The following is a 53,533-nucleotide window of genomic DNA, read 5'->3' as shown; positions in this document are numbered from 1 at the left end:
GGTAGTTGGCCCAGGAGTTGCCGTTCCAGCGCTGGAGGGTCCCGTTGCTGTCGCGGAACTGGCCGGTGTAGCCGCCGGTGGAGATCGCTCCGCCGGGGGCGATGCCGCCGATCTCCTTCGGGTACGCGACCCAGCCGTTGCCGTCCCAGCGCTGGAGGTAGTGGGCGTTGTCGTTGTCCTGGTACTGGCCGGGGTAGGAGCCGGGCACACCGGCGTTGTTGTAGACGGGCAGGATGCCGCCCACGCCGGCGAGGGTGGTCCGCAGGTCGGTGACGGCCCCGCCCGACCAGGCGATGCCGCCGGTGCCGGCCGAGGCCGACTTCTCCACCCTGACCGAGAAGAGGGGGAGGGAGAGCGCGGGGACGTTCGGCGCGGCCGGCTGTGCCTTCGGCGTGCCCTTGATGATCTCCAGGGCGGCTTCGCTCCTGGTCAGGTTGTCGAACTCGTCGTCGTACACGCGCAGGACGACGAGGTCGACGCGCGGGTTGACCGGATCGCCGTCGCCGAAGGTGAGGACGGTGTCCGCGTCGAGGGTGACGGGGTACGCGCCCTGGGCGTTCGGGCCCTGGACGACGGCGCGCCCGGCGTAGACGGTCGCGCTCATGGGACCGCTGTCGCTCAACGAGAGGCCGCCGACCCGGTACTTGCCGTCGACCGAGCCGGGCAGGATGCCGGAGCGCGAGGCGAGCGGGTTGACCGGCGTGGTGGCGCCGTGGGCGGTGAGGCGGGTGGTGACACGGGTCTGCCCGGTCGGCGGAAGCCAGCCGCTGCGCAGTGCCATGGTTTTCTCCTGTCGGTTGGGGGAGCCGGGACTACGGCAGCGGGTCGACCTTGATGAAGGTGTTGTCGAAGCCGGCCTTGAGGGTGAGGGTGTTGGCGACGACCCGGAAGAAGGCCGTGAGGGTGTACGTCGCGCCCGCGGTCAGGCCGGACTGGCGGGTCGTGGTGGACACCGAGACCATGTTCAGGCTGGCGGCGAGCGCCGCGTAGTCGTCCTCGAGGTCGGCGATGACCGTGGCGCCCTGCGTGAGCTTGACCGCCATGAACGCGTAGTGGTCGGGGCTCGTCGACCGCAGCTTGGCGCCGAAGCTGATGACGACCGCCCTCGACGGCGGGGCGACGAAGGAGAGCGTGAGCGGGTTGGTGATGCGGCCCGCGAGCGTGGAGGTGTACGTGGTCGACGTGGTGTCGCCGTAGTCGCGGTTGTCGACGAAGTACGGGCCCGCGACGACCGGGACCCACGTGGAACCGTCCCAGCGCTGGAGCTTGCCGTTCGTCGAGTCGCGGTACTGGCCCGTGTAGCTCGCCGGTGTGGTGGACGCGGAGGACGGGATGATGCCGCCGAGCGCCGAGGGGTACGAGACCCAGGCGCCGCCGTCCCAGCGCTGGAGCGCGCCGCCCGAGTCCTGGTACTGGCCGGGGTAGGCGCCCGGCAGGGACGCGCCCTCGACCGGGAGGATGCCGCCGAGGGCGACGACCGGGGTCCGCAGGTCCCGGAGCGCGCTGGCCCAGGGGATGCCGCCGTTGCCCGCGCTGGCACCTGCGGGGACGGTCACCTCGTACAGCGGGAGGCAGCGCGGCGGGACGGCCGGAGCCTTCGGGTCCTGTGTGGCCGCGCCCTGGATGATCTCGATCGTGGCTTCGGAGCGCGTACCGCCGTCGTAGAGCTTGTCGTAGACCTTCAGGACGAGCAGGTCGACGCGGCTGTACAGGGCGTTGCCGGGCGCGAAGGTCACGACCTCGGAGGCCGGCAGCGTCACCGGGAAGACGCCCTGGGAGATCTCGCCCTGGATGACGGCGCGGCCCTCGGAGACGGTCGCCGACATGGCGGCGGAGCCGAAGGTCCAGAAGCCGGAGAGCCGGTACTGGCCGCCGTACGAGCCGGGCAGGACGCCGGAGCGGACCTGGACGGGGTTCGTCATGGTGGTGACACCGGTCTGGGTGAGCCGGGTGTCCTCGCGGGTCTGGCCGGTCTCGGCGACCCAGCTGCTGCGCAGGTTCATGGGGTTTCTCCGTTCGAGGAGTCGGGGGACGGTTCGGCGGTCGGGGGTGTCAGGACCTGATCCACTCGGCGGAGAGGCTGCAGGCGTAGCCCGAGCCGCCGAGGGTTTTGATCGCCGCGGTGTGGCTGTGGTAGCCGGCCAGCTGGAGGGTCTCGCCGGCCACGAGCCTGGTCACGCCGCTGCCGCCCACGGAGATGGCGCCGTTGCCGGCGGGGGTGAGCCAGGTCAGCCGGGTCTGTCCGACGCCGCCGACCACGACGCGGGCGCCGCGCATGCCGGTCTGGGCGTCGTTGGCCCAGGTGGCGTGCGCGGAGATCCGCCACCAGCCGGTGCGCGGCACGACGTAGGTGGTGTTCGAGGTCCAGGCGGCGGCGTCGTCGACCTCCACGGTGGGCAGGTTGAGGACGGTCCAGGTGCTGGGGGCGACGGTCTGCGCCTGCGTGGTCAGTCCCTGAGTGGCGTTGAACAGCACGGTCGAGGTGCCCTCGACGTACTGCCAGGCGGAACCGTTCCAGCGCTGCAGTCCGCCGTTGTTGTCCCGGTACTGGCCGACGTAGGCGCCGGCGGCCGTACCGCTCGGGGCGATGCCGCCGATGGCCTTGGGGTACGAGACCCAGGTCGTGCCGTCCCAGCGCTGGAAGAGGCCCGCCGTGTCCCGGTACTGGCCGACGTAGGCGCCCTTGAAGCCGCTGGCGGGCATGATCCCGCCGAGGGCGACGACCGGCCAGTGCATGGTGGTGACGGCGGTGGCCCAGGCGATCCCGCCGGTGCCGGCCGACGTGCCCTTCGGCACGTTGACCGTGTACAGCGGAATCGTGCTGCCCGGCCCGGCCTGCGGGACGGCGGGCACGGCCTGGGGGGTGCCCTGGACCACGCGTACGACCGCCGCGGTGGCGCCCGAATGGTCGTGGACGTCGTCCATCACGGCCAGTTCGACCAGGTCGATGCGGTCGTACTGCGGGTCGCCGTCCGCGAGGGTGAAGCTCTCTGGCGCGGTGGCGGCGACCAGGTAGGCACCCTGGGCGGTGTCGTTGCCCTGGACGATCGCGCGGCCGGTGCCGATGGTGACCTGCATGGGCGCGCCGCCGGTCAGGGCGAAGCCGCCCGGCAGAATGCCCGCACGCGAGCGCAGGGGGGTCTCCGCGGCGCTCTGGCCGCTGGGGGTGAGCAGGGCGGCGAGGGTCAGGCGGGTGTCCTCGCGGGTCTGGCCGGTGGACGGGAGCCAAGCGGCGCGAACGGTCATGGGGTCACCTCTCCGGAGGGGTCGGGTCGGGGTGGTCGGTGCGGAGGAACCGCCGACCGCCGGCGCCCGGAGGCGGCCGGCGGACGGCGGCGGACGGTCGGGGCGTCCTCGTCACCACTCGGCGCTGCGCCACCGCACGGTCATCAGCGCGTCCTCGGTGCCCTCTTCGGGCCGGAAGGACAGGTCGCTACGACCGGGGTCGATCACGAACAGCTCTTCCGGGGTGGAGTCGGCCATCGCGGTGTGCAGGCGGGAGGCGGAGTTGTTGAGCATGACCGTGCCCGCGCGGGTGTCGACGGTGAGTTCGTCGCCGGCGGTCAGGTCGATCGCGTACCGCAGCCGGCGCCTGCTGACCCGCTCGGTGACGGTCGGCATGGAGCACGGGCCGCGGAAGACGATGACCGGGTGGACCGGGGCCGAACCGGTGTTCTCGACGACCGCGTCACCGGTGCTCTTGGCCTGACCCCAGGAGAGCGGCCAGGTCAGCGGCCAGGTGAGCCCCGACTCCGGCTGCGGGGGACTGGTCGTGGCGATCTGCTCGTTGACGACGTAACGGCGCGGGTCGGCGGCCAGCCACTGGACGGACATGCGGGAGCTGCCCTGGGTGGCGAAGCCCTGGTCCGCCGGGACCACGCGCTGGGCGATCCGGGCGCGGACGGCGAGCAGTTCGCCGTGCAGCCGGACGGTGAGCCAGCGCTCCTCGTCGAGGAGGGCGAGCGACTGCCGCAGGGCCCGGAGGGCCCCCGCGACGGCGCCGTACTCCGGCATCAGCACGATGGTGCCGCCGACCTTGCGCGGCTTGGCGTAGCGGGAGCCCGGCCAGGCGCCGTGGGAGGTGGGACGGTCGGCGTCGGAGGAGTCGTACTCGGGCAGGTCCTCCCAGCCCGACAGGCCGGACTTGTCGACGGCGAAGGGGGTGCCGGGGCCCATGAGGAGCCCGGCCCACTGCATCTGCCCGTCCTGGGTGATGAGCGAGCCGGGCGCGAGGTCGGCGATGTAGGAGTTTCCGGCATACGGGGTCGTGGTCTCGGCCATGGGGCCGTCACCTCACTTGGGATGGGGTCAGCCGGTCGGCTGGGGGCGGCGGTCAGCGGTGGGCGGTCGCGAGGAAGAGCAGGTCCTCGGCGGTCGACCGGGGGCCGGCGCCGGGCTCCTCGTGGAAGTCCCGGATGCGGTGCGGCCCCGGGAGGGGGTCGTCGAGGGCCGGGACGCGGCGGGTCTCCAGCTGGGCGAGCGAGTCGATGCGGTAGTCGTCCGCGGTTCCGGGGGAGACGATGCCGCCCTCGGCGAGCATGGGGAGCTTGTCGAGTTCGACGCCGAACTTCTTGCCGGTGAGAGGGATTTCGAAGCTGAGCTTGTTGAGCCCGTCGATGATCCAGTTGGCGAAGGCGATGAGACCGTTGATCGGTCCCTTGACGACCCCGAGCACGGCGCTCAGCGCGCCCTCGATCAGGTCGCCGATACCGCGCAGCGCCTTGCTCACCGCGTCCTTGGCGGTGTGGAAGAAGCCGGGGATCTTGTCGGTGATCCAGCGGACGACCGGCTGGACGGCGCTCTTGATGCCGCCGATCGTGCGGGAGGCGATGCCGCGCAGCGCGCTGGTGGCGGAGCGGACCGCGGAACCGATCCTGGAGATCCCTTCGATGGCCGCTCCGACGATCCTGAGCGCGGTCTTGAAGACGGTCAGGTACGCCTTGGCGTACGTGACCACGGCCTCGCCGAGGAGCTTCATGAACGGCTGGATGAACTTCCAGACCGCCTGGAAGCCCTTCAGGGCCTGCTGGAGGACCTGCCTGATGATCCGCTGACCGGTCTCGGAGTTGACGGCCAGTTCGATCAGGTACGCGACGATGGGCACGATCAGGCCGACGGCGAAGCCGAGCGGGTTGGCCCGCATGGCGAGGTTGATGCCCGTCATGGCGATCGAGGCGATGGTCATGACCGTGCCGAAGGTGCCCATCAGGGTGGTGATGACGTCCGTGACGGGCAGCAGCGGCAGGAGCAGGCCGAGGACGACCCCGGCGCCGGTCCCGATCTTGCGGGCGGCGTCCCGGGCCTTGCCCGCGGCGGCGCCGATCCGCTGGACGCGGGCGGGCGCGGTGGACCGGCGGATCCTGGTCACGGCGGTGGCGGCGCCGGAGCCGTTCTGGCCGAGGGTCCGCAGGGGGGTCCCCGCGTTCCGGGCCGCGGTGACGAGCGCGGCGGCGCCGCTCGCGGCCCGCTGGACGTCCTGCCGCAGGTTCTTCAGCGAGCCGCCCGCTCCGATCAGCCCCTGCCGCAGGTTGCCCATCGGAGCGACGGCCACGCGGAAGTTCGGAGTGGCTGCGAGCGCGGCACTCATGCGCGTGCTCCACGCGCCTTCACGAGGTACATGAGCGCGGCGGCGGTGGCGTGCGGGTCACTGCTCCGGGCCGCGTGGTAGTGCTCGATGTGCAGGCCGGCCCCGGCCGCCTGCGGGCCCTGGGCGGTGCGGGCGCGCTGGGCGGTGAGGGCGAGCAGCCGGTCCAGCTTGGACAGCGGGAGGACGGCCTCGGCCTCGCCGGCCTCGGCGAGGATCGCGGGGACACCGCCGTGCCGCGGCATGACGACACCACCGGTGGCGAGCATCGGGATGGTCGGGATGTTGACGCCGAAGGTCTTGCCGCCGACGACCGGGACCCAGCCGGGGACGCTGACCTTGACGCGGTTGAGGCTGCCGATCATTCCGTTGATCAGGCCGATGACGGCGTTGATCGGGCCCTTCACCCCGCTCTTGATGCCGTCGAACGCCCGGGACGCGATGTCCTTGAGGCCGTTCCAGACGGACGACATCTTGTCCTTGACGGCGCTGAAGGCCTGCGGGATCGCGCTCTTGATCCAGTTGACCACCGGCGTGATGACGGCCTTGATGCCGTTCCAGACCGTGCTGATCACGGCCTTGATCGCCTTCATGACCGTGGTGATGACCGTCTTCCAGATCTTCACGTAGGTCTTGATGACGGTGGCGACGGCCTTGACGACGGTGGAGATGGCCTTCTTGATGCCGTTCCAGACCGTCTTGATCAGGTCGCCGGCCTTCTTCATGATCGGCCCGATGGCCTTCATGACGGAGCTGATGACGCTCTTGATGGCGCTGAACGCCTTCTTCAGGACCGTCTGCATCGTCTTCGAGCGAAGCGCCATGTCGACGATCGCCTCGATGAGCGGCATGAAGAGTTCGAGCAGCCGGATGAGGAAGTTGCCCTTCATCGACTTGTTGAGCTTGTCCTGGCCCTTGGCCGCCTTGCCGGCGCCGGACTCGTACTTGCCGAGCTTGCCGCCGGCCGACTGTGCCGTGTCGCCGGCCTTCTTCATGGCCCGCTCGGCCTGCTCCGAGGCGGTCTTCAGGTTCTTGAGCTGGGTGGTGGAGCCCTGGGCCCCGGTCTTGAGGTTCTTGAGCTGACCCGAGGCCGACTTGCCGGCGTCGCCGACCTTCTTGATCGAGGTGCCGGCGTTGGATGCCTGCGTCTTGAGGTTGCCGAGGGCGGTGGATGCGTTCTTGAGGTTTCTGACGAGAGACATGGGTTACCTCCTTTCGGGGTGGGATGGGGGTCAGGCGGGGTTCATCTGGCTGTTGAGATCGCGCACCGCGTCCGCGAACGCGCGCATCCGCCCGGAGAGGGTGCCCGTGTGGTCGGCGAGGTCCTTGGCCGCGTTGGCCGCGTTCTGGAAGGTCGCCATCTTGGGCACCTTGTCCACGTCGAGCCCGGTCATGGCGATCTTGAGCTTGCCGATGGCGTCGGCGAACTTGGCGGTCTTCCGCGGGTTCGCGTTCTTCACGGCGCCGTTGATCTTGCCCATGCCGCTGGCGACCAGGCCCATGGATCGGTGGTCGACGTCCTTGACGGCGAGGGCGATCTTCTCGACGACGTCCGCCTTCGCCTCCGCGCCCCTCGTCGGCATCTTGCGGAAGTTCGAGACGAACGACGGGGCGTGGAGGTTGAACTTCGCGAGGTGCGGGTTCAGCCGTTCGAGCTGACCGCGCAGTGCGTCGAAGTTGGCGTCCGCGGGGATGCCGGCCATGCCGCCGGGGGGGACGCCGTTTCTCTCGTCCCGGATCTCCGAGAAGTTCCGTCGGCCGATGCTGCCGTCCGGGCGGAGGCCGATCGTCTCGTTGGTGCTGTTCCTGGCGGCGTGCCGCTTCTGCAGCTCGAAGACCAGGAAGGCGCCGAGGGCGGCCAGGAGGATGGGGACGATGACGCCGCCGACGGCGATGAGGCCGGAGATGAGGGCGGCCCCGAGGCCGTCTTCGAGGCCCTTCTTGATGATCTCGGCCACGGGGCCGAGGCCCAGCTGCTCAAGGGTCTCCTCCCACGGAGCCTTGATGACTTCCTCGGCGACCTTCTCCTGCTCTGCCTTGAGGTCCTCGATCAGCTTGTTGACGGGTGCCAGCTGCTGCTTCATCCACTCGGTGGTGGGCAGCGTGTGGTGGTCGACCTTCGAGAGGTAGTGCCTGAGTCCGCCGATCAGGATCGAGAGATCCTCGTTTGTCACTTCTGCCATGAGTTGCTCCGCTTCCGGCCCGGGAGGGCCAAGCGCCGAAAAGCCCCTGCCGGTCACGGCAGGGGCTCGTTCGTCTGGGGGCAGCGGGGGCGGCTAGGCGTCCTCGTCCCGGCGGTGTCCGCGGCGCGCCGTCGCGAGGGCGTCGTTCCAGCCGGCCGCGTACGCGAGGGTCTCGCAGCGGGTGACCTCGGCGCACAGCGTGCCGAGCAACGCTCTCTTGTCGAGGGCGACGGGTCCGTCGAGGAGCTGGCGGAGGCGGTCCTGGAGCGGGATGTGCGGTCGCGATGCCTCGGCCTGCTGAGTCATGGACGCCTGCCTTCCGTTTGCTTGCCCGTGCGTGTGTGGCGGCGCCGCGGAGTGAGGAGCGGGGGCACCACGTGTTCGAACTGTTGTGCGAACAGAGTGTGGAACACCTGTTCGGTGTTTGTCGAGCGGGAAACGTCTGACGGCGTGTCTTTTGGCTTGTTTCCCGAACGGGTTGGCGGCTGACAGGGCTTCTGTTCGACCGGGTAACCTGGAAGACGCTCTCCGGAACGGACCACCTCGGGGCGCGGGGGGCGCGAGGGGCGCGCGGGGACCCCAGGGGGCTGGAAGGCAGTACTGACGCATGGAAACGGAGCCGGGAACCAACCGTCGGGAGAGGGGCGTCGACTGGCTTGCGTCCCACCCCGATCTGCCTCACCTTTTCGCACGCCTTTCCGAGCTTGTCCTGGTTCACGGGTACGCCACCGAGGACCTCGTCGTGCTGCCCCGGGCCGAGGTCGACCGCCGGGAGACCGCGGCGTTCACCGCCGGCTGGGCCGAGGCGGTGTCGGACGAACTCCCGCGCATACGACGGGAGTACGAGAAGCGTGTCGCCGACGCCTACACCCAGGGGCAGGGTGACGCGCGGGGAGTCCGCCGCCCCGAGCGGCGTGTCGACAGCGGACGGGACGGTGCCCGGGTGATCGCACTGCCCTTCGCCCGGCTGCTCGAACCGCCGGCCGCCGTCGTCGAGGCCGAGGAGCGGGTACGAAGGGAACGCGAGCTGTTCGAACAGCGGACCGAACTCGAACGGGATCAGGAAGCCGAGCCCGAGCACCACAGGGAACCCGAGCCCGCGCAGCGGAAGGGGCCGGCGCCCGACGCGGAGCCGGACGTCCTCGTCAGCGCCCAGGAGAGCCGTACCCGCAGGAACGCCCAGCCGGTACGCAAGGTCGTCCGCGGCAAGGGCGGCCGCCCGATCGTGCCGCCCCTCGGGGTGCCCGCCCAGTCCGGGTCCGGCGGCGAACGCCGGGGTGCCGAGTCCGCCGGCCCGGAACCGCGCACGGGCAAGGGACGCCGGCTCTCCGACCGGGCCAGGGCGTTGGAGGAGGAGATGACCTCCGAGCGAGCACAGGAAGCGCCCCCGGAGTCCGCTCCCTGACGGGAGAGGGCTCCGGGGGCCATGGGGGAGGTGGCTTCAGCCGAAGAAGCGGGCGAGCTGTCCCGGGGAGATCTCGGGGGTCTCCGCCCCCGGGGCGTGCTCGTCCGGACCTTCGGTCCTCTCGTCCTCGTCCTTGCTGCCCGGACGGGGAACGGGCTGCGGCGGATCGGGCTGGTCGCCGTCCTCGGACGCGTTGACGCACTGGAACATCCAGTTCGCGGCGGCCAGATGGTCCACCGTCGCCGCGAGCAGATGGTCGGTGACGGACCACTCCGCGGCCTCGCCGTGGATCTCGCGCTGAAGGGCGCTGTCCCGCGGCAGATGCTTGATCAGGGCCAGCACCCGACGGCTGGAGAGTTCTCCGCGGTGCCAGTCGAGGAGGTCGAGCCCGTAGTGGCTGAGGAAGTCGGCCTCAAGGGCCTCGGCGTGTTCTTCGACGAACGCGACGAGGCTCAGTCTTCCCCCAGGCCGAGCCCGGTCTCCTTGCCGTAGGCCTCAAGGATGGCGGCGATGTCCTGCATGGTGATGTCGTGCTGTTCGAAGCGGCTGAACTGCTCCTCACCCATCAGGAGTGCGAGCAGGCCGTCCACGTCGTTGTCGTCGAGCTTGCGCAGGCCCTTGGCGGTGGCGCGGCTGAGCTCGGTCGGAAGGGTGTAGGCCTCGCCGTCCAGCTCGAAGGACCACTTGCGACCGTGGGCCTCCTGTCGCTGGGCGCGGGCGGCGTTGACGTCGAAACGGGCCATGGTGATGCGTACTCCTTGTTCGGGTGAGGAGAAGAGGAGAAGGGCGGGGCGGGACGGCGGTCGGCCGTCCCGCCCCGGGTGGAGAGGGGTCAGTTGGTGGCGCTGTACTGGCTGTCCTTCATGAGGAAGGTCGCCAGCGGCTTGCCGTCGCCCTTCGACATGGCGGAGAAGGTGACGCCCAGCTGGGAGGCCGCCTTGCGGGCCAGCTTGATGTCGTCGGACGCGGTGACCTGGCCGCGCGGGATGATGAAGCGGTACGTGACCGCGGTCGTGCCACCGGCCTTCACGTCGGTGAACTCCAGGCCGAGGGCGCGCACGTCGGCGAACGGGCGCTCGGCGATCTCGTAGCGGTAGGTGTCGACCGCCGGCGTCGGCTCGGCCTTGACGTCGCCGCCGCCCATGAAGAAGGGCAGCGTCAGTTCGTTGAACTGCAGCAGCGAGAACTTCAGCGAGAGGTCACGGGCCGAGTAGATGTAGTGCACCGGGGAGACCGACTGCCACGAGTCGATGGCCTCCAGCTTGTCCTTCTTCGCGAAGGTGACGCCGTCGCCGGTGGTGAAGCCCAGGTCCTTCCAGCCCGCACCGGTCCAGTCGGCGGCGGCGTCGGTGCCGAAGGTGGCAGGGGCGGCGGTCCCGGCGTCGGCCACGTAGAGCTTGCCGGTACCGGCGACGCGGATCTCGGCGGAGTTGTTTCCAGCCATGGTGTGTTTCTCCTTGTGTTGAGAGGCGACCGTCCCGGGACCTCGGGTCCGGGTACGGCAAAGGCCCCGCCGGACGGCGGGGCCTGGTCTGTGGGGTGAGCGGTGGTTCGAGCGCCGGTGCGCGGGGCGCGCAGGGCTCAGAACACGCTCAGGGAGAGGCGGATGACGCACAGGTAGCGGTTGGCGCCCCGGTAGAGGTAGTCGGGCAGCCACCGCGGTCCGTCCTGCTCCTCGACGTCGTGGACGACGTTGTTGGCGCCGATCTGCTTGCCGATGGTGGCGAGCAGGGCCCGGCGGGCGCCGTTGGCGAGGACGTGGGCGGCGTTCTTCGTCGGCCCGTACACCTCGAACTCGATCAGCGGCATGTCGACGTGCAGGTCGCCGATCCAGGCGCCGCCGCGGCGGTTCACCAGGACGGCGGCCTGGGTGCCGTCGAAGCCCGCCGGCGCGTTGACCGCGATGGTCGCGCCGGCCAGGGCGGGATCGGCCTTGAGGACGTCGACGACCAGCTTCTCGACGTCCGGGAACGCACTCGGGGGAGTGGTCATGACGGGTTCTCCTCGCAGAGGGGTACGGGACGGGGCGCCGCCCGGGGGCTCCCGCGGGAGGGGGCGGGGCGCGGAGCCACGCCCGGACGGCGAACGGCGAAGCCGCCGCCCGTCGTTCGGGCGCAGCTCCGCCGCTGCACCAACTGTGACAGAGAGCGTGCGCGCACGCAACTAGTTCCGTGCGTTCCTTCGTCACGTCCTTCCGTACGGGCCCACGAGCCCCGGACGCGTGCCCGATAAGTTGGCCCCCACCGATCGAGGAGCCGCCCCGTGCCCGCCCGCCCCCGCCTTCTGTACGTCACCGACCTCGCCTACCCGGCCCGCGGACGGCGCTACTGCGACGAGGACATCCACCTCACCGCCCGGCTGCGCGAGACCTTCGACCTGGCGCTCTGCCACCCGCTCGACGCCGCCGCCCTCATGGACGCCTTCGACGCCGTCGTCGTACGGAACAGCGGCCCGGTCCTCGGCTACCAAAAGGAGTACGACGCCTTCCGCGAGCAGGCCCTGGCCCGCGGCACCCGCGTCTACAACCCGCTCCACGGCCGCGGCGACATGGCCGGCAAGCAGTACCTCCTCGACCTGACGGCCGCCGGACACCCCGTCATCCCCACCGTCGACCGGCCCGAGGACCTCCACCGGCTGCCCGAGGCCGCCGCGTACGCGGTCAAGCCCAAGGCCGGGGCCGACTCCATCGGCCTGGTCTTCCTGCCCCGCGAAGATCTCACCGGTCTCGGCCTCGAAGACGGCGACCTCCTCGTCCAGCCGCGCGTCGACTTCCGGTACGAGGTCTCCTTCTATTACGTCGACCACCACTTCCAGTACGCCCTGTACGCCCCCGACCCCGAGCGCCGCTGGGTCCTGGAGCCGTACGAGCCCACCGAGGACGACCTCGCCTTCGCCCGCCGCTTCGTCGACTGGAACACCCTCGACCACGGCATCCAGCGCGTGGACGCCTGCCGAGCCCCCGGCGGCGAGCTGCTCCTCGTCGAACTGGAGGACCTCAACCCCTATCTCTCCCTTGACCGTGTCCCCGAGGAGACCCGCGACCGCTTCGTCACCGCCTTCACGGACTCCCTCCGCCGGTTCCTGGCGGCGTGACCGCGGTGGCACGACCTCGATGACACGACTCCGGTGCCATGGCTCCGGTGACATGACGAAGCGCCCCGCGTCCGGGAAGGACGCGGGGCGCTGCTCGTACGGAGGGTGCTGCGGGAGCGGGGAGCGGGGAGCGGGGAGTGGGTGCGGGGGCGGGGCGGATCAGGCGGTACGGACGCGACGGCGCGCGGTGCGTTCGGCGGCGAAGACGTCCTCCAGGCGGAAGAGCTGCGCCCGGCCGGCCTTGCCCGCGGCCCGCAGATGACCGAGCTGGACCCACTTGCGGATGGTCGCGGGGGCGACGCCCGCCTCCTCGGCGGCGAGCGGTCCCGGAATCAGGGCCGGCAGGGCGATCGAGCTCAGCACGCGGTCTCCTCGGTGTCGTTCGGCATCGTGTCCAGCGGTCCGTCCGTCGCGTCCATCGCCGCCTCGATCTCCTCGGTGCGGGCTCCGGAGGCGGCCGCGAGCTCCGTCCACTCCCGCTCCGGCCACAGGTGCCGGTAGGCGGGGTCGTCCTGGCAGCCGCACACCTCGTCCGTGCACACACAGGCCGGGTTCACACAGAGCACCGCGCGACGGTCGGGGAACGCCCGCAGCGACACCGAGTCGCACCAGGGGCAGCGGCCCGCCACCCGGACGACCGTCTCCGAGTCGCCGAGGGTCCGGGCGCACCGCCGTGCCATCCGGCGGATCTCGTCCCGTACGTGCCGGGCGAGGTCGGGGTCGGAGGCGATCGCGTCGAGGAGCCCCACCATCCGCCGGAGCCGGTCGATCACCCCGGCGCGGGGCGGCCGGGGCAGCGCGAGCCGGGCGCACACGGCCTCCTCCAGCTCCACCACCCCGTCGGTGATGTCACGGATGGCGTCGGAGACGTGCAGCCGGATCGGCGCGGCGCCGTGGCCGGGGACGGCGAGCCCGTGTCGCTGCTGGAGGAGCAGCGCCTCGCGGCGCTCCTCGCGGATCTGCTCGTCACGGGCCGCGGGGGAGGGGGCCGGGGCGCTCCCGGCGGGGCCGCGGCGGCCGGGCGCGAGCTCCTCGGCGAGCTCGGGGAACTGGCGCACGAGGGAAGTGGTCCAGAGGGCGATGTCACGGAGCACGAGCTCGACGCCGGCGGCGGAGCCCGTGGCCGGCGCGGCGCCGTCGGACCCGGCGGTGATCGCGGTGCGGTCAGCCACGGCGGCCGCTCCGGGTGAACGTCGGGGCGAGGGCGACCGCCTTCGCCACGCGTGCCGCGTCCGCCGCACGTCCGTTGCGCCACAGGCGGCCGGCGCAGACGCCGTCGAAGTAGCTCTCGGCGGGGGCCACCGCGCTCTCGCACTGGCGGCGGACGGGGCAGCCGGCACAGGCGCGCAGCGCGGGGGCCGCCTCCTTGGCGCGGCGGGCGAAGACGACGGACGGGGAGAGGCCGGCGCACGCTGCGGCGGCCTGCCAGGGGGTGGGGTCGATCGGGAGCAAGAGGTTCTCCACGGTCCGGGGCCTCCGGGGCTCCGTGGGGCCGGTGGGGCCGTTGGGGCTCAGGGGGCCGACGAGTGCGGCGGCGAGCCAGAGTTACATGTTGCGTGCGGGCGCGCAACAAGTTTCTGCGGCCACTCCCGGGAGGGCCTTCACCGATTCGACACGTTGCGTACCCGAAACCAGGTAATTCTGTGCGCGCAAGCACGCTAGAGTTGAAGCCTGGAGGAGTGGAGTGAGGAGCTGTACATGACCACTCGTGGGCTGGACGAGTTCGCAGGCTGGGTCGAAGGCCTGATGCGACAGCGCGGCTACGACATCGACAGCCCGCGCGGCGGCGGCAAGTCCCGGATCGCGGACGAGGCCGGAGTGCATCGCGCCGCCGTGACGCGCCTGTTGCAGCGGCAGAGCATGCCCGACCTGGAGACCATGCGCAGGATCGCCCCGCTGCTGGGCGTCTCGGTCCGCGACATGCTGATCCGGTCCGGCCGCGTGACTCCCGAGGAGCTCCCGATGGCGGCGGATCTGCTGCCGCCGAGCGACTGGCAGCCCTCGATGGAGGACTTCGCCCGCTGGCTCGGGGTGCCCGACGAACGCATGGGCGTCTTCGTGAAGGTCGTCAACCAGTTCCTGGAGCCGGACACGGAGGCGGAGCCGCCCGCCGAGGCCCCGGGACCCCGGCGCACCGCCCGGGACTGATTCCGGGACTCCGGCGCGCCGCCCGGGACTGATTCCGGGACCCCGGCGCACCGCCCGGGACTGATCCCTGGACCCCGGCGTACTGTCCGGGACTGTTGCCGGGACTCCGGCGCGCCGCCCGGGACTGATTCCGGGACTCCGGCGCGACCGCCCTGGACCGACCGCGGGGAGACGGCCGAAGCCCGGCATCGCGCACCGCCGGCCCGGAATCGATCACTCCGCGACCCAAGACCGGCTGCCGCGCGTCCCGTTGGCGACGGGCCGTGCGACCCGGGCCCGGGCCGCCCCTCGGCCCGGGGTCGGGTGGATCTGGGATCCGGCCCCCGCCCCGATCTTGCCCGGCCCCGGCCTCCCGAGGTCGGGGCCGCGTGCGCGTGGGCATTTGTTTTGACCGGAGTCCATGCGATAGGTACGCTCAAGCCTTGTGCCTGGGGTGTGCCTGGGCTCGCGTGCGTGTCCTCAACCGCAAGGCGAGTCATATATCGGCCACCGTGATCCCGCGCCTTTCCGCCTCGGTGGAAGGGTCCGCGCGATTCGACACACCCGACCGCGTGGGTCGGCGAATGTTTCAGGTTAGTTTCACCGACGGCACACAGAAACCGGAGAAGTAGTGCCTACGATCCAGCAGCTGGTCCGGAAGGGCCGGCAGGACAAGGTCGAGAAGAACAAGACGCCCGCACTCGAGGGTTCCCCTCAGCGTCGTGGCGTCTGCACGCGTGTGTTCACGACCACCCCGAAGAAGCCGAACTCGGCCCTCCGTAAGGTCGCGCGTGTGCGTCTGACCTCCGGCATCGAGGTCACGGCCTACATCCCGGGTGAGGGTCACAACCTGCAGGAGCACTCCATCGTGCTCGTGCGTGGTGGCCGTGTGAAGGACCTGCCGGGTGTTCGCTACAAGATCATCCGCGGTTCCCTCGACACGCAGGGCGTCAAGAACCGTAAGCAGGCTCGCAGCCGCTACGGCGCCAAGAAGGAGAAGTAAGAATGCCTCGTAAGGGCCCCGCCCCGAAGCGCCCGGTCATCATCGACCCGGTCTACAGCTCTCCTCTTGTCACCTCGCTGATCAACAAGCTCCTGCTGGACGGCAAGCGCTCCACCGCCGAGCGCATCGTCTACGGCGCCATGGAAGGCCTCCGCGAGAAGACCGGTGCTGACCCGGTCATCACGCTGAAGCGCGCGCTTGAGAACGTCAAGCCCTCGCTCGAGGTCAAGTCCCGCCGTGTCGGTGGCGCCACCTACCAGGTGCCGATCGAGGTCAAGCCGGGCCGCGCCGCGACCCTGGCGCTCCGCTGGGTCGTGGGTTACTCCCGCGCCCGTCGTGAGAAGACCATGACCGAGCGCCTCATGAACGAGCTCCTCGACGCCTCGAACGGTCTCGGTGCGGCCGTCAAGAAGCGTGAGGACACGCACAAGATGGCCGAGTCCAACAAGGCCTTCGCGCACTACCGCTGGTAGTCGCAACCCACATCGAGACCGAGAGAAGACTGAGCCGATATGGCTACCACTTCGCTTGACCTTGCCAAGGTGCGCAACATCGGCATCATGGCTCACATCGACGCGGGCAAGACGACCACCACCGAGCGGATCCTGTTCTACACCGGCGTTTCGTACAAGATCGGTGAAGTCCACGACGGCGCTGCCACGATGGACTGGATGGAGCAGGAGCAGGAGCGCGGCATCACGATCACGTCTGCCGCGACGACCTGCCACTGGCCGCTCGAGAATGTCGATCACACGATCAACATCATCGACACGCCGGGTCACGTCGACTTCACCGTCGAGGTGGAGCGTTCGCTGCGCGTGCTCGACGGTGCTGTCACCGTGTTCGACGGTGTGGCCGGCGTCGAGCCCCAGTCCGAGACTGTCTGGCGACAGGCGGACCGCTACGGCGTGCCGCGTATCTGCTTCGTCAACAAGCTCGACCGTACGGGTGCCGAGTTCCTCCGCTGCGTCGACATGATCGTGGAGCGCCTCGGCGCCGTCCCGATCGTCATGCAGCTCCCCATCGGCTCCGAGATGGACTTCCAGGGCGTTGTCGACCTGGTCCGCATGAAGGCGCTTGTCTGGTCCGCCGAGGCCAGCAAGGGTGAGATGTACGACGTCGTCGACATCCCGGCCTCGCACACCGAGCTCGCCGAAGAGTGGCGCGCGAAGCTGGTCGAGACCGTCGCGGAGAACGACGAGGAGCTCATGGAGCTCTTCCTCGAGGGCGTCGAGCCCACCGAGGAGCAGCTGTACGCGGCTGTCCGTCGTATCACCATCGCCTCCGGCAAGGGTGGCGGCGAGAAGACGATCACCCCCGTCTTCTGTGGCACCGCGTTCAAGAACAAGGGCGTCCAGCCCCTGCTCGACGCTGTCGTCCGCTACCTCCCGTCGCCCCTGGACGTCGAGGCCATCGAGGGCCACGACGTCAAGGACGCCGAGCTTGTCGTCAAGCGCAAGCCGTCCGACGACGAGCCGCTGTCGGCTCTCGCGTTCAAGATCGCGAGCGACCCGCACCTCGGCAAGCTCACCTTCGTCCGGATCTACTCCGGTCGCCTGGAGGCCGGCACCGCGGTGCTGAACTCCGTCAAGGGCAAGAAGGAGCGCATCGGCAAGATCTACCGCATGCACGCGAACAAGCGTGAGGAGATCGACTCGGTGGGCGCCGGCGACATCGTCGCCGTCATGGGCCTCAAGCAGACCACCACCGGTGAGACGCTGTGTGACGACAAGAACCCGGTCATCCTGGAGTCCATGGACTTCCCGGCGCCGGTCATTCAGGTCGCCATCGAGCCCAAGTCCAAGGGTGACCAGGAGAAGCTGGGTGTTGCCATCCAGCGTCTCGCGGAGGAGGACCCCTCCTTCCAGGTGCACTCGGACGAGGAGACCGGCCAGACCATCATCGGTGGTATGGGCGAGCTTCACCTCGACATCCTCGTCGACCGTATGCGTCGCGAGTTCAAGGTCGAGGCGAACGTCGGCAAGCCGCAGGTCGCGTACCGCGAGACGATCCGCAAGACCGTCGAGCGCGTGGACTACACCCACAAGAAGCAGACCGGTGGTACCGGTCAGTTCGCCAAGGTGCAGATCGCGATCGAGCCGATCACGGACGGCGACGCCTCGTACGAGTTCGTGAACAAGGTCACCGGTGGCCGCATCCCGAAGGAGTACATCCCTTCGGTCGACGCGGGTGCGCAGGAGGCCATGCAGTTCGGTATCCTGGCCGGCTACGAGATGACTGGCGTCCGCGTCATCCTTCTCGACGGTGGCTACCACGAGGTCGACTCCTCCGAGCTCGCGTTCAAGATCGCCGGTTCGCAGGCCTTCAAGGAGGCCGCGCGGAAGGCTTCGCCGGTCATCCTCGAGCCCATGATGTCCGTCGAGGTCACCACGCCCGAGGACTACATGGGTGAGGTCATCGGCGACATCAACTCCCGCCGTGGTCAGATTCAGGCCATGGAGGAGCGCAGCGGCGCTCGCGTCGTGAAGGGCCTCGTGCCCCTTTCGGAGATGTTCGGCTACGTCGGCGACCTCCGCAGCAAGACCTCGGGTCGCGCAAGCTACTCGATGCAGTTCGACTCCTACGCCGAGGTTCCGCGGAACGTCGCCGAGGAGATCATCGCGAAGGCCAAGGGCGAGTAACTCTTCCGAGTTCACGCTTTAGGCTTGACACCAGTCGCCGGGGCTCAGCCCCCGAAACCCGAGGGTCCGGGTCCCGGCGGATGGCATCCCAGCAAAGATCACCTGGCGCCGATGAGCAAGGCGTACAGAACCACTCCGCAGGAGGATTCAGTGGCGAAGGCAAAGTTCGAGCGGACTAAGCCGCACGTCAACATCGGCACCATCGGTCACATTGACCACGGTAAGACGACCCTCACGGCCGCCATTACCAAGGTGCTGCACGACGCGTACCCGGACCTGAACGAGGCCTCGGCCTTCGACCAGATCGACAAGGCTCCCGAGGAGCGCCAGCGCGGTATCACGATCTCGATCGCGCACGTCGAGTACCAGACGGAGTCGCGTCACTACGCGCACGTCGACTGCCCGGGTCACGCTGACTACATCAAGAACATGATCACGGGTGCCGCGCAGATGGACGGCGCCATCCTCGTGGTCGCCGCCACCGACGGCCCGATGCCGCAGACCAAGGAGCACGTGCTCCTGGCCCGCCAGGTCGGCGTTCCGTACATCGTCGTCGCCCTGAACAAGGCCGACATGGTGGACGACGAGGAGATCCTGGAGCTCGTCGAGCTCGAGGTCCGTGAGCTCCTCTCCGAGTACGAGTTCCCGGGCGACGACCTTCCGGTCGTCCGTGTCTCGGCGCTCAAGGCGCTCGAGGGCGACAAGGAGTGGGGCGAGAAGCTCCTCGGCCTCATGCACGCGGTGGACGAGTCCATCCCGCAGCCCGAGCGTGACGTCGACAAGCCGTTCCTGATGCCGATCGAGGACGTCTTCACGATCACCGGTCGTGGCACCGTCGTCACCGGTCGTATCGAGCGCGGTATCCTCAAGGTCAACGAGACCGTCGACATCATCGGTATCAAGACCGAGAAGACCACCACCACGGTCACCGGTATCGAGATGTTCCGCAAGCTGCTCGACGAGGGCCAGGCCGGTGAGAACGTCGGTCTGCTCCTCCGTGGCATCAAGCGTGAGGACGTCGAGCGCGGCCAGGTCATCATCAAGCCGGGTTCGGTCACGCCGCACACGAACTTCGAGGCCCAGGCCTACATCCTGTCGAAGGACGAGGGTGGCCGTCACACCCCGTTCTTCAACAACTACCGCCCGCAGTTCTACTTCCGTACCACGGACGTGACCGGCGTCGTGACCCTCCCCGAGGGCACCGAGATGGTCATGCCGGGCGACAACACCGCCATGAGCGTTGAGCTGATCCAGCCCATCGCCATGGAGGAGGGCCTCAAGTTCGCCATCCGTGAGGGTGGCCGGACCGTCGGCGCCGGCCAGGTCGTCAAGATCACTGCCTGATCTGTGATCTGACCTGGTGGCTCCAGCGAGCTGCTGAGCAGTAAAGGGAAGGCCCCGCACCGAAAGGTGCGGGGCCTTCTCGCGTTCCCGAGCGCTTCCGGACCGCGTTCCCGAGCGCTTCCGGACCGCGCCCCGACGGCCTGCCGGCCGCTCTACGGCCGCCAGCTCCAGGGATGCCCGTCCGCGCCGAGACCCACCACGGTCACCCGGCGCGGCCCGAGGTGCGGGGCCGCGGACACCGCCGAAGGTCCCGCCGTACGGGTACGCAGCCGGCCACCGGCCCGCACCAGCACCCGCCCGCCGGCGTCCGTGCCGAGCAGCACGGTCCCGAGGCCCGGGGAGCGCGCGGCCACCACACCGCCGTAGCCGTCCAGCCCCGCGTCGCCGTCCGGGCCGAGGAGCTCCCCGGCCGCCGGGCGCCGGTAGTACAGCTCCCCGCCGGCCGCCGCCACCGTGGACCCGGAGAGCGGCAGCGGCTCCGGCCGCTCCACCCCGTCCACCCAGTGCCGTACGGACTCCCGCCCCGCCGCGTGGACGTGCACCCGGCCCGCCGCGTCGAGCGACACGGCGAGCCCGTCCTGGATCTCCGCCGCTCCGGGCAGCGTCCGCCACGGGCCCCAGGACCCGTCGGCCGCCCGCACCCGGGTCGAGACGCCCTTGTCCGCGTTCCGTACGAAGAGATGGACCCGGCCGTCGGGAGCCGCGACCGCCACCGGGGCACCGACCCGGCGTCCCCGGTCGTCCGTGCGCTCCGGATTCCCGAGTCCCTGCCAGGCGAGGAACGGGCCGCCGGGGGAGCCCTGCTCCAGGAGCACCAGCTCGCGCCGGTTCGGCCCGCCGTGCCCGTCGAGCGCGGCGAAGCGCACACCGAAGAGCAGCACCCGGCCGTCGCCGAGCACGGCCGAGCCGAGCGCGGGCGCGAGCGGTCCCCCGCCGAGGTCCACCGGTTCGCTCCAGACGCCGGGTTCCGTCTCGCGCCAGCGGACCGCGCGCAGCCCGAGCACCCCGTACGCGGTCAGCGACCCGTCCGCCTCCGGGGCGAGCGCGGGGCCCGCGCTCGGCCAGCGGTGGTGGGTGGAGCGCACCCAGCCCTTGCGGTTGGTGAGCGGCCGGTCGCCGCCGACGCCGTAGTCGCCGCACCCCGAGGGGTTCCCGCACCGCCAGTCCGGGTCCCCGCCGTAGGGGACGAGACGGGCCGCCTTCTCCCCGAGCACCTGGGGCGGGAGGTTCTTGGGCCAGTGCCGGTTGTAGTAGCCGCGGAAGGCGGTCGTGGTGAACGCCGGTATGGGGACGCCGTCCCGGACCGCGTCCGACACCCACCGGCTCAGCGCCGCCCAGGTGAAGCAGGCGACCGCCGTGTGGTCCCCGTGGTCCGAGTAGCCCGGCTGCTCGGAGTCCCGCTTGCGGGTGGCCTCGTCGCCGGTCTGGATGTCCGGATCGGGGTCCAGGGTGTGCACGACCGTGGGCCGGTAGCGGCGGAGCAGCTCGACGAGGACGCCGACCAGCTGGTCGTAGTCGTAGGTGTCCGAGCGGGTCAGCGGCGAACCGGCCGGCAGATGGGTCCGCAGCTCCAGGGCACGGTCGTGCCAGAGCGCGGGCACGGCCATGTAGCGCCGGGTGGTGTGCATGGGCAGGTTGAGGAAGACCAGTTCGACCCGCCGGCCGCCGTGGCCGAGTGTGTCGATCTCCGCCCGTCGGCCGCCGGGCAGAGTGAGCACCTCCCGCCGCCAGGGCGTGAACATCGGCAGGCCGAGCGCCTCCGCGTACGACTGGCGCAGGCCCTGGTGGCGTGCGGAGGAGTAGGCCGCCCGGTCCGGAGGAGTCTCGGGCATCCCGTCGATCCGGTTGCGGCCCGTGTGCTCGCCGGCCGTCACGTACACGGAGACCAGCGGGACCCCGGAGTCCAGGAGCCGCTGGGTGTCGGGGTTCATGAAGTACAGGTCGTCGTCCGGGTGGGCGGCTACCTGCAGGAGCAGGGCCCGGCGGGTCCGTGCGGAGGCGATCGGCTTGCCGGGCGCCGGGTCGACGGTCGGCGCGGTCCTGCGCGGTTCCGGGACGGAGCACCCGGCGACGGCCGAGGTGACGGCGAGCGCGGCGGCGAGCACCGTCCGGCGACGGGGTGCAGGGGTCACGTACACGGTCCGTCCCTCGGTTTCTCGGTCCTCTGCTAGACGGATTTCCGATGGTCGAGGTTGTGTGCGGAGCGGGTCCGGGCTGCGAGGACCTGGCCCCCGGACGAGAATTCTTCGAAGATCGCCGCAGAGGATGTCGAGGACACGCCATCGGTGACGACCGAAGGGTGACAGCGCGCCGCAGGGGCGCGCGGGACGGGGAGGACACCCGAGATGAAGTACGTCGCGATGATCTACGGCAACCAGGCGAAGTGGGACTCCTTCCCGGCCGAGGCCTGGCCCGAGGCGATCGCCCGCCAGGAGGCCTTCAACCGGAAGTACCGCGAGAGCGGCGAGCTGATCGGCGCGTACGGTCTCGCCGACGCGGCCGCGGCCCGGCTCGTACGCCGCGAGGGCGGCGTCGCCGCGGTCACCGACGGGCCGTACCTGGAGACCAAGGAGTACCTGGCCAGCTTCTACCTGCTCGACTGCGACAGCGCGGAGCGGGCCCAGGAGATCGCGGCGGACATGCCCTTCGCGGACGTGGACCCCGTCGAGCTGTGGCCGGTCCTGCACGAGTCCGCGGCGGACGTGTGAGCGGCCCGGCCGACGTCGAGGACCTGCTGCGCGCGTACGCGCCGCAGGTCCTCGGCACGCTCGTCCGGCGGTACGGCACCTTCGACACCTGCGAGGACGCCGTCCAGGAGGCCCTGATCGCCGCCGTCCGGCAGTGGCCCGCGGAAGGCGTCCCCGACAACCCGCGGGGCTGGCTGGTCACCGTCGCCGCCCGCAAGCTCGTCGACCAGGTGCGCAGCGAGGTCGCGCGCCGCCGCCGCGAGGACTCGCTCGCCCTCGCCACGCCCGCCTCGGAACTCCTCGCGCACGCCGCCGACGAGGAGCCCGGCACCGACCGGGACGACTCCCTGTCCCTGCTCTTCCTCTGCTGCCACCCGGATCTGTCGCCGCCGAGCCGGATCGCGCTGACCCTGCGCGCCGTCGGCGGTCTCACCACCGCGCAGATCGCCGCCGCCTTCCTCGTCCCCGAGTCGACGATGGCGCAGCGCATCAGCCGGGCCAAGCAGACGATCAAGGCGGCCGGCGGGTCGTTGTCGCTGCCGGCGGGGGAGGACCGCACGGCCCGCCTGGCAGAGGTGCGGCACGTGCTCTATCTGGTGTTCAACGAGGGCTATACGGCCAGCGGCGGCGACGAGCTCACCGCGCCCGAGCTGTCCACGGAGGCGATCCGGCTCGCGCGGCTGCTCCACCGGCTGCTGCCCGAGGACACCGAGACGGCGGGTCTGCTGGCCCTGATGCTGCTCACCGACGCCCGCAGGCCGGCCCGCACGGGCCCGCACGGAGAGCTGGTGCCGCTGGCGGAGCAGGACCGGGGGAGGTGGGACGCCCGGCTGGTCGCGGAGGGCGTCGAGCTGATCAGCCGTACCCTGCCGCGCGGTCGGGTGGGCCCGTACCAGCTCCAGGCGGCCATCGCGGCGGTCCACGACGAGGCGGAGAACGCGGGGGCCACCGACTGGCCGCAGATCCTCGCGCTCTACGAGCTCCTGGAGCGGGCCGCGCCGAATCCGATGGTCACCCTCAACCGCGCGGTGGCCGTCGCGATGGTCCACGGACCGGAGGCCGGTCTCGCTCTCCTGGACGAGCTGGCGCGGGACAAGCGCACGGCCGGGCACCACCGTCTGCTGGCGACCCGGGCCCATCTGCTCGAACTCCTCGGCGACGTGGAGACCGCCGCCACCGTCTACCGGGAGGCGGCGCGCCGGACGAGCAGTGCCCCCGAGCGTCGCCATCTCACCGAGCGCGCACGGCGCTTGAGTTGAATCGGAGGGGGGCGGCCGACCCCGGCGCTTGCGCCCGCGCGCATGCCCATACGTGACGTGGGGTACAGTCTTCGCTCCCGATTGGCGGCGGGAAGGCCGCGTATGGCAGACTGTCGGGGTTGCTCGGTTGAGTGCCGATGCTGCGCGCCTCCCGTCGGGAGGACCGGAAGCGAGTCCCACAGTACTCGTCGCCCCTTGTCAGGGGCGGACGTACGGGAATCTTCTGGGAAGCGTCAGCGGGGTGCAGACCAGGCGCCCGGTGGGTGTTTTGCCCCCGGCCTGCGGTTCATGGCGACCGTGCCCCCTTGGTTGGGAAATCCTCAGGGATTTCTGCGTAGAGGGAGTGCGACACGCCCGACCGCGTGGGTCGGAGACACGACAACGCTTTTCAGTAGGCGAAGCCGATCGGGTTCCAGAGCGTTACGAGACAAAGGACTACTAGTAGCCATGGCGGGACAGAAGATCCGCATCCGGCTCAAGGCCTACGACCACGAGGTCATCGACTCCTCGGCGAAGAAGATCGTCGAGACGGTGACCCGCACTGGTGCGTCGGTCGCAGGCCCGGTGCCGCTGCCCACTGAGAAGAACGTGTACTGCGTCATCAAGTCGCCGCACAAGTACAAGGACTCGCGCGAGCACTTCGAGATGCGCACGCACAAGCGCCTCATCGACATCCTCGACCCCACGCCGAAGACGGTTGACTCGCTCATGCGTCTCGACCTCCCGGCGGGCGTTGACATCGAGATCAAGCTCTGAGGGCGCGCGAGATGGCTAAGAACATCAAGGGCATCCTGGGCGAGAAGCTCGGCATGACGCAGGTCTGGGACGAGAACAACCGGGTCGTCCCGGTGACCGTCGTCAAGGCCGGCCCCAATGTCGTGACCCAGGTGCGTACGAACGACGTCGACGGCTACGAGTCGGTCCAGATCGCCTTCGGCGAGATCGACCCGCGCAAGGTGAACAAGCCCCTCAAGGGTCACTTCGCCAAGGCCGACGTCACCCCGCGCCGCCACCTGGTGGAGCTCCGCACCGCTGACGCCTCCGAGTACACGCTCGGCCAGGAGATCACCGCCGAGCTCTTCGAGGCCGGCGTGAAGGTCGACGTCACCGGTAAGAGCAAGGGCAAGGGCTTCGCCGGTGTCATGAAGCGCCACAACTTCCGTGGTGGCAAGGCGTCGCACGGTGCCCACCGTGTGCACCGCAAGCCCGGTTCCATCGGTGGCTGCGCCACCCCGGGCCGTGTCTTCAAGGGCATGAAGATGGCTGGTCGCATGGGCAACGAGCGCGTGACCACCCAGAACCTGACCGTCCACGCCGTTGACGCCGAGAAGGGTCTGCTGCTCATCAAGGGCGCCGTCCCCGGCCCTAACGGTGGCCTCGTCCTGGTCCGCACCGCGGCCAAGGGGGTTTGAGGAACCGATGAGCACCATTGACATCCTTTCGCCGGCAGGCGACAAGACCGGGACCGTCGACCTCCCCGAGGAGATCTTCGGCGCCAAGGTCAGCGTTCCGCTGATCCACCAGGTCGTCGTCGCGCAGCTGGCCGCGGCCCGTCAGGGCACGCACAAGACCAAGCGCCGTGGCGAAGTCCGTGGTGGTGGCAAGAAGCCTTACCGCCAGAAGGGCACCGGCCGCGCCCGTCAGGGTTCGACCCGCGCTCCGCAGTTCGTCGGCGGTGGCGTCGTCCACGGCCCGCAGCCGCGTGACTACTCGCAGCGGACCCCGAAGAAGATGAAGGTCGCCGCCCTCCGCGGTGCCCTTTCGGACCGGGCCACCCACTCCCGCATCCACGTCGTGACCGGCGTGGTCGAGGGTGAGGTCTCCACCAAGGCCGCGAAGACGCTGTTCGGCAAGATCTCGGAGCGCAAGAACCTGCTCCTGGTCGTCGAGCGCTCCGACGAGGCCGCGTGGCTGTCCGCTCGTAACCTGCCCCAGGTGCACATCCTGGAGCCGGGCCAGCTCAACACGTACGACGTGATCGTCTCCGACGACGTGGTCTTCACCAAGGCCGCCCTCGAGTCCTTCGTGTCTGGCCCCCAGACCGCTGAGACCGAAGGGAGCGACGCCTGATGACTGAGGCCGTCGTCACCAGCAAGACCTTCTCGGACCCGCGCGACATTCTGATCAAGCCGGTCGTTTCGGAGAAGAGCTACGCTCTGCTGGACGAGAACAAGTACACGTTCATCGTCGCGCCTGGCTCCAACAAGACTCAGATCAAGCAGGCCGTCGAGGCGGTCTTCTCGGTCAAGGTCACCGGGGTCAACACGATCAACCGCCAGGGCAAGCGCAAGCGCACCAAGGCCGGTTTCGGTAAGCGCAAGGACACCAAGCGCGCCATCGTGACCCTTGCCGAGGGCAACCGTATCGACATCTTCGGCGGTCCGACCGCCTAAGGGCGGTCTGGATCGTCCGGAATCGGACGAGGACTGAGAAATGGGAATCCGCAAGTACAAGCCGACAACGCCGGGCCGCCGTGGCTCCTCCGTTGCCGACTTCGTCGAGATCACGCGGTCCACGCCGGAGAAGTCGCTGGTTCGCCCCCTGCACAGCAAGGGCGGCCGTAACAACACCGGTCGGATCACCGTTCGCCACCAGGGTGGCGGACACAAGCGCGCCTACCGTGTGATCGACTTCCGTCGTCACGACAAGGACGGCGTGCCGGCCAAGGTCGCGCACATCGAGTACGACCCGAACCGCACGGCGCGCATCGCGCTGCTCCACTACGTGGACGGCGAGAAGCGCTACATCATCGCCCCCAAGGGTCTGACGCAGGGTGACCGCGTCGAGAACGGCCCCGGCGCTGACATCAAGCCCGGCAACAACCTGGCGCTCCGCAACATCCCGGTCGGTACCACGATCCACGCGATCGAGCTCCGTCCCGGTGGCGGCGCCAAGTTCGCGCGCTCCGCTGGTGCCTCCGTGCAGCTGCTGGCGAAGGAGGGCACGATGGCCCACCTTCGTATGCCGTCCGGTGAGATCCGTCTCGTCGACGCCCGCTGCCGCGCCACGATCGGCGAGGTCGGCAACGCCGAGCAGTCGAACATCAACTGGGGCAAGGCCGGCCGCAAGCGCTGGCTCGGCGTCCGCCCGACCGTCCGCGGTGTGGCGATGAACCCGGTTGACCACCCGCACGGTGGTGGTGAGGGTAAGACCTCCGGTGGTCGCCACCCGGTCTCCCCGTGGGGTCAGAAGGAGGGTCGTACTCGCTCGCCGAAGAAGGCTTCGAGCAAGTACATCGTCCGCCGCCGCAAGACGAACAAGAAGCGCTAGGAGCGGGTTTAGATGCCGCGCAGTCTCAAGAAGGGACCCTTCGTTGACGGCCACCTCGTAAAGAAGGTGGACGTACAGAACGAAGCCGGTACCAAGAACGTCATCAAGACCTGGTCCCGTCGCTCGATGATCATCCCGGCCATGCTCGGCCACACGATCGCGGTGCACAACGGCAAGACCCACATTCCGGTGTTTGTCACCGAGTCGATGGTCGGCCACAAGCTCGGCGAGTTCTCGCCGACGCGCACCTTCCGGGGTCACGTGAAGGACGACCGGAAGTCGAAGCGCCGCTAGTAGCGGGGTGGAATGACCATGACAGACACTGGAAGGACAACCATGGAAGCCAGGGCCCAGGCGCGGTACATCCGCGTTACGCCCATGAAGGCCCGCCGAGTGGTGGACCTTATCCGTGGCATGGATGCCACGGAGGCTCAGGCGGTCCTGCGTTTCGCCCCGCAGGCCGCGAGCGTGCCGGTTGGCAAGGTGCTGGACAGCGCCATTGCCAATGCCGCGCACAACTACGACCACAGTGACGCCTCTTCGCTGGTCATCAGCGAGGCGTACGTGGATGAGGGCCCGACCCTGAAGCGGTTCCGTCCGCGTGCTCAGGGCCGCGCCTACCGGATCCGTAAGCGGACCAGCCACATCACCGTGGTCGTCAGCAGCAAGGAAGGAACCCGGTAATGGGCCAGAAGGTTAACCCGCATGGGTTCCGGCTCGGCATCACCACGGACTTCAAGTCCCGCTGGTACGCCGACAAGCTGTACAAGGACTACGTCAAGGAAGACGTCGCCATCCGTCGGATGATGACGTCCGGCATGGAGCGCGCCGGCATCTCGAAGGTTGAGATCGAGCGCACCCGTGACCGCGTGCGGGTGGACATCCACACCGCGCGTCCCGGCATCGTCATCGGCCGCCGTGGCGCCGAGGCCGACCGCATCCGCGGCGACCTCGAGAAGCTCACGGGCAAGCAGGTCCAGCTGAACATCCTCGAGGTCAAGAACCCCGAGATGGACGCTCAGCTGGTTGCTCAGGCCGTTGCCGAGCAGCTCTCCTCCCGCGTCTCCTTCCGTCGCGCCATGCGTAAGAGCATGCAGGGCACGATGAAGGCCGGCGCCAAGGGCATCAAGATCCAGTGCGGCGGTCGCCTCGGCGGCGCCGAGATGTCCCGCTCGGAGTTCTACCGCGAGGGCCGCGTGCCCCTGCACACGCTCCGCGCGAACGTCGACTACGGCTTCTTCGAGGCCAAGACGACCTTCGGCCGCATCGGCGTGAAGGTCTGGATCTACAAGGGCGACGTCAAGAACATCGCCGAGGTCCGCGCCGAGAACGCTGCGGCCCGTGCGGGTAACCGCCCGGCCCGTGGTGCGGGTGGCGCTGGCGACCGTCCCGCCGGCCGTGGTGGCCGCGGTGGCGAGCGTGGCGGCCGCGGCCGCAAGCCGCAGCAGCAGTCCGCGCCGGCTGCCGAGGCCCCCAAGGCCGACGCTCCCGCCGCCGCTGCCGCTCCGGCTGAGAGCACCGGAACGGAGGCCTGACCGAAATGCTGATCCCCCGTAGGGTCAAGCACCGCAAGCAGCACCACCCCAAGCGCTCGGGTATGAGCAAGGGTGGTACGCAGGTTGCGTTCGGCGAGTACGGCATTCAGGCCCTCACGCCGGCGTACGTGACCAACCGCCAGATCGAGGCGGCTCGTATCGCGATGACCCGCCACATCAAGCGTGGCGGCAAGGTCTGGATCAACATCTACCCGGACCGCCCGCTGACCAAGAAGCCTGCCGAGACCCGCATGGGTTCCGGTAAGGGTTCGCCGGAGTGGTGGATCGCGAACGTCAAGCCCGGTCGGGTGATGTTCGAGCTGTCCTACCCGAACGAGAAGATCGCGCGCGAGGCCCTGACCCGTGCGGCCCACAAGCTGCCGATGAAGTGCAAGATCGTTAAGCGCGAAGCAGGTGAGCTGTGATGACCGCCGGTACCAAGGCGTCCGAGCTGCGCGAGCTGGGCAACGAGGAGCTTCTCAACAAGCTCCGCGAGGCCAAGGAAGAGCTGTTCAACCTCCGCTTCCAGGCGGCGACGGGCCAGCTCGAGAACCACGGCCGGCTCAAGTCCGTCCGTAAGGACATCGCCCGGATCTACACCCTGATGCGTGAGCGCGAGCTGGGCATCGAGACGGTGGAGAACGCCTGATGAGCGAGAGCAACGTGACTGAGAAGACCGAGCGCAACGCTCGCAAGGTCCGCGAGGGCCTGGTCGTCAGCGACAAGATGGACAAGACCGTCGTCGTCGCTGTCGAGGACCGCGTCAAGCACGCGCTGTACGGCAAGGTCATCCGCCGTACGAACAAGCTCAAGGCTCACGACGAGCAGAACGCTGCCGGCATCGGTGACCGCGTCCTCCTGATGGAGACCCGGAAGCTGTCGTCGACGAAGCACTGGCGCGTCATCGAGATCCTCGAGAAGGCCAAGTAGGCATTTCGCGTCAGCGAAATCCAGTAACCGCAGCTTGAAGGGGTAACCCTTCGAGTTCGTTCCGCCAGGCTCGGCCGGGGCTTCAGCTGAAGCCCCGGCCGGGAACCGGCAGACAATCAGGAGATAGACGTGATCCAGCAGGAGTCGCGACTGCGTGTCGCCGACAACACTGGTGCCAAGGAGATCCTTTGCATCCGTGTTCTCGGTGGCTCGGGTCGCCGCTACGCGGGCATCGGTGACGTCATCGTCGCCACCGTCAAGGACGCGATCCCCGGTGGCAACGTGAAGAAGGGTGACGTCGTCAAGGCGGTCATCGTTCGCACCGTCAAGGAGCGCCGCCGCCAGGACGGCTCGTACATCCGCTTCGACGAGAACGCCGCTGTCATTCTCAAGAACGACGGCGACCCTCGTGGCACCCGTATCTTCGGCCCGGTGGGCCGTGAGCTGCGCGAGAAGAAGTTCATGAAGATCATCTCGCTCGCGCCGGAGGTGCTGTAAGCATGAAGATCAAGAAGGGCGACCTGGTCCAGGTCATCACCGGTAAGGACAAGGGCAAGCAGGGCAAGGTCATCACGGCCTTCCCCCGCGACAACCGTGTCCTCGTCGAGGGTGTCAACCGGGTCAAGAAGCACACCAAGGCCGGCCCGTCGCAGGCCGGTGGCATCGTCACGACCGAGGCCCCTGTCCACGTGAGCAACGTTCAGCTCGTGGTGGAGAAGGACGGCAAGAAGGTCGTCACGCGTGTCGGTTACCGCTTCGACGACGAGGGCAACAAGATCCGCGTTGCCAAGCGGACGGGTGAGGACATCTGATGGCTACCACCACTCCGCGTCTCAAGACGAAGTACCGCGAGGAGATCGCGGGCAAGCTGCGTGAGGAGTTCTCGTACGAGAACGTCATGCAGGTTCCCGGCCTTGTGAAGATCGTGGTCAACATGGGTGTCGGCGACGCCGCCCGTGACTCGAAGCTCATGGACGGTGCCGTCCGTGACCTGACCACCATCACCGGCCAGAAGCCGGCCGTCACCAAGGCTCGCAAGTCCATCGCGCAGTTCAAGCTGCGTGAGGGCCAGCCGATCGGTGCGCACGTCACCCTCCGTGGCGACCGCATGTGGGAGTTCCTGGACCGCACCCTGTCGCTCGCGCTTCCGCGCATCCGCGACTTCCGTGGTCTGTCCCCCAAGCAGTTCGACGGGCGTGGCAACTACACCTTCGGTCTCACGGAGCAGGTCATGTTCCACGAGATCGACCAGGACAAGATCGACCGTGTCCGGGGTATGGACATCACCGTGGTGACCACGGCGACCAACGACGACGAGGGCCGTGCCCTTCTGCGTCACCTCGGCTTCCCCTTCAAGGAGGCGTAAGCGAGATGGCGAAGAAGGCTCTCATCGCGAAGGCTGCTCGCAAGCCCAAGTTCGGCGTGCGTGGCTACACGCGCTGCCAGCGCTGTGGTCGTCCCCACTCCGTGTACCGCAAGTTCGGCCTGTGCCGCGTGTGCCTTCGTGAGATGGCTCACCGTGGCGAGCTGCCGGGCGTGACCAAGAGCTCCTGGTAATCCCTTAGTTGGGATGACCGGAGTCTCTCGGTAAGCACTGGGTTGTCGGATGCCCATCCCTCCATGGCTTAGGCTAGGAGGGTTGGGCGTCCGTCGCCCGTACGACTTACTACGCCGTAGGTCCCCGCGCCGCACCCGTCCCGCCCCTGTGTGGGGAGAGGGATGGCGCACTGGAAACCCCGGCGAGAGAGGCCGAAGGCCAATTCATGACCATGACTGATCCGATCGCGGACATGCTGACTCGTCTGCGTAACGCGAACTCGGCGTACCACGACTCCGTGGCTATGCCGCACAGCAAGATCAAGTCTCACATCGCGGAAATCCTCCAGCAGGAGGGCTTCATCACGGGCTGGAAGGTCGAGGACGCCGAGGTCGGCAAGAACCTCGTCCTCGAGCTCAAGTTCGGTCCGAACCGTGAGCGCTCCATCGCGGGCATCAAGCGGATCTCGAAGCCCGGTCTCCGGGTTTACGCGAAGTCCACCAACCTGCCGAAGGTCCTCGGCGGTCTGGGCGTGGCGATCATCTCCACGTCCCACGGCCTCCTGACCGGCCAGCAGGCAGGCAAGAAGGGCGTAGGTGGGGAAGTCCTCGCCTACGTCTGGTAGTCGGGAACGGAGGAATAGCTAATGTCGCGTATTGGCAAGCTGCCTATCCAGGTTCCCGCCGGCGTGGACGTCACCATCGAGGGCCGCACGGTCACGGTCAAGGGTTCCAAGGGCACCCTGAGCCACACCGTCGCCGCGCCGATCGAGATCGTTAAGGGCGAGGATGGCGTGCTCAACGTCAACCGTCCGAACGACGAGCGTCAGAACAAGGCCCTTCACGGCCTGTCCCGCACGCTGGTGGCCAACATGATCACCGGTGTGACCCAGGGTTACGTGAAGGCGCTCGAGATCAGCGGTGTCGGTTACCGCGTGGCCGCGAAGGGCTCCAACCTGGAGTTCCAGCTCGGCTACAGCCACCCGATCCTCGTCGAGGCGCCCGAGGGCATCTCGTTCAAGGTCGAGTCGCCGACGAAGTTCTCGGTCGAGGGCATCGACAAGCAGAAGGTCGGCGAGGTCGCGGCGAACATCCGCAAGCTGCGGAAGCCCGACCCGTACAAGGCCAAGGGCGTCAAGTACGCCGGCGAGGTCATCCGCCGCAAGGTCGGAAAGGCTGGTAAGTAAGCCATGGCATACGGTGTGAAGATCGCCAAGGGCGACGCTTACAAGCGCGCGGCCAAGGCTCGCCGCCACATCCGCATCCGCAAGAACGTGTCGGGTTCGGCGGAGCGTCCGCGCCTCGTCGTGACGCGTTCGAACCGCGGTATCACCGCTCAGGTCATCGACGACCTCAAGGGTCACACCCTTGCGTCGGCGTCGACCCTGGACGCGTCGATCCGTGGTGGCGAGGGTGACAAGTCCGCGCAGGCCAAGCAGGTCGGCGCTCTTGTCGCCGAGCGCGCCAAGGCCGCTGGCGTCGAGACTGTCGTGTTCGACCGTGGTGGCAACAGGTACGCCGGGCGCATTGCCGCTCTGGCTGACGCCGCCCGCGAAGCCGGGCTGAAGTTCTAAGCCCCGGTTCCGGGACTAACGGACGTAACAGAGAGAGGTAAATCCAATGGCTGGACCCCAGCGCCGCGGAAGCGGTGCCGGTGGCGGCGAGCGGCGGGACCGGAAGGGCCGCGACGGTGGCGCTGCCGCCGAGAAGACCGCGTACGTTGAGCGCGTTGTCGCGATCAACCGCGTCGCCAAGGTTGTCAAGGGTGGTCGCCGCTTCAGCTTCACCGCGCTGGTCGTGGTGGGCGACGGTGACGGCACCGTAGGTGTCGGTTACGGCAAGGCCAAGGAAGTTCCCGCGGCCATTGCCAAGGGTGTCGAGGAAGCCAAGAAGAACTTCTTCAAGGTTCCCCGCATCCAGGGCACGATCCCTCACCCGATCACGGGTGAGCGTGCCGCGGGCGTCGTGCTGCTGAAGCCGGCTTCCCCCGGTACCGGTGTTATCGCCGGTGGCCCGGTGCGCGCCGTTCTGGAGTGCGCCGGCGTTCACGACATCCTGTCGAAGTCGCTCGGCTCGTCCAACGCGATCAACATCGTGCACGCGACCGTGGCGGCCCTCAAGGGCCTGCAGCGTCCCGAGGAGATCGCGGCTCGCCGTGGTCTGCCCCTCGAGGACGTCGCCCCCGCGGCTCTGCTTCGTGCACGTGCTGGGGCGGGTGCGTAATGGCTCGCCTCAAGGTCACGCAGACGAAGTCGTACATCGGCAGCAAGCAGAACCACCGCGACACCCTGCGTTCGCTTGGCCTCAAGAAGGTCAACGACGTGGTTGTCAAGGAGGACCGCCCCGAGTTCCGCGGAATGGTTCACACCGTCCGCCACCTCGTGACGGTCGAGGAGGTTGACTGACATGGCGGAGACCAACCCGCTGAAGGCCCACAACCTCCGTCCCGCCCCCGGCGCCAAGACCGCGAAGACCCGTGTCGGTCGTGGTGAGGCGTCGAAGGGTAAGACGGCCGGTCGTGGTACCAAGGGCACGAAGGCCCGTTACCAGGTTCCGCAGCGCTTCGAGGGTGGGCAGATGCCCCTCCACATGCGTCTGCCGAAGCTCAAGGGCTTCAAGAACCCGTTCCGCACCGAGTACCAGGTCGTGAACCTGGACAAGCTCACCGCGCTCTACCCGCAGGGTGGCGAGGTCACGGTGGCCGATCTGGTCGCCAAGGGTGCGGTTCGCAAGAACCAGCTCGTCAAGGTGCTCGGCACCGGCGAGATCACCGTGGCGCTGCAGGTGACGGTCGACGCCGTCTCCGGCTCCGCCAAGGAGAAGATCGCCGCTGCCGGCGGCACCGTCACCGAGCTCGTCTGAGACGACTCGATGGCTTGAACATCCGATCGGGGATGCCTCCCAAAAGGGGCATCCCCGATTGGTCGTTCCTAGGGGGGCATGGTCGCCGGTAAGGTGGCGTGCACTGTCTAGACTCCGTGCGGTATGCCCGCACGGGATTGATGACCGATACCTATTCGTCGAACCTCAAGACCGTCACCCTTGACGCCTAGCGCGGGGGTCGCAGGAGGCACCGTGCTCACCGCGTTCGCCCGGGCGTTCAAGACGCCCGACCTGCGCAAGAAGCTGCTCTTCACGCTCGCCATCATCGTGCTGTACCGCCTCGGGGCCCACATCCCGGTCCCCGGCGTCAGCTACGAGGCCGTCCAGCAGTGTGTCAAGCAGGCCAGCGAGGGCAACAACAGCCTCTTCGGCCTGGTCAACATGTTCAGTGGCGGAGCGCTGCTGCAGATCACCATCTTCGCGCTCGGCATCATGCCGTACATCACGGCCAGCATCATCCTGCAGCTGCTGACCGTCGTGATCCCGCGGCTCGAAGCCCTCAAGAAGGAGGGTCAGTCCGGTACCGCCAAGATCACGCAGTACACCCGGTACCTGACGGTCGCCCTCGCAGTGCTTCAGGGCACCGGTCTCGTGGCCACCGCCAAGAGCGGTGCGCTGTTCAGCGGTTGCCGTGTCGCGGACCAGGTCGTCCCCGACCCGTCGATCTTCACCATCGCCACGATGGTCCTCACGATGACCGCCGGTACCTGCATCGTCATGTGGCTCGGTGAGCTCATCACCGACCGCGGCATCGGCAACGGCATGTCGATCCTGATGTTCATCTCGATCGCCGCCGGCTTCCCGGGCGCCCTGTGGGCCATCAAGGAGAGCGGCAAGCTCGCCAAGGGCTGGATCGAGTTCGGCACCGTCATCCTCATCGGCTTCGTGATGGTGGCCCTCGTGGTCTTCGTCGAGCAGGCACAGCGCCGCATCCCGGTGCAGTACGCGAAGCGCATGATCGGCCGGCGTTCCTACGGCGGTACGTCCACGTACATCCCGCTGAAGGTGAACCAGGCGGGTGTGATTCCTGTCATCTTCGCTTCGTCGCTGCTCTACATCCCGGCTCTGATCGCGCAGTTCTCGAACTCCACCGCAGGGTGGAAGACCTGGATCGAAGCCCACTTCGTCAAGGGTGACCACCCCTACTACATCGCCACGTACTTCCTTCTGATCGTGTTCTTCGCCTTCTTCTATGTGGCGATCTCGTTCAACCCCGAGGAAGTCGCCGACAACATGAAGAAGTATGGTGGCTTCATCCCGGGTATCCGGGCTGGTCGACCTACTGCCGAGTATCTGAGCTACGTGCTCAACCGGATCACTTGGCCGGGCTCGCTGTACTTGGGTCTGATCGCTCTTGTGCCGACGATGGCGTTGGCAGGCTTCGGTGGCGCCAATGCCAACTTCCCCTTCGGTGGGACGAGCATCCTCATCATCGTGGGTGTGGGGCTGGAGACCGTGAAGCAGATCGAGAGCCAGCTCCAGCAGCGCAATTACGAAGGGTTCCTCCGCTGATGCGAATCGTCCTCGTCGGACCGCCCGGTGCCGGCAAGGGAACGCAGGCTGCGTTCCTTGCCAAGAACCTGGACATCCCGCACATCTCCACGGGCGACCTGTTCCGCGCCAACATCTCTCAGGGCACGGATCTGGGTCTCAAGGCCAAGGCGTTCATGGACGCCGGCGACCTGGTGCCCGACGAGGTGACCATCGGGATGGCCAAGGACCGGATGGAGCAGTCGGACGCCGCCAACGGCTTCCTGCTGGACGGGTTCCCCCGCAACGTGGCTCAGGCCGAGGCCCTGGACGTCGTCCTGAAGGCCGAGGACATGCAGCTCGACGCGGTCCTGGACCTCGAGGTCCCCGAGGACGAGGTTGTGAAGCGGATCGCGGGTCGCCGCATCTGCCGCAACAACAGCGCTCACGTGTTCCACGTGACGTACACCCCGCCGAAGGCCGAAGGCGTCTGCGACGTCTGCGGCGGCGAGCTCTACCAGCGTGACGACGACTCCGAGGACACGGTCCGCCGGCGCCTGGAGGTCTACCACACGCAGACCGAGCCGATCATCGACTACTACCGGGCGCAGAACCTGGTCGTGACGATCTCGGCGCTCGGCAAGGTGGACGAGGTCACCGCGAAGGCGATGGCCGCGCTCAAGAAGTAACCCCGGTTCGTTCGATACGGCCGCGGTGCCCCTCGGGGGCGCCGCGGCCGTATCGTTGTTCTGTTCCCCGTACTCGATGGAAAGGCCTCGGCCACGATGGTGCAGATCAAGACCCCCGAGCAGATCGCGAAGATGCGCGAGGCGGGGCTGGTCGTCGCCGCCATTCACTCGGCGACCCGTGAGGCGGCCGTGCCGGGCGCCACGACCCGCGACCTCGACGAGGTCGCGCGGAAGGTCATCGCCGACCACGGCGCGAAGTCGAACTTCCTCGGGTACGGCGGTTTCCCCGCGACGATCTGCACCTCGGTGAACGAGGTCGTCGTCCACGGCATCCCCGACGAAAAGACCGTCCTCAAGGACGGCGACATCATCTCCATCGACGCGGGCGCGATCGTGGACGGCTGGCACGGTGACGCCGCCTACACGGCCTTCGTGGGCACCGGGCACGCGCCGGAGCTCGTCGAGCTCTCCCGTGTCACGGAGGAGTCGATGTGGGCGGGCATCGCCGCCATGAAGCCCGGCAACCGGCTGGTGGACGTCTCCAAGGCGATCGAGACCTACATCAAGCGTCAGCCGCGGCCGCCGGTCGGCGACCACAGCCTCGGCCGGTACGGGATCATCGAGGACTACGGCGGCCACGGCATCGGCACCGAGATGCACATGGACCCGCACCTGCTGAACTACGTCTCCCGCAAGCGCGGCAAGGGCCCGAAGCTGGTCCCCGGCTTCTGCCTGGCGATCGAGCCGATGGTCTCCCTCGGTACCCCGCACACGGAGGTCCTGAAGGACGACTGGACCGTCATCACCACCGACGGCACCTGGTCCTCCCACTGGGAGCACAGCATCGCGCTGACCGAGGAGGGTCCGCTCGTCCTGACGGCGGTCGACGGCGGCAGGGCGAAGCTGGCGGAGCTGGGTGTCGTGGCGGCTCCCGACCCGCTCGCGTAGTCCGCGGCAGCGTGGAATTTCTACGGCGTGGTGCCTTGCGTAAGGATCAGTCCGGGTGGGCAGACTTCCCGATTCGTCTTTTCCTGGGGCCTGACGTAGACTGATGCGTCGGCTCTCGTGTACCCGTGTGTCCGCATACGGTGGCGACAGTCGATCAAGGTAGCCGATTCGAAAGGCGAAGCGTGGCCAAGAAGCAAGGTGCCATCGAAATCGAGGGCACCGTGATCGAGTCTCTCCCGAACGCCATGTTCAAGGTGGAGCTCCAGAACGGTCACAAGGTCCTCGCGCACATCTCCGGCAAGATGCGGATGCACTACATCCGAATCCTTCCGGACGACCGGGTCGTCGTGGAGCTCTCTCCGTACGACCTGACGCGTGGCCGGATCGTCTACCGGTACAAGTAGATCTTGCCCGCACCCCGCCTTGCGCGCGGGTGGTGGCACTGACCCGGAGAACCTCACATCCCATGAAGGTCAAGCCGAGCGTCAAGAAGATCTGCGACAAGTGCAAGGTGATCCGCCGTCACGGTCGGGTCATGGTCATCTGCGACAACCTGCGCCACAAGCAGCGCCAGGGCTGACGCACGCCGACCGACCTGCATTTCGCAGTTCTTCGCGCGACGCATAGCAATTCGTACATACGCAGAGCCCGTCGGGCCGTGTTCCACGGTTGACGGCACCTCCGGCGGGGGCCGGGGACCCGGACGTACCATTCTTCGCACCTTCGAAGAGTCGGCGGTCGGGAGCGGTTCTGCAGAGACCCCCGAGAACACAGGAGCCATTGAATGGCACGCGTTTCCGGTGTTGACATCCCGCGCGAAAAGCGTGTGGTGGTCGCACTCACCTACGTCTTCGGCATCGGGCGTACCCGGTCCGAGGAGATTCTCGCCGCGACCGGCGTGAACCCGTCCACCCGTGTCCGTGAGCTTGCCGAGGAAGACCTCGTCAAGATCCGCGAGTACGTGGACGCCAACCTCCAGACCGAGGGTGACCTCCGTCGCGAGGTCGCCGCCGACATCCGCCGCAAGGTCGAGATCGGCTGCTACCAGGGTCTGCGCCACCGTCGTGGCCTGCCCGTCCGCGGCCAGCGCACCAGCACGAACGCTCGTACCCGCAAGGGCCCGCGTCGCGCCATCGCCGGCAAGAAGAAGCCGGGCAAGAAGTAGTCCTCAGCGGACGCTTGACCAAGCGGTCTTCGCTGTAGGACCGACCACCTCCCGTAGGAGATATAGATGCCCCCCAAGGGTCGTCAGGGCGCTGCCAAGAAGGTGCGCCGCAAGGAAAAGAAGAACGTCGCTCACGGCCACGCGCACATCAAGAGCACGTTCAACAACACGATCGTCTCGATCACGGACCCCTCGGGCAACGTGATCTCCTGGGCCTCCGCCGGCCACGTCGGCTTCAAGGGCTCGCGCAAGTCGACTCCGTTCGCCGCGCAGATGGCCGCCGAGTCGGCCGCCCGCCGCGCGCAGGAGCACGGCATGCGCAAGGTTGACGTCTTCGTCAAGGGTCCGGGCTCCGGCCGCGAGACCGCGATCCGCTCCCTCCAGGCCACGGGCCTCGAGGTCGGTTCGATCCAGGACGTCACCCCCACGCCGCACAACGGCTGCCGTCCCCCCAAGCGCCGCCGCGTCTGACGCACGGCTGCTTGACACCGGATTCGGGCGGTACGGCTCTTCGGACCGTGCCGCCCGTACTCTTGCAGTACGTACCACCCGTAGGGCGTCAAATAGTGGGCGTCCACGACTGAAGGAATAAAGACATGCTGATCGCTCAGCGTCCTTCGCTGACCGAAGAGGTCGTCGACGAGTTCCGCTCCCGGTTCGTGATCGAGCCGCTGGAGCCGGGCTTCGGCTACACCCTCGGCAACTCCCTCCGCCGTACCCTCCTCTCCTCGATCCCGGGTGCCGCTGTCACCAGCATCCGCATCGACGGTGTCCTGCACGAGTTCACCACCGTGCCGGGCGTCAAGGAGGACGTGACCGACCTCATCCTCAACATCAAGCAGCTGGTCGTCTCCTCGGAGCACGACGAGCCGGTCGTGATGTACCTGCGCAAGCAGGGCCCGGGTCTGGTCACCGCCGCCGACATCGCGCCCCCGGCCGGTGTCGAGGTGCACAACCCCGACCTCGTCCTCGCCACGCTCAACGGCAAGGGCAAGCTGGAGATGGAGCTGACCGTCGAGCGCGGTCGCGGCTACGTCTCCGCCGTCCAGAACAAGCAGGCGGGCCAGGAGATCGGCCGTATCCCGGTCGACTCCATCTACTCCCCGGTGCTCAAGGTCACGTACAAGGTCGAGGCGACCCGTGTCGAGCAGCGCACCGACTTCGACAAGCTGATCGTCGACGTCGAGACCAAGCAGGCCATGCGCCCGCGTGACGCCATGGCGTCCGCCGGTAAGACCCTGGTCGAGCTGTTCGGTCTGGCGCGCGAGCTCAACATCGACGCCGAGGGCATCGACATGGGCCCGTCCCCGACGGACGCCGCCCTTGCCGCCGACCTGGCGCTGCCGATCGAGGAGCTCGAGCTCACCGTTCGTTCGTACAACTGCCTCAAGCGCGAGGGCATCCACTCCGTGGGTGAGCTCGTGGCGCGCTCCGAGGCCGACCTGCTCGACATCCGCAACTTCGGTGCGAAGTCGATCGACGAGGTCAAGGCGAAGCTGGCCGGTATGGGCCTCGCGCTGAAGGACTCGCCCCCCGGCTTCGACCCGACCGCCGCCGCCGACGCCTTCGGCGCCGACGACGACGCGGACGCCGGCTTCGTCGAGACCGAGCAGTACTGATCGCTCGGGCCCGACGGTCCAGATTTGGCTGCGGGCCGGCTTCGGCCGGTCACGCAGTTCCCCGCGCCCCTCTGGGGCGCGGGGTCTCCGACGGGTGACCGCCCGCTCGGACACTGACATCGGTACCTCATACGGCCGGTGCAGATCACAAGGAGAAACACCATGCCGCGTCCCGCGAAGGGTGCCCGCCTCGGCGGTTCCGCCGCGCACGAGAAGCTGCTCCTCGCCAACCTGGCGAAGTCGCTCTTCGAGCACGGCCGCATCACCACCACCGAGGCCAAGGCCCGTCGCCTGCGTCCGGTCGCCGAGCGCCTGATCACCAAGGCGAAGAAGGGCGACATCCACAACCGTCGCCTGGTGCTGCAGACGATCACCGACAAGGGCATCGTCCACACCCTCTTCACCGAGATCGCCCCGCGTTACACGGAGCGCCCCGGTGGCTACACCCGTATCACCAAGATCGGCAACCGTCGTGGCGACAACGCCCCGATGGCCGTGATCGAGCTGGTCGAGGGCGAGATCGCCAAGAAGGCGACCGTCGCCGAGGCCGAGGCCGCCACCGTGCGCGCCGTCAAGGAGGCCGACGAGGCCGCCACGACCGAGGCCGCCGAGGAGTCGAAGGACGCGTAAGCGTTCTTCCGACGTTTCTCGTGTGCGGGCCCGTACCCCCTGGGGTGCGGGCCCGTTCCCGTGTGTTTGAGAGGATCTCCGCGTGAGCGATGACGTGCAGGACGGGTTCGTACGGGTTCGGCTTGACCTGTCGTACGACGGCAAGGACTTCTCCGGCTGGGCCAAGCAGGCCCAGGGGCGGCGGACCGTGCAGGGGGACATCGAGGACGCCCTGCGGACGGTGACCCGGTCCAAGGAGACGTACGAGCTGACCGTGGCCGGCCGGACCGACTCCGGGGTGCACGCGCGCGGTCAGGTCGCCCATGTCGACCTGCCCGTCGAGCTGTGGGCCGAGCACCACGACAAGCTGCTCAGGCGGCTCGCGGGGCGCCTCTCCCACGACGTGCGGATCTGGTCCCTGACCGAGGCTCCCAGCGGCTTCAACGCCCGCTTCTCCGCGATCTGGCGCCGCTACACCTACCGCGTCACCGACAACCCCGGCGGGGTCGACCCGCTGCAGCGCGGGCACGTGCTCTGGCACGACTGGGCGCTCGACATGGACGCCATGAACGAGGCGGCCGCCGCGCTGGTCGGTGAACACGACTTCGCCGCGTACTGCAAGCGCCGCGAGGGCGCCACCACCATCCGCACGCTCCAGGAGCTGCGCTGGGAGCGGCGCGCGGACGGGGTGATGGAAGCCACCGTGAAGGCCGACGCCTTCTGCCACAACATGGTCCGCTCGCTGGTCGGCGCCCTGCTCTTCGTCGGCGACGGGCACCGGCCGGTGGACTGGCCGGGCAAGGTGCTCGCGGCCGGCGTCCGTGACTCGGCCGTCCATGTCGTACGGCCGCACGGCCTCACCCTCGAAGAGGTGGGCTACCCGGCCGACGAGCTCCTGGCCGCCCGCAATCTGGAGGCCAGGAACAAGCGGTCACTCCCCGGGAGCGCCGGCTGCTGCTGAGGCTTGGGCGCGGCCGCGGGCGTAGATCTGGTTGAAGGCGAAGGTCCCCAGGTCGTCGCTGGCCTGGAAGACCGGCTTGTCGGCCTTGGTGACCTTCTTGCCGTTGGTGAAGCCGGCCTGGGTGAAGTAGGCGTACCGGCCGACCGAGTTCGAGCGGCGCAGGCAGACCGTCGCGTGGCAGAAGTCACCCACGCCCGCGCCGACGAGCGGGGCGACGCCGCCGGTGGCCTGGGTCTTCGCCTTGAGGGCCGCGGCCTCCGACGGGAAGACGGCGACGCCGACGGTGATCGCCACGCCGTCCTTCACATAGGTGGCGCGGAGCACCTTCTGGCAGCCGTTCTTCTTCAGGACGGCGCCGAGGCCGCCCTGGGTGACGGCCGCGCAGTCGGTGGTGGCCGAGGTCGCGCCCTTCTTGTACGGGCGCTTGTTCATCGTGAGCTTCTTGCCCGGGAAGAGGCCCTCCGCGGAGAGCGGCGCCTTGTCCTTCTTCGGGTCCGAGATGTAGTCCTTCGGGTTCGGCGGGGGCGGCGGCGCCACCGAGGAGAAGGTCGGCTCGGGGGTCGACGAAACGGTGGGGGAGACCGTGCCGGTCGGCACCCCGCCGTTCTCGGCCTCGTCGTTCTTCTTGCCGCTGGCCACCACGGCCGTGGCGACGATCGCGCCGACGATCAGGGCGGCCACCGCGCCACCGCCGATCATCAGCCAGCGCTTGCGCCGGTTACGGGAGGCCGAGGCGTCGGCCAGGGCGCCCCAGTCCGGGGTCCCGCCGCCGCCCTGGGCGCCCGGGAAGGGTTCCTGGGTCCCCTGGGGTCCCTGTGCCCCCGGGAAGGCGCTCGGCTGCTGCCCGTAGCCCTGCTGCTGCCCGAAGTCGGGCTGTTGCCGCCCGTACCCCTGCTGTCCCTGCGGCTGCCGTCCGTACCCCTGCTGCCCGCCCTGCTGCGGCTCTTGCGGCCACTGCGGTCCCCCAAAGCTCATGCCGCGCATCCTAAACCGGTTGGGCCGAGCCGACGCGGGCGGCGACAATGCACCTCATGGGACATGTCGAGGCCGCGCATCTTGAGTACTACCTTCCCGACGGGAGGGTCCTGCTCGGGGACGCCTCCTTCCGGGTGGGGGAGGGCGCCGTCGTCGCCCTGGTCGGGGCCAACGGCGCCGGCAAGACCACACTGCTCCGGCTGATCTCCGGGGAGCTCCAGCCGCACGGCGGCGGCGTCACCGTCAGCGGCGGCCTCGGCGTGATGCCGCAGTTCGTCGGCTCCGTGCGGGACGAGTCCACCGTGCGTGACCTGCTGGTGTCGGTGGCCCAGCCCCGGATCCGGGAGGCCGCGAAGGCCGTCGACGAGGCCGAGCACCTGATCATGACGGTCGACGACGAGGCCGCGCAGATGAAGTACGCGCAGGCCCTCAGCGACTGGGCCGAGGTGCAGGGGTACGAGGCCGAGACCCTCTGGGACATCTGCACCATGGCCGCGCTCGGCATGCCGTACGACAAGGCGCAGTTCCGGCAGGTCAGGACGCTCTCCGGCGGTGAGCAGAAGCGGCTCGTCCTGGAGTCCCTGCTGCGCGGCTCCGACGAGGTGCTGCTCCTCGACGAGCCGGACAACTATCTCGACGTCCCCGGCAAGCGCTGGCTGGAGGAGCGGCTGCGGGAGACCCGTAAGACCGTGCTGTTCATCTCCCACGACCGGGAGCTGCTCTCCCGGGGCGCGCAGAAGATCGTCGCGGTCGAGCCCGGCCCGGCCGGCTCGGACGTCTGGGTGCACGGTGGCGGGTTCGACACCTTCCACGAGGCGCGGCGGGACCGGTTCGCCCGCTTCGAGGAGCTGAAGCGTCGCTGGGACGAGAAGCACGCCCAGCTGAAGAAGCTCGTCGTCAACCTGCGGCAGGCGGCGTCCGTCAGCCACGACATGGCCTCCCGGTACGCCGCGGCCCAGACGCGGCTGCGGAAGTTCGAGGAGGCGGGGCCGCCGCCGGAGCCGCCGCGCGAGCAGGACATCAAGATGCGGCTGCGCGGCGGCCGGACCGGTGTACGCGCGGTGACCTGCGAGAACCTTGAGCTGACCGGTCTCATGAAGCCGTTCTCGCTGGAGATCTTCTACGGGGAGCGGGTCGGCGTCCTCGGCTCGAACGGGTCGGGCAAGTCGCACTTCCTGCGGCTGCTCGCGGGGGACCCGTCGGTCGCCCACACCGGGAACTGGAAGCTGGGCGCCCGGGTGGTGCCGGGGCACTTCGCGCAGACCCACGCGCACCCGGAGCTGACCGGCCGGCCGCTCGTCGACATCCTGTGGACGGAGCACGCCAAGGACCGGGGCGGGGCCATGTCGATGCTGCGCCGGTACGAGCTGGAGCGGCAGGGCGACCAGCCCTTCGACAAGCTCTCGGGCGGGCAGCAGGCGCGGTTCCAGATCCTGCTCCTGGAGCTGGCCGGCACCACGGCGCTGCTGCTCGACGAGCCGACGGACAACCTGGACCTGGAGTCGGCGGAGGCCCTTCAGGACGGTCTTGAGGCGTACGACGGGACGGTGCTCGCCGTGACCCACGACCGGTGGTTCGCGAAGAGCTTCGACCGGTTCCTGGTGTTCGGCTCCGACGGGGTCGTACGGGAGACGACCGAGCCCGTGTGGGACGAGCGGCGGGTCGAGCGGGCGCGGTGACCTGGTGTCTCTCGGCGTTTTGACCCGTCGGGGGCAGCGCGGGTAGTGTTGCGGTTTGTTATGCGTATTGGCTTCGCGGTTCTCACGCGAAAAACCTTTACGCAGGTTCCCTGGAGCAGTTACCAGTGGCTCGCATACGGGCGTCGTTCCCGGCAGTGCAAGCCCCAGCTGCATGATCGCTTCAGGTGTGTCTGGACTCCATCCACTGAAGAAGCGAAGGCTACGAAGTGCGTACGTACAGCCCCAAGCCCGGCGATGTCACTCGCCAGTGGCACATCATCGACGCGCAGGACATCGTCCTGGGCCGTCTGGCGACCACGGCTGCGAACCTCCTCCGAGGCAAGCACAAGCCGGTTTACGCGCCCCACATGGACATGGGCGACTTTGTCATCATCATCAACGCTGACAAGGTCCACCTGTCCGGCAACAAGAAGACCCAGAAGCTGGCGTACCGCCACTCCGGCTTCCCGGGCGGTCTGCGCTCCGTCCGTTACGACGAGCTGCTCTCCAAGAACCCCGAGAAGGCCGTCGAGAAGGCCATCAAGGGCATGATCCCCAAGAACACCCTGGGCCGTCAGATGATCTCGAAGCTGAAGGTCTACGCGGGCGAGAACCACCCGCACGCTGCGCAGCAGCCGGTTCCGTTCGAGATCACCCAGGTCGCGCAGTAGTTCCGGCCACACCCCCTAAGAACGAAAGAAATCTGAGGAGCATCGTGGCCGAGACCACCCCCGAGACCCCCGTCGACGAGTTCGAGGGCGTTGAGGAATACACCACCGAGACCGAGCTCGTCGAGGGTGAGTACACCTCCGAGTCGCTCGCGTCCCGCTTCGGCGACCCGCAGCCGGCCGCCGGCCTGGGCCGTCGCAAGAACGCCATCGCCCGCGTCCGGATCGTTCCGGGCACCGGCAAGTGGAAGATCAACGGTCGCACCCTTGAGGACTACTTCCCCAACAAGGTGCACCAGCAGGAAGTCAACGAGCCCTTCAAGGTGCTCGAGCTCGACAACCGCTACGACGTCATCGCCCGCATCGCGGGTGGCGGTGTCTCCGGTCAGGCCGGCGCCCTGCGCCTCGGCGTGGCCCGTGCGCTGAACGAGGCGGACGTCGAGAACAACCGCCCGGCGCTGAAGAAGGCCGGCTTCCTCTCCCGCGACGACCGTGCGGTCGAGCGCAAGAAGGCCGGTCTCAAGAAGGCCCGTAAGGCTCCGCAGTACAGCAAGCGTTAATCGCCTGCTCGGTCTGCATTCGTACGCCCCGGCGGCACTGCCCGTGCCGTCGGGGCGTACGTTTTTTCATAACCTCTTTTTCTTTCATCAGCTTGGGCACGTATTTCTCGGAGGACAGCTGTGGGACGACTCTTCGGCACGGACGGCGTACGCGGTGTGGCCAACGCGGACCTGACGGCGGAGCTCGCGCTCGGCCTGTCGGTCGCGGCGGCGCACGTGCTCGCCGAGGCGGGCACCTTCGAGGGCCATCGGCCGACCGCGGTGGTCGGGCGTGACCCCCGCGCGTCCGGAGAGTTCCTCGAGGCCGCCGTCGTGGCGGGACTCGCCAGTGCCGGTGTCGACGTCCTGCGGGTCGGCGTCCTGCCCACCCCGGCCGTGGCCCACCTCACCGGCGTCCTCGGCGCCGACCTCGGTGTGATGCTCTCCGCCAGCCACAACGCCATGCCCGACAACGGCATCAAGTTCTTCGCGCGCGGCGGCCACAAGCTCGCCGACGACCTCGAGGACAGGATCGAGTCCGTCTACGAGGAGCACCGCACCGGCGCCCCCTGGGAGCGTCCGACCGGTGCCGGTGTCGGCCGTGTCCGTGACTACGACGAGGGCTTCGAGACCTACGTCGCCCACCTCATGTCCGTGCTCCCCAACCGTCTCGAAGGCCTCAAGGTCGTCCTCGACGAGGCCCACGGTGCCGCCGCCCGCGTCTCGCCCGAGGCCTTCACCCGGGCCGGCGCCCAGGTCGTCACCATCGGCGCCGAGCCGGACGGCCTCAACATCAACGACGGCTGCGGCTCCACCCACCTCGGGCTGCTGAAGGCCGCCGTCGTCGAGCACGGCGCCGACCTGGGCATCGCCCACGACGGCGACGCCGACCGCTGCCTCGCGGTGGACGCCGCGGGCAACGAGGTCGACGGCGACCAGATCCTCGCCGTGCTCGCCCTCGCCATGCGCGAGGCCGGGACGCTGCGCGGGGACACCGTCGTCGCCACCGTCATGTCCAACCTGGGCTTCAAGCTCGCCATGGAGCGCGAGGGCCTGAACCTCGTCCAGACGGCGGTCGGCGACCGCTACGTCCTGGAGTCCATGAAGGAGAACGACTTCGCGCTCGGCGGCGAGCAGTCCGGGCACGTCATCGTCCTCGACCACGCCACCACCGGCGACGGCACCCTCACCGGCCTCATGCTGGCCGCCCGGGTCGCGGCCACCGGCAAGTCGCTCGCGGACCTCGCCGGGGTGATGGAGCGGCTGCCGCAGATCCTCATCAACGTCCCGGACGTCGACAGGGCCCGGGTGAAGACCTCCGGCGACCTCGCCGCCGCCGTCACCGCCGCCGAGCAGGAGCTCGGCTCCACCGGCCGCGTCCTGCTGCGCCCCTCCGGCACCGAGCCGCTGGTCCGCGTCATGGTCGAGGCGGCCGACATCGAGCAGGCCCGCGCGGTGGCGCAGCGCCTCGCGGATGTCGTGAAGTCGGCGCTGGGATAACCTTTCTGAGGCACCGTCATGCTTACGGGGGAGGCCCCGCCGCACCGGACTCCGGCGCGGCGGGGCCTCCTCTCGTACGGGACCCTTCGTGCGTGGTGATGCGGGGTCAGCCCCGCCGCAGATGGCGCTTGAGGCGCCCGCGGTGCTTCCGCCACAGCCGCTGCTGGAGGGCCAGGGTCGCCGTGCCCGCCAGCATGATGCCCAGCAGGTTGAGCAGGAGCTGCTCGATCGACCCCCACATCTGCCCGACCTCTCCGTAGCTGAGCGCCACCGCCGCGTTCGCCGCCGCCGGGACCGTGGTCACCGAGATCGCCACGCCCACCAGGGCGCCCGACTTGGACGAGGTGAGGGAGAGGGTTCCGGCCGCGCCGGCCAGGAGCGCCACCACGAAGGAGAACAGGTCCGGCTGCCAGATGAAGCTGGTCTGCGGACGCTCCGCGTCCAGCATCTCCTTGCTGAACTGGCTCAGCCAGTCCATGAGCAGGCTGAACACGGTCGTCGCCAGGATGGCCGTCGCGAAGCCGATGAGCAGCGCGGTCAGTGACCGTACCGCCAGTCTCGGCGCCCGCTGCACGATCGCCGTGCACACCCCGGCGAGCGGGCCGAACTCCGGGCCGACGGCCATGGCGCCCACGATCAGGATCGCGTTGTCCAGGACGACACCACAGGCCGCGATCATCGTCGCGAGGCCCATGAAGGAGAGATAGGTGAAGGAGAGCGTCGACTCCTCGTGGGTGGCTTCCGCCAGCTGTTCCCAGATCACGGCGTCCGCGCCCTCGCCCGGAGCGTCCTCCTCGGCCTTGTCCGCCCGTGTGGACATCGACAGGTCGATGCTCTCCACGGCGATCGACCCGTCCTGATCGATCTTCATGTCGCGCAGCCCATGCAGCAGTTCGTCGGTCGCCTCGCGCGCCATGTCGCACATGACCAGGTCGCCGACGGGATCGCGGGCGGCACCGGGCAGCACCACGAGGTGCGTGGTGCCGACCGTCGACTCGATCAGCTCGACCGCGAGCGTCGTGCGGTCGGGCGGGACGATCATCCGGAGGTGCAGCATGCCCCGAGCTTACGGAGATCAGAGCTTGCGGAGGCTGAGCCGCTGCACTTTGTGGTCGGATCCCTTGCGGACGACGAGTGTCGCCCGGCCGCGCGTCGGGGCCACGTTCTCCAGGAGATTCACCTTGTTGATGGTCCGCCACATGGTGCGGGCGTAGTCGAGCGCCTCCTCCTCGGACACCTGGGTGTAGCGCTGGAAGTACGAGGAGGGGTTCTGGAACGCGGTGTCGCGGAGCTTGCGGAAGCGGTTGAGGTACCAGCGTTCGATGTCCTCCGCCCGCGCGTCCACGTACACCGAGAAGTCGAAGTAGTCCGCCAGACCGACCCTGGTCCGGCCGTCCTTGCCGGGGAGTGCCGGCTGGAGGACGTTCAGGCCCTCCACGATGAGGATGTCCGGGCGGCGGACGACGAGCCGCTCGCCGGGCACACGGTCGTAGATGAGGTGCGAGTAGACCGGTGCCGTGACCTCCTCCTTGCCCGCCTTGATGTCCGCGACGAACCGGGTCAGGGCCCGGCGGTCGTACGACTCGGGGAAGCCCTTGCGGGACATCAGCCCACGCGCCTTCAGCTCCTCCATCGGGTAGAGGAAGGCGTCCGTGGTGACCAGTTCCACGCGCGGGTGCTCCGGCCAGCGGGCGAGCAGGGCCTGGAGGAGGCGGGACACCGTCGACTTGCCGACGGCGACCGAACCGGCGACCCCTATGACGAACGGGGTGCCGCGCTGTTCCGCGCTCTCGCCGAGGAAGGTGTTGAGGGCGCCGCGCAGTTCGCTGGTGGCCTGCACGTACAGGTTCAGCAGCCGTGACAGGGGCAGGTAGACGTCCCGCACCTCGTCGAGGTCGATGACGTCCCCGAGTCCGCGGACCCGCTCGACCTCGTCGGCGGTCAGGGGGAGCGGCGTCTTGTCGCGCAGGTCGCTCCACTCGGCACGGGTGAAGTCGACGTACGGGGTCGCCTCGGAGGGCCGACGGTGGCCGACGCCGTGGCGGGGGTTCCCGTGGGCGGGGGTACCTCCGGCCCCGGCGGCGGTGCGGGGCCCGGGTCCGTCGGCGGGGCCGTCCCCGTCGGAGCTTCGTGGCGGCGAAGTGATCACCCCGCCATTGTCGGGGGTCGAGGGCCTTCGTGGGTCGTGGGGTCGGTCACGCGACAAAAGCCGTTGTCCGACCGCCGGACTAGGGTGATCATTCTGATGCCGCGTGGGCTCCGGACTTCACGCGGGGGGATGCCGCCCCGTGCGGGCGGCACGAAGTCAGCACGAAGTCACCGCGAAGAGAACAGAGAGCCAGCTCAGATGCGTACGCCCATGAGAAACGCCGCCGTCGCCGCCACCGCCGTCTCCCTCGCCCTGCTCGTCACCGCCTGTGGCGGCGGGGAGAAGAGCGACGGCAAGGACAAGGGGACCGCCGCGCCCAGTGCCTCCGCGACGAGCGCGCCCGCGGCGAAGGCGCTGTCCGCCGCCGAGCTCGACAAGCTGATCGTCGAGAAGGCCGACCTCAAGGGCTACCAGGTGCAGAAGGCCGGGGCCGGGGACGTCGTCGCGGCGGACAAGGTCACCACCGACAAGGCCTCCTGCGCGCCGATCGCCCACGCCATGTCCTTCATCTCGCCCGGTTCCCCGGCCGCGTCGGCCGAGCGCAAGGTGCTCGCGGAGCCGAAGAAGGACGCGTCCGCCTCGCCCGAGGACGCGCTCACCGGGGCGCTCGGTGTCGAGATGACGGCGGTGACGCTCGGTTCGTACGAGGGCCAGGGCGCGCAGGACGCCTTCGCCTCGGTGAAGAAGGCCGGCGCCGAGTGCGCCGGCGGCTTCTCCGTGGTCCACCTCAAGGAGAGCACCAAGGTCTCCAAGGTCGCCCCGGAGAGCGTCACCGCCGGTGAGGAGGCGGTCGCCTTCACCGTCACCAGCGATCTGGAGGGCGAGTCGTTCACCAGCAAGCTCGTCGTCTTCCGCAAGGGCAACACGCTCGCGTCGTTCTCGACCATCAGCTTCGCCCCCGGCGGCGTCGCGGCCCTGCCGCAGAACCTGATCGACGCGCAGGCCGCCAAGCTGGGCTGACTCCGGCCCTTCGGGCGCGTTCGGTCGTAGGCTGCCGCCATGTGCGGAATCGTGGGATACGTCGGCGGGCAGTCGGCGCTTGATGTGGTGGTCGCGGGCCTCAAGAGGCTCGAATACCGGGGCTACGACTCGGCCGGTGTCGCGGTGCTCTCCGACGGAGGGCTGGCCGCGGCCAAGAAGGCGGGCAAGCTCGTCAACCTGGAGAAGGAGCTCGTGGACCGGCCGCTGGCCGGCGGGTCCGTGGGCATCGGACACACCCGCTGGGCCACCCACGGCGGGCCGACCGACGCCAACGCGCACCCGCACCTGGACAACGCCGGGCGCGTCGCCGTCGTCCACAACGGCATCATCGAGAACTTCGCGGTCCTGCGCGAGGAGCTCGCGGAGCGCGGCCACGACCTGGCGTCCGAAACGGACACCGAGGTCGTGGCCCACCTCCTCGCGGAGGAGTTCTCCTCGGCCGGGGACCTCGCGGAGGCCATGCGGCTCGTGTGCCGGCGGCTCGACGGGGCGTTCACCCTGGTCGCCGTGCACGCCGACCAGCCGGACGTCGTCGTCGGCGCCCGCCGGAACTCGCCGCTCGTCGTCGGTGTCGGCGAGGGCGAGAACTTCCTCGCCTCCGACGTCTCCGCGTTCATCGCCCACACCCGCTCGGCGATCGAACTCGGTCAGGACCAGGTCGTCGAGCTGACCAGGGACGGTGTCACCGTCACCGACTTCGACGGCACCCCGGCCGAGGTCCGCGCCTTCCACGTCGACTGGGACGCCTCGGCCGCCGAGAAGGGCGGCTACGACTACTTCATGCTCAAGGAGATCGCCGAGCAGCCGAAGGCCGTCGCCGACACCCTCCTCGGCCGCATCGACGGCAACGGCCGCCTCACCCTCGACGAGGTGCGCATCCCGGACGCGGTCCTCCGGGAGGCCGACAAGATCGTCATCATCGCGTGCGGCACCGCCTTCCACGCCGGTCTCATCGCCAAGTACGCCATCGAGCACTGGGCCCGGATCCCCTGCGAGGTCGAGCTCGCCAGCGAGTTCCGCTACCGCGACCCGATCCTCGGCCAGAAGACCCTGGTGATCGCGATCTCGCAGTCCGGCGAGACCATGGACACCCTGATGGCGCTCCGGCACGCCCGTGAGCAGGGCGCGAAGGTCCTCGCCGTGTGCAACACGAACGGGTCGACGATCCCCAGGGAGTCGGACGCCGTCCTCTACACCCATGCCGGGCCCGAGGTCGCCGTCGCGTCCACCAAGGCCTTCCTCACCCAGCTCGTCGCCTGCTACCTCCTGGCGCTCTACCTCGGGCAGGTGCGCGGCACCAAGTGGGGCGACGAGATCCACGCCGTCGTGCGCGAGCTGGCCAGGATCGGCGACGAGGTCGAGCGGGTCCTGGAGACCATGGAGCCCGTCCGGGCCCTCGCCCGCTCCCTCGCCCACAAGAACACCGTCCTCTTCCTCGGCCGGCACGTCGGCTACCCGGTCGCCCTCGAAGGCGCGCTGAAGCTCAAGGAGCTCGCGTACATGCACGCCGAGGGCTTCGCGGCCGGCGAGCTCAAGCACGGGCCGATCGCGCTCATCGAGGAGGACCTGCCGGTCGTCGTGGTGGTCCCCTCGCCCAAGGGCCGCTCGATCCTCCACGACAAGATCGTCTCCAACATCCAGGAGATCAGGGCGCGCGGAGCCCGGACGATCGTCATCGCCGAGGAGGGCGACGAGGCCGTCGTCCCGTACGCCGACCACCTCGTCCGCATCCCGGCCACGCCTACGCTGCTCCAGCCGCTGGTCTCCACGGTGCCGCTCCAGGTCTTCGCCTGCGAGCTCGCCACCGCGCGGGGCAACGAGGTGGACCAGCCGCGCAACCTGGCCAAGTCCGTGACCGTGGAGTGAGTGTGCGAGCGTGAACAGATGATCATTGGGGTGGGGATCGACGTGGCGGAGATCGACCGCTTCGCCGCGTCGATCGAAAGGACGCCGGGGCTGCTCCAGCGTCTCTTCGTCGAGCGGGAGCTGCTGCTCCCCAGCGGTGAGCGGCGCGGGCCCGCGTCGCTCGCGGTGCGGTTCGCCGCGAAGGAGGCCCTCGCGAAGGCGCTCGGCGCGCCGGGCGGGCTGCACTGGACGGACGCCGAGGTGTACGTCGAGGGCACCGGGCAGCCGCGGCTGCGGGTGCGCGGGACGGTGGCGGCGCGGGCGGCGGAGCTGGGCGTGAAGCACTGGCACGTCTCGTTGAGCCATGACGCGGGGGTGGCGTCCGCGGTGGTGATCGCGGAGGCGTGACGCCTTGAGGGGTGAGGGGCCGGGGGCCCGGCCGTCGGAGGACGGCCGGGCCCCCGGCCGTGTGCGCGCGGCTGCCAGGGCCGGCGGCGGGTTGTGTGTGCCGCGCGCGTCCGGGGGGGGGCCTCCGCCTGTCGTCCAGGAGTCGACCACCTGTCACTTAGGCAAGGCAAACCTAAGTCGAGTGAGGGGGAGCGTCAACCCTCACCTCCGGGCGGGGGCTTGAGGGCTGGGGCAGACTGCGAGCATGCGAACCGCTCACCGCGTGGAGACCGTACGGGCCGCCGAAGCCGCCCTCATGGCCCGTCTGCCCGAAGGCGCCCTCATGGCACGGGCCGCCGCCGGACTCGCCGCCGCCTGCTTCTCGCTCCTCGGCAAGGGGCGCGTCTACGGGGCCAGGGTCGTCCTCCTCGTCGGCAGCGGCGACAACGGCGGCGACGCCCTCCACGCCGGCGCCCGGCTCGCCCGCCGCGGCGCCGCGGTCACCGCCGTCCTGCTCGGCGACCGCGCCCACGAGGGCGGGCTCGCCGCGCTCCGGGCCGCGGGCGGGCGCGTCGCCGACGGCGCCGCCGACGACCCGTTCGAACCACTCGCCGCCGCCGACCTCGTCCTCGACGGCATCACCGGCATCGGCGGGCAGGGCGGCCTCAGGCCCGCCGCCGTGCCCGTCGCCCGGGCCGCACGCGGCTCCGACGCCGTCGTCGTCGCCGTCGACCTCCCGAGCGGCGTCGACGCGGACACGGGGGAGATCGCCGGGGAGGCGCTGCGGGCCGACGTGACGGTGACGTTCGGGACGTACAAACCCGCGCTTCTCGTCGACCCGGCGCGGTCGTACGCGGGCGCGCTCCGGCTCGTCGACATCGGACTCGGCGACGAACTGCCGGGCGTGCCCGACCTGGAGGCGCTCCAGCACCAGGACGTGGCGCGGCTGCTGCCCGTACCGGGCGCCGAGAGCGACAAATACCGGCGCGGGGTCCTCGGCGTCGTCGCCGGCTCCGCCCGCTACCCGGGCGCGGCCGTCCTCACCGTCGAGGGGGCGCTGCGGGGCGGAGCGGGGGCGGTGCGGTACGTCGGGCCCGCCGCCGACGCGGTGATCGCCCGGCACCCGGAGACGCTCGTCCACGCGGGGCCGCCGGACAGGGCGGGGCGGGTGCAGGCCTGGGTGGTCGGGCCCGGACTCGGCGACGAGCCCGGTGTCGCGGAGGTCCTCGCCTCGGAGGTGCCCGTCCTCGTGGACGCGGACGGGCTCCGCGGTCTCGACCCGGCGCTGGTACGGGCCCGCAGCGCGCCCACCCTGCTCACCCCGCACGCGGGGGAGGCGGCGGCGCTGCTCGGCGTGGCCCGGGAGGAGGTCGAGGCGGGACGGCTCGCGGCGGTACGGGAACTGGCGGAGCGGTACGGGGCGACGGTGCTGCTCAAGGGCTCCACGACGCTCGTGTACGGGGCGGGGGGAGGTCCCGTACGGGTGAACCCGACGGGGACGGGCTGGCTGGCGACGGCCGGCAGCGGCGACGTCCTCTCCGGCCTGGCGGGCTCGCTGCTCGCCGCGGGTCTGCGCCCCCTGGACGCGGGGTCGTGCGCGGCGTACCTCCACGGGCTGGCGGCGCGGCGGGTGTCGGAGGGACGGGGGCCGGTGACGGCGGGGGAGGTGGCGGAGGCGCTGGGGGGTGCGTGGCGGGATGTGACGGCGGGGTCGTAGGACCCCGCGGGACCCCCCCCCCCCCCCCCCCCCCCCCCCCCCCCCCCCCCCCCCCCCCGCCCCCCCCGGCACGTGCCGTTTATTTTTTTGTTTTCGTCGTATTACTTTATTTAAATTCAATTTTCCCATGTTGAACAAGGCCGCTTCGCGG

General features: G+C 69.2%; 67 protein-coding genes (1 of these 67 cut by a window edge). 48 read left to right on the top strand and 19 right to left on the bottom strand.

What is annotated here, in order from left to right; genetic code table 11:
* The 8 genes from ACH4MY_RS24635 to ACH4MY_RS24600 form a co-directional block, all read right to left on the bottom strand.
* Nucleotides 1–781, bottom strand: partial view of a hypothetical protein gene (locus ACH4MY_RS24635; protein WP_398005875.1) — the 5' portion only. Its footprint begins 356 nt before the window's first position; 781 of the gene's 1,137 nt are visible here — the first part of the coding sequence; the start codon lies at nt 779–781; its stop codon lies off the left edge, out of view.
* A 31-nt stretch (nt 782–812) separates the two neighbouring features.
* Nucleotides 813–2,003, bottom strand: coding sequence for a hypothetical protein (locus tag ACH4MY_RS24630; RefSeq protein WP_398005874.1), 1,191 nt, complete (start codon nt 2,001–2,003; stop codon nt 813–815).
* Nucleotides 2,004–2,052: 49 nt separating this feature from the next.
* Nucleotides 2,053–3,246 carry a hypothetical protein gene (locus ACH4MY_RS24625; RefSeq protein ID WP_398005873.1) on the bottom strand — a complete coding sequence of 398 codons (1,194 nt, stop codon included), beginning with the start codon at nt 3,244–3,246 and terminating at the stop codon, nt 2,053–2,055.
* 111 nt (nt 3,247–3,357) lie between these two features.
* Entirely contained in the window at nt 3,358–4,281 is a 924-nt protein-coding gene (locus tag ACH4MY_RS24620) for a phage distal tail protein (RefSeq protein WP_398005872.1), read from the bottom strand.
* Between the two features lie 52 nt (nt 4,282–4,333).
* Nucleotides 4,334–5,587: a tape-measure protein gene (locus tag ACH4MY_RS24615; protein WP_398005871.1), complete on the bottom strand. Its 1,254-nt coding sequence runs from the start codon at nt 5,585–5,587 to the stop codon at nt 4,334–4,336.
* Nucleotides 5,584–6,786: a phage tail protein gene (locus ACH4MY_RS24610; protein WP_398005870.1), complete on the bottom strand. Its 1,203-nt coding sequence runs from the start codon at nt 6,784–6,786 to the stop codon at nt 5,584–5,586. Before ACH4MY_RS24610 ends, ACH4MY_RS24615 begins: the two co-directional genes overlap by 4 nt.
* 30 nt (nt 6,787–6,816) lie before the next feature.
* Complete coding sequence (locus ACH4MY_RS24605; RefSeq protein ID WP_398005869.1) at nt 6,817–7,767, bottom strand: hypothetical protein; 951 nt, start codon at nt 7,765–7,767, stop codon at nt 6,817–6,819.
* A 93-nt stretch (nt 7,768–7,860) separates the two neighbouring features.
* On the bottom strand, nt 7,861–8,073 hold the full coding sequence (locus ACH4MY_RS24600) for a hypothetical protein (RefSeq protein ID WP_398005868.1): 213 nt from the start codon (nt 8,071–8,073) through the stop codon (nt 7,861–7,863).
* Nucleotides 8,074–8,509: 436 nt separating this feature from the next.
* Here ACH4MY_RS24600 and ACH4MY_RS24595 point away from each other — a divergent pair, with 436 nt between their 5' ends.
* Complete coding sequence (locus ACH4MY_RS24595; protein ID WP_398005867.1) at nt 8,510–9,172, top strand: hypothetical protein; 663 nt, start codon at nt 8,510–8,512, stop codon at nt 9,170–9,172.
* 36 nt (nt 9,173–9,208) lie between these two features.
* Here ACH4MY_RS24595 and ACH4MY_RS24590 read toward each other — a convergent pair whose 3' ends face one another.
* From ACH4MY_RS24590 to ACH4MY_RS24575, 4 genes are all read right to left on the bottom strand, one after another.
* On the bottom strand, nt 9,209–9,511 hold the full coding sequence (locus ACH4MY_RS24590; RefSeq protein WP_398006084.1) for a hypothetical protein: 303 nt from the start codon (nt 9,509–9,511) through the stop codon (nt 9,209–9,211).
* Nucleotides 9,512–9,624: 113 nt separating this feature from the next.
* Nucleotides 9,625–9,915, bottom strand: coding sequence for a hypothetical protein (locus ACH4MY_RS24585; protein ID WP_398005866.1), 291 nt, complete (start codon nt 9,913–9,915; stop codon nt 9,625–9,627).
* Between the two features lie 89 nt (nt 9,916–10,004).
* Nucleotides 10,005–10,616, bottom strand: a complete 612-nt coding sequence (locus ACH4MY_RS24580) for a phage tail protein (RefSeq protein ID WP_398005865.1) — start codon at nt 10,614–10,616, stop codon at nt 10,005–10,007.
* Between the two features lie 137 nt (nt 10,617–10,753).
* On the bottom strand, nt 10,754–11,164 hold the full coding sequence (locus ACH4MY_RS24575; protein WP_189831632.1) for a hypothetical protein: 411 nt from the start codon (nt 11,162–11,164) through the stop codon (nt 10,754–10,756).
* A gap of 270 nt (nt 11,165–11,434) precedes the next feature.
* Here ACH4MY_RS24575 and ACH4MY_RS24570 point away from each other — a divergent pair, with 270 nt between their 5' ends.
* A complete protein-coding gene (locus tag ACH4MY_RS24570) occupies nt 11,435–12,265 on the top strand; it encodes a hypothetical protein (RefSeq protein ID WP_398005864.1) in 831 nt (276 codons plus the stop codon).
* Between the two features lie 159 nt (nt 12,266–12,424).
* On the opposite strand, the gene ACH4MY_RS24565 is transcribed toward ACH4MY_RS24570, so the two are convergent.
* The 3 genes from ACH4MY_RS24565 to ACH4MY_RS24555 are packed head-to-tail and all read right to left on the bottom strand — an operon-like array spanning nt 12,425 to nt 13,729.
* Nucleotides 12,425–12,628 carry a hypothetical protein gene (locus ACH4MY_RS24565; RefSeq protein ID WP_398005863.1) on the bottom strand — a complete coding sequence of 68 codons (204 nt, stop codon included), beginning with the start codon at nt 12,626–12,628 and terminating at the stop codon, nt 12,425–12,427.
* On the bottom strand, nt 12,622–13,437 hold the full coding sequence (locus ACH4MY_RS24560) for a hypothetical protein (RefSeq protein WP_398005862.1): 816 nt from the start codon (nt 13,435–13,437) through the stop codon (nt 12,622–12,624). Before ACH4MY_RS24560 ends, ACH4MY_RS24565 begins: the two co-directional genes overlap by 7 nt.
* Nucleotides 13,430–13,729, bottom strand: a complete 300-nt coding sequence (locus tag ACH4MY_RS24555; RefSeq protein ID WP_398005861.1) for a WhiB family transcriptional regulator — start codon at nt 13,727–13,729, stop codon at nt 13,430–13,432. The genes ACH4MY_RS24560 and ACH4MY_RS24555 overlap by 8 nt, the downstream gene beginning before the upstream one ends.
* 234 nt (nt 13,730–13,963) lie before the next feature.
* Here ACH4MY_RS24555 and ACH4MY_RS24550 point away from each other — a divergent pair, with 234 nt between their 5' ends.
* The 5 genes from ACH4MY_RS24550 (at nt 13,964) to tuf (ending at nt 19,381) form a co-directional block, all read left to right on the top strand.
* A complete protein-coding gene (locus ACH4MY_RS24550) occupies nt 13,964–14,413 on the top strand; it encodes a helix-turn-helix domain-containing protein (protein WP_398005860.1) in 450 nt (149 codons plus the stop codon).
* Between the two features lie 610 nt (nt 14,414–15,023).
* Entirely contained in the window at nt 15,024–15,395 is a 372-nt protein-coding gene (gene rpsL, locus ACH4MY_RS24545) for a 30S ribosomal protein S12 (RefSeq protein WP_003948652.1), read from the top strand.
* A gap of 2 nt (nt 15,396–15,397) precedes the next feature.
* Nucleotides 15,398–15,868 (top strand): 30S ribosomal protein S7, encoded by a 471-nt coding sequence (gene rpsG / locus ACH4MY_RS24540; protein WP_398005859.1) that lies wholly within the window; start codon nt 15,398–15,400, stop codon nt 15,866–15,868.
* 39 nt (nt 15,869–15,907) lie between these two features.
* Nucleotides 15,908–18,037, top strand: a complete 2,130-nt coding sequence (fusA, locus tag ACH4MY_RS24535) for an elongation factor G (protein ID WP_398005858.1) — start codon at nt 15,908–15,910, stop codon at nt 18,035–18,037.
* Nucleotides 18,038–18,187: 150 nt separating this feature from the next.
* On the top strand, nt 18,188–19,381 hold the full coding sequence (gene tuf / locus ACH4MY_RS24530) for an elongation factor Tu (protein WP_026058274.1): 1,194 nt from the start codon (nt 18,188–18,190) through the stop codon (nt 19,379–19,381).
* A gap of 152 nt (nt 19,382–19,533) precedes the next feature.
* Here tuf and ACH4MY_RS24525 read toward each other — a convergent pair whose 3' ends face one another.
* A complete protein-coding gene (locus ACH4MY_RS24525; RefSeq protein ID WP_398005857.1) occupies nt 19,534–21,513 on the bottom strand; it encodes a PIG-L family deacetylase in 1,980 nt (659 codons plus the stop codon).
* 213 nt (nt 21,514–21,726) lie between these two features.
* Here ACH4MY_RS24525 and ACH4MY_RS24520 point away from each other — a divergent pair, with 213 nt between their 5' ends.
* The 33 genes from ACH4MY_RS24520 to truA all read left to right on the top strand — a co-directional run bounded on the left by ACH4MY_RS24520 (nt 21,727) and on the right by truA (nt 40,942).
* Nucleotides 21,727–22,089 carry a YciI family protein gene (locus ACH4MY_RS24520; protein WP_398005856.1) on the top strand — a complete coding sequence of 121 codons (363 nt, stop codon included), beginning with the start codon at nt 21,727–21,729 and terminating at the stop codon, nt 22,087–22,089.
* The gene (locus tag ACH4MY_RS24515; RefSeq protein ID WP_398005855.1) at nt 22,086–23,327 is read left to right on the top strand and encodes an RNA polymerase sigma factor; all 1,242 of its coding nucleotides are present in this window, start codon (nt 22,086–22,088) and stop codon (nt 23,325–23,327) included. The genes ACH4MY_RS24520 and ACH4MY_RS24515 overlap by 4 nt, the downstream gene beginning before the upstream one ends.
* Nucleotides 23,328–23,774: 447 nt before the next feature.
* Complete coding sequence (gene rpsJ / locus ACH4MY_RS24510) at nt 23,775–24,083, top strand: 30S ribosomal protein S10 (RefSeq protein ID WP_003948644.1); 309 nt, start codon at nt 23,775–23,777, stop codon at nt 24,081–24,083.
* Between the two features lie 11 nt (nt 24,084–24,094).
* Nucleotides 24,095–24,739, top strand: coding sequence for a 50S ribosomal protein L3 (rplC, locus tag ACH4MY_RS24505; RefSeq protein WP_024755405.1), 645 nt, complete (start codon nt 24,095–24,097; stop codon nt 24,737–24,739).
* Nucleotides 24,740–24,746: 7 nt separating this feature from the next.
* Entirely contained in the window at nt 24,747–25,397 is a 651-nt protein-coding gene (gene rplD / locus ACH4MY_RS24500) for a 50S ribosomal protein L4 (protein ID WP_398005854.1), read from the top strand.
* Nucleotides 25,397–25,720, top strand: a complete 324-nt coding sequence (gene rplW / locus ACH4MY_RS24495; RefSeq protein WP_015035575.1) for a 50S ribosomal protein L23 — start codon at nt 25,397–25,399, stop codon at nt 25,718–25,720. The genes rplD and rplW overlap by 1 nt, the downstream gene beginning before the upstream one ends.
* Before the next feature lie 40 nt (nt 25,721–25,760).
* Nucleotides 25,761–26,597 (top strand): 50S ribosomal protein L2, encoded by an 837-nt coding sequence (rplB, locus tag ACH4MY_RS24490; protein ID WP_030318653.1) that lies wholly within the window; start codon nt 25,761–25,763, stop codon nt 26,595–26,597.
* Nucleotides 26,598–26,609: 12 nt separating this feature from the next.
* Nucleotides 26,610–26,891 carry a 30S ribosomal protein S19 gene (gene rpsS / locus ACH4MY_RS24485; protein WP_024755409.1) on the top strand — a complete coding sequence of 94 codons (282 nt, stop codon included), beginning with the start codon at nt 26,610–26,612 and terminating at the stop codon, nt 26,889–26,891.
* A gap of 42 nt (nt 26,892–26,933) precedes the next feature.
* Nucleotides 26,934–27,281, top strand: coding sequence for a 50S ribosomal protein L22 (rplV, locus tag ACH4MY_RS24480; protein ID WP_016645177.1), 348 nt, complete (start codon nt 26,934–26,936; stop codon nt 27,279–27,281).
* A complete protein-coding gene (gene rpsC, locus ACH4MY_RS24475) occupies nt 27,281–28,132 on the top strand; it encodes a 30S ribosomal protein S3 (RefSeq protein WP_030214015.1) in 852 nt (283 codons plus the stop codon). Before rplV ends, rpsC begins: the two co-directional genes overlap by 1 nt.
* 5 nt (nt 28,133–28,137) lie before the next feature.
* Nucleotides 28,138–28,557 (top strand): 50S ribosomal protein L16, encoded by a 420-nt coding sequence (gene rplP / locus ACH4MY_RS24470; RefSeq protein ID WP_015035580.1) that lies wholly within the window; start codon nt 28,138–28,140, stop codon nt 28,555–28,557.
* Entirely contained in the window at nt 28,557–28,781 is a 225-nt protein-coding gene (gene rpmC, locus ACH4MY_RS24465; RefSeq protein WP_147980754.1) for a 50S ribosomal protein L29, read from the top strand. The genes rplP and rpmC overlap by 1 nt, the downstream gene beginning before the upstream one ends.
* Nucleotides 28,781–29,062 (top strand): 30S ribosomal protein S17, encoded by a 282-nt coding sequence (rpsQ, locus tag ACH4MY_RS24460; RefSeq protein WP_030318650.1) that lies wholly within the window; start codon nt 28,781–28,783, stop codon nt 29,060–29,062. The genes rpmC and rpsQ overlap by 1 nt, the downstream gene beginning before the upstream one ends.
* Nucleotides 29,063–29,191: 129 nt before the next feature.
* Nucleotides 29,192–29,560: a 50S ribosomal protein L14 gene (rplN, locus tag ACH4MY_RS24455; protein ID WP_003956455.1), complete on the top strand. Its 369-nt coding sequence runs from the start codon at nt 29,192–29,194 to the stop codon at nt 29,558–29,560.
* Nucleotides 29,561–29,562: 2 nt separating this feature from the next.
* Complete coding sequence (rplX, locus tag ACH4MY_RS24450; RefSeq protein WP_317874224.1) at nt 29,563–29,874, top strand: 50S ribosomal protein L24; 312 nt, start codon at nt 29,563–29,565, stop codon at nt 29,872–29,874.
* A complete protein-coding gene (gene rplE / locus ACH4MY_RS24445; RefSeq protein WP_106975815.1) occupies nt 29,871–30,428 on the top strand; it encodes a 50S ribosomal protein L5 in 558 nt (185 codons plus the stop codon). The genes rplX and rplE overlap by 4 nt, the downstream gene beginning before the upstream one ends.
* Nucleotides 30,429–30,433: 5 nt before the next feature.
* Nucleotides 30,434–30,619, top strand: coding sequence for a type Z 30S ribosomal protein S14 (locus tag ACH4MY_RS24440; RefSeq protein ID WP_003948630.1), 186 nt, complete (start codon nt 30,434–30,436; stop codon nt 30,617–30,619).
* Nucleotides 30,620–30,825: 206 nt separating this feature from the next.
* The gene (gene rpsH, locus ACH4MY_RS24435) at nt 30,826–31,224 is read left to right on the top strand and encodes a 30S ribosomal protein S8 (protein WP_030359017.1); all 399 of its coding nucleotides are present in this window, start codon (nt 30,826–30,828) and stop codon (nt 31,222–31,224) included.
* 21 nt (nt 31,225–31,245) lie between these two features.
* Entirely contained in the window at nt 31,246–31,785 is a 540-nt protein-coding gene (gene rplF / locus ACH4MY_RS24430) for a 50S ribosomal protein L6 (RefSeq protein WP_121830637.1), read from the top strand.
* A 3-nt stretch (nt 31,786–31,788) separates the two neighbouring features.
* Nucleotides 31,789–32,172, top strand: a complete 384-nt coding sequence (gene rplR, locus ACH4MY_RS24425) for a 50S ribosomal protein L18 (RefSeq protein WP_398005853.1) — start codon at nt 31,789–31,791, stop codon at nt 32,170–32,172.
* Nucleotides 32,173–32,218: 46 nt separating this feature from the next.
* Nucleotides 32,219–32,821 (top strand): 30S ribosomal protein S5, encoded by a 603-nt coding sequence (gene rpsE, locus ACH4MY_RS24420; protein WP_030214033.1) that lies wholly within the window; start codon nt 32,219–32,221, stop codon nt 32,819–32,821.
* Complete coding sequence (gene rpmD / locus ACH4MY_RS24415; RefSeq protein ID WP_015035589.1) at nt 32,821–33,003, top strand: 50S ribosomal protein L30; 183 nt, start codon at nt 32,821–32,823, stop codon at nt 33,001–33,003. The genes rpsE and rpmD overlap by 1 nt, the downstream gene beginning before the upstream one ends.
* 1 nt (nt 33,004) lies before the next feature.
* Nucleotides 33,005–33,460 carry a 50S ribosomal protein L15 gene (rplO, locus tag ACH4MY_RS24410; RefSeq protein ID WP_030318646.1) on the top strand — a complete coding sequence of 152 codons (456 nt, stop codon included), beginning with the start codon at nt 33,005–33,007 and terminating at the stop codon, nt 33,458–33,460.
* A 213-nt stretch (nt 33,461–33,673) separates the two neighbouring features.
* Nucleotides 33,674–34,993 (top strand): preprotein translocase subunit SecY, encoded by a 1,320-nt coding sequence (gene secY, locus ACH4MY_RS24405; protein WP_073910637.1) that lies wholly within the window; start codon nt 33,674–33,676, stop codon nt 34,991–34,993.
* Entirely contained in the window at nt 34,993–35,640 is a 648-nt protein-coding gene (locus ACH4MY_RS24400; RefSeq protein WP_398005852.1) for an adenylate kinase, read from the top strand. Before secY ends, ACH4MY_RS24400 begins: the two co-directional genes overlap by 1 nt.
* A gap of 96 nt (nt 35,641–35,736) precedes the next feature.
* Complete coding sequence (gene map / locus ACH4MY_RS24395; protein WP_398005851.1) at nt 35,737–36,588, top strand: type I methionyl aminopeptidase; 852 nt, start codon at nt 35,737–35,739, stop codon at nt 36,586–36,588.
* Between the two features lie 182 nt (nt 36,589–36,770).
* A complete protein-coding gene (gene infA / locus ACH4MY_RS24390) occupies nt 36,771–36,992 on the top strand; it encodes a translation initiation factor IF-1 (protein WP_003956442.1) in 222 nt (73 codons plus the stop codon).
* A 62-nt stretch (nt 36,993–37,054) separates the two neighbouring features.
* Nucleotides 37,055–37,168, top strand: coding sequence for a 50S ribosomal protein L36 (gene rpmJ / locus ACH4MY_RS24385; RefSeq protein ID WP_003956441.1), 114 nt, complete (start codon nt 37,055–37,057; stop codon nt 37,166–37,168).
* 204 nt (nt 37,169–37,372) lie between these two features.
* Nucleotides 37,373–37,753: a 30S ribosomal protein S13 gene (gene rpsM / locus ACH4MY_RS24380; RefSeq protein WP_398005850.1), complete on the top strand. Its 381-nt coding sequence runs from the start codon at nt 37,373–37,375 to the stop codon at nt 37,751–37,753.
* Nucleotides 37,754–37,819: 66 nt separating this feature from the next.
* Complete coding sequence (gene rpsK / locus ACH4MY_RS24375) at nt 37,820–38,224, top strand: 30S ribosomal protein S11 (protein ID WP_003956432.1); 405 nt, start codon at nt 37,820–37,822, stop codon at nt 38,222–38,224.
* A 125-nt stretch (nt 38,225–38,349) separates the two neighbouring features.
* Nucleotides 38,350–39,372 carry a DNA-directed RNA polymerase subunit alpha gene (locus tag ACH4MY_RS24370; RefSeq protein WP_024755423.1) on the top strand — a complete coding sequence of 341 codons (1,023 nt, stop codon included), beginning with the start codon at nt 38,350–38,352 and terminating at the stop codon, nt 39,370–39,372.
* 162 nt (nt 39,373–39,534) lie between these two features.
* Nucleotides 39,535–40,002, top strand: coding sequence for a 50S ribosomal protein L17 (rplQ, locus tag ACH4MY_RS24365; protein ID WP_398005849.1), 468 nt, complete (start codon nt 39,535–39,537; stop codon nt 40,000–40,002).
* An 82-nt stretch (nt 40,003–40,084) separates the two neighbouring features.
* Nucleotides 40,085–40,942: a tRNA pseudouridine(38-40) synthase TruA gene (gene truA / locus ACH4MY_RS24360; protein ID WP_398005848.1), complete on the top strand. Its 858-nt coding sequence runs from the start codon at nt 40,085–40,087 to the stop codon at nt 40,940–40,942.
* Here the strand turns inward: truA and ACH4MY_RS24355 are convergent.
* Nucleotides 40,913–41,917, bottom strand: coding sequence for a hypothetical protein (locus ACH4MY_RS24355; RefSeq protein ID WP_398005847.1), 1,005 nt, complete (start codon nt 41,915–41,917; stop codon nt 40,913–40,915). The genes truA and ACH4MY_RS24355 overlap by 30 nt on opposite strands.
* Nucleotides 41,918–41,973: 56 nt before the next feature.
* On the opposite strand from ACH4MY_RS24355, the gene ACH4MY_RS24350 reads away from it, so the two are divergent.
* The 4 genes from ACH4MY_RS24350 to glmM all read left to right on the top strand — a co-directional run bounded on the left by ACH4MY_RS24350 (nt 41,974) and on the right by glmM (nt 46,303).
* Nucleotides 41,974–43,596: an ABC-F family ATP-binding cassette domain-containing protein gene (locus tag ACH4MY_RS24350; RefSeq protein WP_398005846.1), complete on the top strand. Its 1,623-nt coding sequence runs from the start codon at nt 41,974–41,976 to the stop codon at nt 43,594–43,596.
* A 227-nt stretch (nt 43,597–43,823) separates the two neighbouring features.
* Nucleotides 43,824–44,267 carry a 50S ribosomal protein L13 gene (gene rplM, locus ACH4MY_RS24345; protein ID WP_030318630.1) on the top strand — a complete coding sequence of 148 codons (444 nt, stop codon included), beginning with the start codon at nt 43,824–43,826 and terminating at the stop codon, nt 44,265–44,267.
* Between the two features lie 44 nt (nt 44,268–44,311).
* Entirely contained in the window at nt 44,312–44,824 is a 513-nt protein-coding gene (gene rpsI, locus ACH4MY_RS24340) for a 30S ribosomal protein S9 (protein WP_015035601.1), read from the top strand.
* Nucleotides 44,825–44,944: 120 nt separating this feature from the next.
* Nucleotides 44,945–46,303, top strand: coding sequence for a phosphoglucosamine mutase (gene glmM / locus ACH4MY_RS24335; protein ID WP_398005845.1), 1,359 nt, complete (start codon nt 44,945–44,947; stop codon nt 46,301–46,303).
* 106 nt (nt 46,304–46,409) lie between these two features.
* Here glmM and ACH4MY_RS24330 read toward each other — a convergent pair whose 3' ends face one another.
* Nucleotides 46,410–47,360 carry a DUF389 domain-containing protein gene (locus ACH4MY_RS24330; RefSeq protein ID WP_398005844.1) on the bottom strand — a complete coding sequence of 317 codons (951 nt, stop codon included), beginning with the start codon at nt 47,358–47,360 and terminating at the stop codon, nt 46,410–46,412.
* Between the two features lie 18 nt (nt 47,361–47,378).
* Entirely contained in the window at nt 47,379–48,452 is a 1,074-nt protein-coding gene (gene coaA / locus ACH4MY_RS24325) for a type I pantothenate kinase (RefSeq protein WP_398005843.1), read from the bottom strand.
* Between the two features lie 210 nt (nt 48,453–48,662).
* Between coaA and ACH4MY_RS24320 the strand changes: the two genes are divergently transcribed.
* The 4 genes from ACH4MY_RS24320 to ACH4MY_RS24305 all read left to right on the top strand — a co-directional run bounded on the left by ACH4MY_RS24320 (nt 48,663) and on the right by ACH4MY_RS24305 (nt 53,382).
* Entirely contained in the window at nt 48,663–49,412 is a 750-nt protein-coding gene (locus tag ACH4MY_RS24320) for a hypothetical protein (protein ID WP_398005842.1), read from the top strand.
* A 39-nt stretch (nt 49,413–49,451) separates the two neighbouring features.
* A complete protein-coding gene (gene glmS / locus ACH4MY_RS24315) occupies nt 49,452–51,299 on the top strand; it encodes a glutamine--fructose-6-phosphate transaminase (isomerizing) (RefSeq protein WP_398005841.1) in 1,848 nt (615 codons plus the stop codon).
* A gap of 18 nt (nt 51,300–51,317) precedes the next feature.
* Nucleotides 51,318–51,686, top strand: a complete 369-nt coding sequence (locus ACH4MY_RS24310) for a holo-ACP synthase (RefSeq protein ID WP_041664125.1) — start codon at nt 51,318–51,320, stop codon at nt 51,684–51,686.
* A 244-nt stretch (nt 51,687–51,930) separates the two neighbouring features.
* Entirely contained in the window at nt 51,931–53,382 is a 1,452-nt protein-coding gene (locus ACH4MY_RS24305; protein ID WP_398005840.1) for an NAD(P)H-hydrate dehydratase, read from the top strand.
* The last annotated feature ends 151 nt before the right edge of the window (nt 53,383–53,533 follow it).

The organism is Streptomyces sp. NPDC017246 (assembly GCF_044331325.1).
GTDB lineage: Bacteria > Actinomycetota > Actinomycetes > Streptomycetales > Streptomycetaceae > Streptomyces.
This window is presented reverse-complemented; position numbering and strand designations above follow the sequence as displayed.

Coding starts and splice junctions, on each gene's coding strand:
- ACH4MY_RS24630 (WP_398005874.1), bottom strand. CDS start 2,003: ATGAACCTGCGCAGCAGCTGGGTCGCCGAGACCGGCCAGACCCGCGAG.
- ACH4MY_RS24625 (WP_398005873.1), bottom strand. CDS start 3,246: ATGACCGTTCGCGCCGCTTGGCTCCCGTCCACCGGCCAGACCCGCGAG.
- ACH4MY_RS24620 (WP_398005872.1), bottom strand. CDS start 4,281: ATGGCCGAGACCACGACCCCGTATGCCGGAAACTCCTACATCGCCGAC.
- ACH4MY_RS24615 (WP_398005871.1), bottom strand. CDS start 5,587: ATGAGTGCCGCGCTCGCAGCCACTCCGAACTTCCGCGTGGCCGTCGCT.
- ACH4MY_RS24610 (WP_398005870.1), bottom strand. CDS start 6,786: ATGTCTCTCGTCAGAAACCTCAAGAACGCATCCACCGCCCTCGGCAAC.
- ACH4MY_RS24605 (WP_398005869.1), bottom strand. CDS start 7,767: ATGGCAGAAGTGACAAACGAGGATCTCTCGATCCTGATCGGCGGACTC.
- ACH4MY_RS24600 (WP_398005868.1), bottom strand. CDS start 8,073: ATGACTCAGCAGGCCGAGGCATCGCGACCGCACATCCCGCTCCAGGAC.
- ACH4MY_RS24585 (WP_398005866.1), bottom strand. CDS start 9,915: ATGGCCCGTTTCGACGTCAACGCCGCCCGCGCCCAGCGACAGGAGGCC.
- ACH4MY_RS24580 (WP_398005865.1), bottom strand. CDS start 10,616: ATGGCTGGAAACAACTCCGCCGAGATCCGCGTCGCCGGTACCGGCAAG.
- ACH4MY_RS24575 (WP_189831632.1), bottom strand. CDS start 11,164: ATGACCACTCCCCCGAGTGCGTTCCCGGACGTCGAGAAGCTGGTCGTC.
- ACH4MY_RS24550 (WP_398005860.1), top strand. CDS start 13,964: ATGACCACTCGTGGGCTGGACGAGTTCGCAGGCTGGGTCGAAGGCCTG.
- rpsG (WP_398005859.1), top strand. CDS start 15,398: ATGCCTCGTAAGGGCCCCGCCCCGAAGCGCCCGGTCATCATCGACCCG.
- fusA (WP_398005858.1), top strand. CDS start 15,908: ATGGCTACCACTTCGCTTGACCTTGCCAAGGTGCGCAACATCGGCATC.
- ACH4MY_RS24520 (WP_398005856.1), top strand. CDS start 21,727: ATGAAGTACGTCGCGATGATCTACGGCAACCAGGCGAAGTGGGACTCC.
- rpsJ (WP_003948644.1), top strand. CDS start 23,775: ATGGCGGGACAGAAGATCCGCATCCGGCTCAAGGCCTACGACCACGAG.
- rplC (WP_024755405.1), top strand. CDS start 24,095: ATGGCTAAGAACATCAAGGGCATCCTGGGCGAGAAGCTCGGCATGACG.
- rplD (WP_398005854.1), top strand. CDS start 24,747: ATGAGCACCATTGACATCCTTTCGCCGGCAGGCGACAAGACCGGGACC.
- rplW (WP_015035575.1), top strand. CDS start 25,397: ATGACTGAGGCCGTCGTCACCAGCAAGACCTTCTCGGACCCGCGCGAC.
- rplB (WP_030318653.1), top strand. CDS start 25,761: ATGGGAATCCGCAAGTACAAGCCGACAACGCCGGGCCGCCGTGGCTCC.
- rpsS (WP_024755409.1), top strand. CDS start 26,610: ATGCCGCGCAGTCTCAAGAAGGGACCCTTCGTTGACGGCCACCTCGTA.
- rplV (WP_016645177.1), top strand. CDS start 26,934: ATGGAAGCCAGGGCCCAGGCGCGGTACATCCGCGTTACGCCCATGAAG.
- rpsC (WP_030214015.1), top strand. CDS start 27,281: ATGGGCCAGAAGGTTAACCCGCATGGGTTCCGGCTCGGCATCACCACG.
- rplP (WP_015035580.1), top strand. CDS start 28,138: ATGCTGATCCCCCGTAGGGTCAAGCACCGCAAGCAGCACCACCCCAAG.
- rpmC (WP_147980754.1), top strand. CDS start 28,557: ATGACCGCCGGTACCAAGGCGTCCGAGCTGCGCGAGCTGGGCAACGAG.
- rpsQ (WP_030318650.1), top strand. CDS start 28,781: ATGAGCGAGAGCAACGTGACTGAGAAGACCGAGCGCAACGCTCGCAAG.
- rplX (WP_317874224.1), top strand. CDS start 29,563: ATGAAGATCAAGAAGGGCGACCTGGTCCAGGTCATCACCGGTAAGGAC.
- ACH4MY_RS24440 (WP_003948630.1), top strand. CDS start 30,434: ATGGCGAAGAAGGCTCTCATCGCGAAGGCTGCTCGCAAGCCCAAGTTC.
- rpsH (WP_030359017.1), top strand. CDS start 30,826: ATGACCATGACTGATCCGATCGCGGACATGCTGACTCGTCTGCGTAAC.
- rplF (WP_121830637.1), top strand. CDS start 31,246: ATGTCGCGTATTGGCAAGCTGCCTATCCAGGTTCCCGCCGGCGTGGAC.
- rplR (WP_398005853.1), top strand. CDS start 31,789: ATGGCATACGGTGTGAAGATCGCCAAGGGCGACGCTTACAAGCGCGCG.
- rpsE (WP_030214033.1), top strand. CDS start 32,219: ATGGCTGGACCCCAGCGCCGCGGAAGCGGTGCCGGTGGCGGCGAGCGG.
- rpmD (WP_015035589.1), top strand. CDS start 32,821: ATGGCTCGCCTCAAGGTCACGCAGACGAAGTCGTACATCGGCAGCAAG.
- rplO (WP_030318646.1), top strand. CDS start 33,005: ATGGCGGAGACCAACCCGCTGAAGGCCCACAACCTCCGTCCCGCCCCC.
- ACH4MY_RS24400 (WP_398005852.1), top strand. CDS start 34,993: ATGCGAATCGTCCTCGTCGGACCGCCCGGTGCCGGCAAGGGAACGCAG.
- map (WP_398005851.1), top strand. CDS start 35,737: ATGGTGCAGATCAAGACCCCCGAGCAGATCGCGAAGATGCGCGAGGCG.
- rpmJ (WP_003956441.1), top strand. CDS start 37,055: ATGAAGGTCAAGCCGAGCGTCAAGAAGATCTGCGACAAGTGCAAGGTG.
- rpsM (WP_398005850.1), top strand. CDS start 37,373: ATGGCACGCGTTTCCGGTGTTGACATCCCGCGCGAAAAGCGTGTGGTG.
- rpsK (WP_003956432.1), top strand. CDS start 37,820: ATGCCCCCCAAGGGTCGTCAGGGCGCTGCCAAGAAGGTGCGCCGCAAG.
- ACH4MY_RS24370 (WP_024755423.1), top strand. CDS start 38,350: ATGCTGATCGCTCAGCGTCCTTCGCTGACCGAAGAGGTCGTCGACGAG.
- rplQ (WP_398005849.1), top strand. CDS start 39,535: ATGCCGCGTCCCGCGAAGGGTGCCCGCCTCGGCGGTTCCGCCGCGCAC.
- ACH4MY_RS24355 (WP_398005847.1), bottom strand. CDS start 41,917: ATGAGCTTTGGGGGACCGCAGTGGCCGCAAGAGCCGCAGCAGGGCGGG.
- ACH4MY_RS24350 (WP_398005846.1), top strand. CDS start 41,974: ATGGGACATGTCGAGGCCGCGCATCTTGAGTACTACCTTCCCGACGGG.
- ACH4MY_RS24330 (WP_398005844.1), bottom strand. CDS start 47,360: ATGCTGCACCTCCGGATGATCGTCCCGCCCGACCGCACGACGCTCGCG.
- ACH4MY_RS24320 (WP_398005842.1), top strand. CDS start 48,663: ATGAGAAACGCCGCCGTCGCCGCCACCGCCGTCTCCCTCGCCCTGCTC.
- glmS (WP_398005841.1), top strand. CDS start 49,452: ATGTGCGGAATCGTGGGATACGTCGGCGGGCAGTCGGCGCTTGATGTG.
- ACH4MY_RS24310 (WP_041664125.1), top strand. CDS start 51,318: ATGATCATTGGGGTGGGGATCGACGTGGCGGAGATCGACCGCTTCGCC.
- ACH4MY_RS24305 (WP_398005840.1), top strand. CDS start 51,931: ATGCGAACCGCTCACCGCGTGGAGACCGTACGGGCCGCCGAAGCCGCC.